This window comes from uncultured Shewanella sp., from assembly GCF_947497935.1.
In the GTDB taxonomy this organism is placed as follows: domain Bacteria; phylum Pseudomonadota; class Gammaproteobacteria; order Enterobacterales; family Shewanellaceae; genus Shewanella.
On the sequence record NZ_CANMIO010000012.1, the window covers coordinates 57,672 to 115,342 of the forward strand.

At 44.7% G+C, this 57,671-nt stretch carries 49 protein-coding genes (2 of these 49 cut by a window edge); 18 read left to right on the forward strand and 31 right to left on the reverse strand.

What is annotated here, in order from left to right:
* Both Q1A86_RS14255 and Q1A86_RS14260 read left to right on the forward strand, forming a co-directional pair.
* On the forward strand, positions 1-825 hold the 3' portion of the coding sequence (locus tag Q1A86_RS14255; protein ID WP_299807697.1) for a nodulation protein NfeD. It extends 672 nt beyond the left edge of the window; 825 of the gene's 1,497 nt are visible here — the last part of the coding sequence; the start codon falls outside the window, past its left edge; it ends in the stop codon at positions 823-825.
* A gap of 10 nt (positions 826-835) precedes the next feature.
* Positions 836-1,612, forward strand: a complete 777-nt coding sequence (locus Q1A86_RS14260; protein WP_299807699.1) for a slipin family protein — start codon at positions 836-838, stop codon at positions 1,610-1,612.
* Between the two features lie 69 nt (positions 1,613-1,681).
* Here the strand turns inward: Q1A86_RS14260 and Q1A86_RS14265 are convergent, their stop codons facing one another.
* A complete protein-coding gene (locus Q1A86_RS14265) occupies positions 1,682-2,947 on the reverse strand; it encodes a dicarboxylate/amino acid:cation symporter (RefSeq protein WP_299807701.1) in 1,266 nt (421 codons plus the stop codon).
* A gap of 670 nt (positions 2,948-3,617) precedes the next feature.
* Here Q1A86_RS14265 and Q1A86_RS14270 point away from each other — a divergent pair.
* The 3 genes from Q1A86_RS14270 to Q1A86_RS14280 all read left to right on the forward strand — a co-directional run bounded on the left by Q1A86_RS14270 (position 3,618) and on the right by Q1A86_RS14280 (position 5,424).
* The gene (locus Q1A86_RS14270) at positions 3,618-4,061 is read left to right on the forward strand and encodes a universal stress protein (RefSeq protein WP_299807703.1); all 444 of its coding nucleotides are present in this window, start codon (positions 3,618-3,620) and stop codon (positions 4,059-4,061) included.
* Positions 4,062-4,275: 214 nt separating this feature from the next.
* The gene (locus Q1A86_RS14275; protein WP_299807705.1) at positions 4,276-4,761 is read left to right on the forward strand and encodes a GFA family protein; all 486 of its coding nucleotides are present in this window, start codon (positions 4,276-4,278) and stop codon (positions 4,759-4,761) included.
* A 213-nt stretch (positions 4,762-4,974) separates the two neighbouring features.
* Entirely contained in the window at positions 4,975-5,424 is a 450-nt protein-coding gene (locus Q1A86_RS14280) for a hypothetical protein (protein ID WP_299807707.1), read from the forward strand.
* A 508-nt stretch (positions 5,425-5,932) separates the two neighbouring features.
* Here the strand turns inward: Q1A86_RS14280 and Q1A86_RS14285 are convergent.
* From Q1A86_RS14285 to Q1A86_RS14295, 3 genes are all read right to left on the reverse strand, one after another.
* Positions 5,933-6,913, reverse strand: coding sequence for a transposase (locus Q1A86_RS14285; protein ID WP_299807709.1), 981 nt, complete (start codon positions 6,911-6,913; stop codon positions 5,933-5,935).
* Between the two features lie 337 nt (positions 6,914-7,250).
* Entirely contained in the window at positions 7,251-7,646 is a 396-nt protein-coding gene (locus Q1A86_RS14290; protein ID WP_299807711.1) for a hypothetical protein, read from the reverse strand.
* A gap of 884 nt (positions 7,647-8,530) precedes the next feature.
* A complete protein-coding gene (locus Q1A86_RS14295; protein WP_299807713.1) occupies positions 8,531-9,418 on the reverse strand; it encodes a LysR family transcriptional regulator in 888 nt (295 codons plus the stop codon).
* A gap of 97 nt (positions 9,419-9,515) precedes the next feature.
* On the opposite strand from Q1A86_RS14295, the gene Q1A86_RS14300 reads away from it, so the two are divergent.
* Entirely contained in the window at positions 9,516-10,415 is a 900-nt protein-coding gene (locus tag Q1A86_RS14300) for an SDR family NAD(P)-dependent oxidoreductase (protein WP_299807715.1), read from the forward strand.
* A gap of 139 nt (positions 10,416-10,554) precedes the next feature.
* Positions 10,555-10,920, forward strand: a complete 366-nt coding sequence (locus Q1A86_RS14305; RefSeq protein ID WP_299807717.1) for a DoxX family protein — start codon at positions 10,555-10,557, stop codon at positions 10,918-10,920.
* Positions 10,921-11,270: 350 nt separating this feature from the next.
* Here Q1A86_RS14305 and Q1A86_RS14310 read toward each other — a convergent pair whose 3' ends face one another.
* The 4 genes from Q1A86_RS14310 to yqfB form a co-directional block, all read right to left on the reverse strand.
* Positions 11,271-14,396, reverse strand: coding sequence for an efflux RND transporter permease subunit (locus Q1A86_RS14310; protein ID WP_299807719.1), 3,126 nt, complete (start codon positions 14,394-14,396; stop codon positions 11,271-11,273).
* Complete coding sequence (locus Q1A86_RS14315; RefSeq protein ID WP_299807721.1) at positions 14,393-15,748, reverse strand: HlyD family efflux transporter periplasmic adaptor subunit; 1,356 nt, start codon at positions 15,746-15,748, stop codon at positions 14,393-14,395. The genes Q1A86_RS14310 and Q1A86_RS14315 overlap by 4 nt, the downstream gene beginning before the upstream one ends.
* Complete coding sequence (locus tag Q1A86_RS14320) at positions 15,748-16,365, reverse strand: TetR/AcrR family transcriptional regulator (protein ID WP_299807723.1); 618 nt, start codon at positions 16,363-16,365, stop codon at positions 15,748-15,750. The genes Q1A86_RS14315 and Q1A86_RS14320 overlap by 1 nt, the downstream gene beginning before the upstream one ends.
* Positions 16,366-16,536: 171 nt before the next feature.
* Positions 16,537-16,851: a N(4)-acetylcytidine aminohydrolase gene (gene yqfB, locus Q1A86_RS14325; RefSeq protein ID WP_299807726.1), complete on the reverse strand. Its 315-nt coding sequence runs from the start codon at positions 16,849-16,851 to the stop codon at positions 16,537-16,539.
* 350 nt (positions 16,852-17,201) lie between these two features.
* Between yqfB and Q1A86_RS14330 the strand changes: the two genes are divergently transcribed.
* A complete protein-coding gene (locus Q1A86_RS14330; protein WP_299807728.1) occupies positions 17,202-17,435 on the forward strand; it encodes a DUF2986 domain-containing protein in 234 nt (77 codons plus the stop codon).
* A 39-nt stretch (positions 17,436-17,474) separates the two neighbouring features.
* Here the strand turns inward: Q1A86_RS14330 and Q1A86_RS14335 are convergent, their stop codons facing one another.
* Both Q1A86_RS14335 and Q1A86_RS14340 read right to left on the reverse strand, forming a co-directional pair.
* Positions 17,475-18,992 carry an MATE family efflux transporter gene (locus Q1A86_RS14335; protein WP_299807730.1) on the reverse strand — a complete coding sequence of 506 codons (1,518 nt, stop codon included), beginning with the start codon at positions 18,990-18,992 and terminating at the stop codon, positions 17,475-17,477.
* A 29-nt stretch (positions 18,993-19,021) separates the two neighbouring features.
* Positions 19,022-19,855: an ion transporter gene (locus Q1A86_RS14340; protein ID WP_299807732.1), complete on the reverse strand. Its 834-nt coding sequence runs from the start codon at positions 19,853-19,855 to the stop codon at positions 19,022-19,024.
* A 213-nt stretch (positions 19,856-20,068) separates the two neighbouring features.
* Here Q1A86_RS14340 and Q1A86_RS14345 point away from each other — a divergent pair, with 213 nt between their 5' ends.
* Positions 20,069-20,584, forward strand: coding sequence for a L,D-transpeptidase family protein (locus Q1A86_RS14345; protein ID WP_299807734.1), 516 nt, complete (start codon positions 20,069-20,071; stop codon positions 20,582-20,584).
* Positions 20,585-20,658: 74 nt separating this feature from the next.
* On the forward strand, positions 20,659-21,219 hold the full coding sequence (locus Q1A86_RS14350; protein WP_299807736.1) for a VOC family protein: 561 nt from the start codon (positions 20,659-20,661) through the stop codon (positions 21,217-21,219).
* 63 nt (positions 21,220-21,282) lie between these two features.
* Here the strand turns inward: Q1A86_RS14350 and Q1A86_RS14355 are convergent, their stop codons facing one another.
* The 6 genes from Q1A86_RS14355 to Q1A86_RS14380 form a co-directional block, all read right to left on the reverse strand.
* On the reverse strand, positions 21,283-21,744 hold the full coding sequence (locus tag Q1A86_RS14355; protein ID WP_299807738.1) for a MarR family transcriptional regulator: 462 nt from the start codon (positions 21,742-21,744) through the stop codon (positions 21,283-21,285).
* Positions 21,716-22,738, reverse strand: a complete 1,023-nt coding sequence (locus tag Q1A86_RS14360; protein WP_299807740.1) for a DUF2955 domain-containing protein — start codon at positions 22,736-22,738, stop codon at positions 21,716-21,718. Before Q1A86_RS14360 ends, Q1A86_RS14355 begins: the two co-directional genes overlap by 29 nt.
* Before the next feature lie 221 nt (positions 22,739-22,959).
* Positions 22,960-24,009, reverse strand: coding sequence for an HlyD family secretion protein (locus Q1A86_RS14365; protein WP_299807742.1), 1,050 nt, complete (start codon positions 24,007-24,009; stop codon positions 22,960-22,962).
* 397 nt (positions 24,010-24,406) lie between these two features.
* Positions 24,407-24,652 carry a hypothetical protein gene (locus tag Q1A86_RS14370; protein ID WP_299807744.1) on the reverse strand — a complete coding sequence of 82 codons (246 nt, stop codon included), beginning with the start codon at positions 24,650-24,652 and terminating at the stop codon, positions 24,407-24,409.
* A gap of 52 nt (positions 24,653-24,704) precedes the next feature.
* Positions 24,705-25,766, reverse strand: coding sequence for a prolyl oligopeptidase family serine peptidase (locus tag Q1A86_RS14375; RefSeq protein ID WP_299807746.1), 1,062 nt, complete (start codon positions 25,764-25,766; stop codon positions 24,705-24,707).
* Between the two features lie 247 nt (positions 25,767-26,013).
* Entirely contained in the window at positions 26,014-26,928 is a 915-nt protein-coding gene (locus Q1A86_RS14380; protein WP_299807748.1) for a M14 family metallocarboxypeptidase, read from the reverse strand.
* A 287-nt stretch (positions 26,929-27,215) separates the two neighbouring features.
* On the opposite strand from Q1A86_RS14380, the gene Q1A86_RS14385 reads away from it, so the two are divergent.
* Positions 27,216-27,596 carry an STAS/SEC14 domain-containing protein gene (locus Q1A86_RS14385; RefSeq protein ID WP_299807750.1) on the forward strand — a complete coding sequence of 127 codons (381 nt, stop codon included), beginning with the start codon at positions 27,216-27,218 and terminating at the stop codon, positions 27,594-27,596.
* 55 nt (positions 27,597-27,651) lie between these two features.
* Here the strand turns inward: Q1A86_RS14385 and lolE are convergent, their stop codons facing one another.
* Genes lolE through Q1A86_RS14400 form a run of 3 tightly spaced genes read right to left on the reverse strand, consistent with a single transcriptional unit; the run spans position 27,652 to position 30,856 of the window.
* On the reverse strand, positions 27,652-28,905 hold the full coding sequence (gene lolE, locus Q1A86_RS14390; RefSeq protein ID WP_299807752.1) for a lipoprotein-releasing ABC transporter permease subunit LolE: 1,254 nt from the start codon (positions 28,903-28,905) through the stop codon (positions 27,652-27,654).
* Complete coding sequence (lolD, locus tag Q1A86_RS14395) at positions 28,902-29,618, reverse strand: lipoprotein-releasing ABC transporter ATP-binding protein LolD (protein WP_299807754.1); 717 nt, start codon at positions 29,616-29,618, stop codon at positions 28,902-28,904. Before lolD ends, lolE begins: the two co-directional genes overlap by 4 nt.
* 14 nt (positions 29,619-29,632) lie before the next feature.
* A complete protein-coding gene (locus tag Q1A86_RS14400) occupies positions 29,633-30,856 on the reverse strand; it encodes a lipoprotein-releasing ABC transporter permease subunit (RefSeq protein ID WP_299807756.1) in 1,224 nt (407 codons plus the stop codon).
* A gap of 208 nt (positions 30,857-31,064) precedes the next feature.
* On the opposite strand from Q1A86_RS14400, the gene Q1A86_RS14405 reads away from it, so the two are divergent.
* The 3 genes from Q1A86_RS14405 (at position 31,065) to Q1A86_RS14415 (ending at position 36,235) form a co-directional block, all read left to right on the forward strand.
* Positions 31,065-31,649, forward strand: coding sequence for a hypothetical protein (locus Q1A86_RS14405; RefSeq protein ID WP_299807758.1), 585 nt, complete (start codon positions 31,065-31,067; stop codon positions 31,647-31,649).
* A gap of 90 nt (positions 31,650-31,739) precedes the next feature.
* Positions 31,740-35,213 (forward strand): transcription-repair coupling factor, encoded by a 3,474-nt coding sequence (mfd, locus tag Q1A86_RS14410; protein WP_299807760.1) that lies wholly within the window; start codon positions 31,740-31,742, stop codon positions 35,211-35,213.
* A gap of 2 nt (positions 35,214-35,215) precedes the next feature.
* On the forward strand, positions 35,216-36,235 hold the full coding sequence (locus Q1A86_RS14415) for a peptidoglycan binding protein CsiV (RefSeq protein ID WP_299807762.1): 1,020 nt from the start codon (positions 35,216-35,218) through the stop codon (positions 36,233-36,235).
* Here Q1A86_RS14415 and Q1A86_RS14420 read toward each other — a convergent pair.
* The 3 genes from Q1A86_RS14420 to nagZ form a co-directional block, all read right to left on the reverse strand.
* Positions 36,232-36,507 carry an acylphosphatase gene (locus Q1A86_RS14420; RefSeq protein WP_299807764.1) on the reverse strand — a complete coding sequence of 92 codons (276 nt, stop codon included), beginning with the start codon at positions 36,505-36,507 and terminating at the stop codon, positions 36,232-36,234. The two genes, Q1A86_RS14415 and Q1A86_RS14420, sit on opposite strands and share 4 nt — an antisense overlap.
* A 296-nt stretch (positions 36,508-36,803) precedes the next feature.
* Complete coding sequence (gene ycfP, locus Q1A86_RS14425) at positions 36,804-37,343, reverse strand: alpha/beta hydrolase YcfP (RefSeq protein WP_299807767.1); 540 nt, start codon at positions 37,341-37,343, stop codon at positions 36,804-36,806.
* Between the two features lie 73 nt (positions 37,344-37,416).
* Positions 37,417-38,424, reverse strand: a complete 1,008-nt coding sequence (gene nagZ / locus Q1A86_RS14430) for a beta-N-acetylhexosaminidase (protein ID WP_299807768.1) — start codon at positions 38,422-38,424, stop codon at positions 37,417-37,419.
* A gap of 391 nt (positions 38,425-38,815) precedes the next feature.
* On the opposite strand from nagZ, the gene Q1A86_RS14435 reads away from it, so the two are divergent.
* Positions 38,816-40,192 (forward strand): L-serine ammonia-lyase, encoded by a 1,377-nt coding sequence (locus Q1A86_RS14435; protein ID WP_299807770.1) that lies wholly within the window; start codon positions 38,816-38,818, stop codon positions 40,190-40,192.
* A gap of 91 nt (positions 40,193-40,283) precedes the next feature.
* Here the strand turns inward: Q1A86_RS14435 and cysB are convergent, their stop codons facing one another.
* Positions 40,284-41,258 carry an HTH-type transcriptional regulator CysB gene (gene cysB / locus Q1A86_RS14440; protein ID WP_299807772.1) on the reverse strand — a complete coding sequence of 325 codons (975 nt, stop codon included), beginning with the start codon at positions 41,256-41,258 and terminating at the stop codon, positions 40,284-40,286.
* Positions 41,259-41,484: 226 nt separating this feature from the next.
* Here cysB and Q1A86_RS14445 point away from each other — a divergent pair, with 226 nt between their 5' ends.
* Positions 41,485-42,261 (forward strand): hypothetical protein, encoded by a 777-nt coding sequence (locus Q1A86_RS14445; protein ID WP_299807774.1) that lies wholly within the window; start codon positions 41,485-41,487, stop codon positions 42,259-42,261.
* A 175-nt stretch (positions 42,262-42,436) separates the two neighbouring features.
* Here Q1A86_RS14445 and topA read toward each other — a convergent pair whose 3' ends face one another.
* A complete protein-coding gene (gene topA, locus Q1A86_RS14450; protein WP_299807776.1) occupies positions 42,437-45,127 on the reverse strand; it encodes a type I DNA topoisomerase in 2,691 nt (896 codons plus the stop codon).
* Between the two features lie 336 nt (positions 45,128-45,463).
* Here topA and astB point away from each other — a divergent pair, with 336 nt between their 5' ends.
* Entirely contained in the window at positions 45,464-46,801 is a 1,338-nt protein-coding gene (gene astB, locus Q1A86_RS14455; protein WP_299807778.1) for an N-succinylarginine dihydrolase, read from the forward strand.
* Between the two features lie 300 nt (positions 46,802-47,101).
* Here astB and Q1A86_RS14460 read toward each other — a convergent pair whose 3' ends face one another.
* A complete protein-coding gene (locus tag Q1A86_RS14460; protein ID WP_299807780.1) occupies positions 47,102-49,525 on the reverse strand; it encodes an Ig-like domain-containing protein in 2,424 nt (807 codons plus the stop codon).
* Positions 49,526-49,741: 216 nt separating this feature from the next.
* Here Q1A86_RS14460 and Q1A86_RS14465 point away from each other — a divergent pair, with 216 nt between their 5' ends.
* Entirely contained in the window at positions 49,742-51,070 is a 1,329-nt protein-coding gene (locus Q1A86_RS14465; protein ID WP_299807782.1) for a dicarboxylate/amino acid:cation symporter, read from the forward strand.
* A 158-nt stretch (positions 51,071-51,228) separates the two neighbouring features.
* On the opposite strand, the gene Q1A86_RS14470 is transcribed toward Q1A86_RS14465, so the two are convergent.
* From Q1A86_RS14470 to htpG, 6 genes are all read right to left on the reverse strand, one after another.
* Positions 51,229-51,777, reverse strand: a complete 549-nt coding sequence (locus Q1A86_RS14470) for a sugar O-acetyltransferase (protein ID WP_299807784.1) — start codon at positions 51,775-51,777, stop codon at positions 51,229-51,231.
* 112 nt (positions 51,778-51,889) lie between these two features.
* Positions 51,890-53,194 carry an inosine/guanosine kinase gene (locus Q1A86_RS14475; protein WP_299807786.1) on the reverse strand — a complete coding sequence of 435 codons (1,305 nt, stop codon included), beginning with the start codon at positions 53,192-53,194 and terminating at the stop codon, positions 51,890-51,892.
* 264 nt (positions 53,195-53,458) lie between these two features.
* Positions 53,459-54,454, reverse strand: a complete 996-nt coding sequence (hemH, locus tag Q1A86_RS14480; protein ID WP_299807788.1) for a ferrochelatase — start codon at positions 54,452-54,454, stop codon at positions 53,459-53,461.
* Positions 54,455-54,602: 148 nt separating this feature from the next.
* Positions 54,603-55,247 carry an adenylate kinase gene (gene adk / locus Q1A86_RS14485; RefSeq protein ID WP_299807790.1) on the reverse strand — a complete coding sequence of 215 codons (645 nt, stop codon included), beginning with the start codon at positions 55,245-55,247 and terminating at the stop codon, positions 54,603-54,605.
* 178 nt (positions 55,248-55,425) lie between these two features.
* Positions 55,426-56,271, reverse strand: coding sequence for a tetratricopeptide repeat protein (locus Q1A86_RS14490; protein ID WP_299807792.1), 846 nt, complete (start codon positions 56,269-56,271; stop codon positions 55,426-55,428).
* Positions 56,272-56,357: 86 nt separating this feature from the next.
* Positions 56,358-57,671: the 3' portion of a molecular chaperone HtpG gene (gene htpG, locus Q1A86_RS14495; RefSeq protein WP_299807794.1), read on the reverse strand. It continues 603 nt past the right edge of the window; only the last 1,314 of its 1,917 coding nucleotides appear in the window; its start codon lies off the right edge, out of view; its stop codon occupies positions 56,358-56,360.

Consider the following 57,671-nt stretch of genomic DNA (forward strand, 5'->3'; position numbering starts at 1 on the left):
GTCATTAATCTCATCAGTCCCGATGCACCTCGACTAGTCGCCGAGCTCACAGGCTGGCAAGTTGAGATAGAAAATCGACAACTAACATTGGCTTTAGATAATGCCGAGCTGCAATATTTAAAACCCGATTGGCGCAACCGAATTATCTCTACGATCACCAACCCCAATGTGGCTTACATTTTAATGTTGATCGGAATTTATGGCATTTTGCTGGAATTCTATAGCCCCGGTATTGGAATTGCGGGGATCACCGGCGCCATTAGCTTACTGGTCGCCCTTTATGCATTTCAGATGCTGCCGATTAGCTATGCGGGCTTAGGCCTTTTACTACTAGGACTGGCATTAATTACTATCGAATCCTTTGCACCCAGCTTTGGTATTTTTGGTTTAGGGGGGATTGCCGCCTTTGCCATCGGCTCACTGTTTTTACTCGATACCGAAACCGATCACTTTGCGCTGTCTCTGCCACTCGTCGCCGCCGTATCGGTCGCTGTCACCTTAATGTCATTATTAGTACTCGGCACATTATGGCGAAACCGAAAATCGCCTATTGTCAGTGGTGATGGTCAGATAGTGGGGCAAACAGCCTTGGTGGTCGATGACTTTACCCCTTCAGCAGAACAGATGAATGCGGTAGAGAGCAGCGCTTCTGCAAGCCGTCCTCTTAAACACAATGGCTTTGTGCTGCTCAATGGAGAGATCTGGGCGGCGAGTTCAGACTATCCACTTAAAAAGGCGCAGCAAGTGACTGTAATTGTACGTCACGACCTGTCATTGGAGGTCGAACTGACTCCAGTTTCTAATCAAGAAGCACTAAATAGTTAAGGAACCGAATATGGAACCCATCGTCAGTAATGGCAGCGTGTTTATAGGCATATTGACCTTCCTACTCGTTGGCCTACTCGTGAGCATGTTTAAGATCCTAAGGGAGTATGAGCGTGGCGTGATCTTCCTATTAGGCCGTTTTTATCAAGTGAAAGGGCCGGGACTCATTATCGTGATCCCCATCGTTCAACAAATGGTGCGAGTCGATTTACGTACCGTGGTGATGGATGTGCCGACTCAAGATGTGATCAGTCGCGATAACGTTTCGGTACGGGTCAACGCGGTGATCTATTTTAGGGTGATCGATGCTCAAAAAGCGATTATCAATGTAGAAGATTTCTTACAGGCCACCTCGCAGCTTGCCCAAACCACACTGCGCTCGGTACTTGGTCAACATGAACTCGATGAGATGCTAGCCAACAGAGAGATGCTCAATACCGATATTCAGGCCATTTTGGATACCCGTACCGATGGCTGGGGCATAAAAGTATCCAACGTCGAGATCAAACATGTGGATCTGAATGAAACCATGATCCGTGCCATCGCGAGGCAAGCCGAAGCCGAGCGTACTCGTCGAGCAAAAGTGATCCATGCATCCGGTGAGATGGAAGCCTCGGCAAAACTGGTTGAAGCCGCAGAGAAATTATCTTCTGAGCCCAACGCCATATTACTACGCTACCTGCAAACGCTTACCGAAATTGCCGGAGAGAAGAACTCCACAATACTGTTTCCCCTGCCCATGGATCTGCTCAAGGGGGTGTTAGGCAAACAAGATAAAAAGCCCTAATCTCAGATAAGAAAAAGCCCTCAACTATCACTAGATATTCGAGGGCTTTTAACGATAAAAGGTTAAGCGTTAGCTGTTAACTTTTACTTGGACAGGCTCAGCTGAAATCTCTGTTTCTGGGTTAAATTTATCGATAACCACAGCACAAACCGCATCGCCAGTGATGTTTAACGTGGTTCTGATCATGTCAAACACGCGATCCAGCGCAAACAATAATGGTAAACCTTCAATTGGAATTCCTGCAGCAATCAATACCGCAACCACTAGGAATGAAGGACCAGGTACACCCGCTTGGCCAATTGCGCCCAGTGTCGAAGTAAAGATAATCGCAACGTACGCACCAATACTTAGATCAATATTGAACATCTGCGCGAAGAACACCGCAACTAGACCGTAATAGATCGCGTTACCGCTCATGTTGATTGTCGCACCTAATGGCAATACAAATGAAGCCGTTGACTTAGATACGCCTAGCTCTTTCTCACACACCTCAATGTTCACAGGCAATGCAGCCATAGATGAAGCAGTAGACATAGCCAATGCTTGAGGCTTCTTCATTGCCGATAGGAACTTACCAACCGGAACATTAGAGAAGAACTTCACCATCAATGGGAAGAAGATAAAGCCGTAGATCAAGATAGCCGCAACATAAACTAGGAATAGGTTAAGCACTACAGTCAATGACTGGAAGCCGAAAGTCCCCACAGAGTCAGCCATCAAACCAAACACACCTATTGGAGCAATCAACATCACAATGTTAATCATCCAAATAAAGGCTTCAACGATAGTATTTAGTGCTGAAGTAATCGGCTTAGCCGCTTCTTGATTTACTTTCGTCAGTGCGATACCAAAGAAGATACAAAATACTAAGATCTGTAGGATATTACCGCCAGTCAACGACTCGAATACGTTAGTTGGGATCATACCAATAATTGTATCAGCCACACCTGGCAATGCACCTTGCTCAGCGGTAACCGCTGCTAAGCCAACACTGTGCTGTGAAAAGTCCATGCCAATACCTGGCTGGAAAATCTCACCCATCACAAGTGCTAAGGTCACAGCCAATGCTGATGTCACCATGAAGAAACCGATAGTACCAATACCAACTTTACCCGCTGATGGACCTGCACCTAAACTCGCTGCACCGGCAATAATCGAAACGGCCACTAGAGGGATCACCAACATCTTAATTAAGTGAATGAAGAATGTTCCTAGCGGAGCGAAGATTGAAGCATCTTCTCCCATCATCACACCAACGATTGCGCCTAAAACCATAGCGACAACCACTTGGAATCCGATATTTTTATACCACTTACTCTTTTTGTTCAACACCATAGCTCCATCACAGACATATTTTATTAAGAGGTATGAATACCCCTCTGATTATTTAATAACAAAATAACACGCTGAATTGTCAATTAATGTGATTCACTAACGAGTTATGACCCAATACGACAAATAACGAAATAAATCCGACCTAACATGAATAATCCTCAAAAAAAACACCCATAAAAAAGAGATAATTCATTAATTAAAAGTCTGTGTTAAAAAATATAGAGCCAAGACAACCACTAGGCAACCTTAAACACAGATAAACAACACAATAACGCCCCTCCCCTTACTTCATGCCCTAGTAATGTTAGCAACTCAATCTAACCGCAGACCCAGTAAACTTGTTCTTCTATTGAGTTAGCTACCATAGCCGTCCTATTCTTCATCTAGGCTTATCAACGACAAAGCATCGCATTAATTACCGTGCATGTATGAAGTTAAGCATGAACAGAGCTAATGACAGTCACAACCAAGTATTGGCACTAAAACGATGTAAATGCCGATGCTATCGACAATAGAAAAAGCCCCTTAATACCCAAGCGTTTTCTAAGGCTAACAGTCAAAATCCTGTCTATTATTAAATATGCACCTAGTCGCTTTATCCCCCCTCTTTTAGGGAGAATAAAGTAAGTTATTGATGATATTTCACTCCTTTTTTCAAGAGGGTATTATTATGCGTACTCGCCAGATCTTATGCCCTACAGACTTCTCTGAAACGGCTTCCCACGCCTTAGGTTACGCCATTGAAATGGCAAACTTATATCAAGTAAATATCCGTTTGTTACATGTAATGAGTAAACCCTACGGCGAACACCATTACGACATCGTGGTAGAAAGTATCGAGGAGCTGGAGACTCAACTTGAAGCCTATTCAAAAGAAAAGCTCGATGTAATAGTGAAGGAAGTCGAGCCACAGCTAAATAAGACACTGCAGGTTAAAACAGCTATCAGGAGTGGGGATACCTTTGCCCAGATCCTCGAAGACAGCATCGAAAATAACGTTGGCATGATAGTTATCGCCAGTCATGGCCATACTGGTCTGTCACATATGCTCAATCCTAACATCTCAGAACAGTTAGCAAATAAAGCCAAATGCCCGGTACTGGTTGTTAAGTGAACCATAAAAGGTTCTAGGTTAGAGATTTGAAGAACCTAGGACCTAGGACCTAGGAAAAGTAGGTTAACGCCAAGGCGAAAAAGCATAAACGCAAGAGCAGTATGTGTTCTTTAGTATCCCCCAAAACCGATGCGTCCTAACCCATAAAATCTAGTATCTAAACCAACGATATGTTTAGCTATCGATACTCTAAATGACTTTCAAGTGGACTATCATGAATAGCGGCAAGGATGTAAACAATGAGCCAGAGTTAACAACTACACTAAAACAGCCAGTAACACAGCCTCTAACAAAGCCAGAAACTGGAGGACTAACAGGCGGCTGTTTGTGTAAAAAGCTGCAATATCGAGTGATAGGCATGCCCTTCGATGCCGATTTTTGCCACTGCCGCCACTGTCAAAAAAGCACAGGCTCCGTTGTTGGGGTATGGATGGACTTTAAACGCGAACAAGTCATCTGGTTGACCGAACCACCGAAAGAGTATGCCTCGTCAGAATATGTAAGACGTGGTTTTTGCCAACACTGTGGCAGTCAGGTAAGCTTTCGTGATCTTCGTTATTCGCAATATCTCACCTTGAGTATCAGCACTCTCGATAATCCGAATATCATCAAACCTAATTACCATATCTACACCGACAGCCAACTTGAATGGTTTAACATTCAAGATGAATGCCCGAGATATGATAAAAGCAGAGGGTAAAATGAAGGTTCTAGGTCAGGCCAAATAAATCTGAACTGATACTAGATTTGTATTTTCCTAGGAGCGTAGCGCCCTAGCAGTGAGCCTGCGAACGTCCTCGTCCCTGCGCCTTATAAACCCATGAACTGTAAAATCCTGTAATCTCGCTGCTAACTTTCTTAAATTTACGTTATGCTGGCGCGTATAAACCAAAAACTAGAACAAAAAACACCTATGCGCTTAACATCACGGCTTACCACTTTATCTGTAATTGTGGCACTGAGTGGCTTACTCAGTGCTTGCAGCAGTCAGCCCGAGATCAATCCAGAAGAGTTTGTAGGCCAAGTGTCCGACTCCTTTAGAACCGATATCAAGAGTAATGGCTTAAAGCTATTTACTTACCGTGCAATTCTCACTTTAGAAACACCACAGAGCCAAGCTTTGCCCCACGAAGTACGCTCAAACCAAAAACGTTCACGCTCTAATAGACGCTACCAAGGGCCAGACTTAAGTGGCTGGACGGCACAGATTGAACATGGTTTGCAGCAAACCATCAAGATGAATGGCTATTGCCGTGAAGGTTATATCGAGCTTTATCGCAGTATTCAGACTGACCGCGGCACCATACGCGGCGAATGCAATGATGGCGCCGATGAAGCCGATCTTGCCAAGTTTGATTCTTAATAACCTCTTAGCAATTAGCTCTTTTTGATTATACGAAAGTCTGCTAGTCAAAAAGCCATATTAAACAAAAACGTTCACCGCGGCGAATATGGCGAAGCTATGCGCTAATAAGCGAGAACTAGGGATAGCGAGCTGGTCGTTAAACACGGATGTTATTGGAACACAGAGGACACGAAGAAAGGCTACAGTTCGCAGTAAGCTCAGATGTCGCTACTTCTGTGGGACGCTGTAAAGCCATCCATGGCCGATCTGCGGTTTCATCTGATGTGAATGGATTAACGCAGCTAAGACATCCAGAATTATTTGCTTCACCGCTAGGTTGAGCGAAGCATTGAACTTGGTACTTTCCATCTCATCTAAACTGCCCAATGTTTGCAGCATAAGCTACGCTATCGCGACCTGAGCATGTTTTACGAGTAGACGATTAACAACTAAAGTGAAATTCATACAGCAGAAATACCAAACATTTGTTTGGTAATGAAAAAGTGAGGGAGGGTGTTAAGCTAGACTAACTACAATCAAGCCATCGGTGACAATTGGCAGCACCTTGTCGTCGTTTCCGTTCAAGGTGTTCACAATAAGCCGTTAACTCTTGTGTATTGCCCACTGGGCCTTTGAAGATTTTCGTGAACTCAGCAGTCATTTTAAGCCAGTTTTCAGCGGGAATATTCAAACGATACAGCAGTTGCTCTGAAGAGAGACTAATAGCCCCTCTTTTATCATGGCGTTGAATACGCCCCGTATCATCAATCAGTTGAAGGTAATCTTTAGCATTAAACATCAGCCCTTTAGGCATCTCTTGATGTTCATTTCCCACAAAAGGCAGTAACGCTTCAGGCTGCTTCCCCTTAACCGCTGCTTTTATACGTAATTGAATACTCGTGAAGTCTGAGGATTCTGGTGAATCAGCCATCTTGGCTCGAATAGGGTTCAAATCAACATAGGCCATGCAAGCCAAGACTGCAGCCTCATCAAGCAGTGCTTGAGACTTAAACCGCCCTTCCCAAAAGCGACCTTTACACTTATCCTCGGCATTAGCCTTTCGGGCTATGGACTCGTTCAACGCTCGCATGAACCAGGATATATCCATCAATCTCAGTCGATACTCTTTAACCCGTTTATTGATGATGGCTTGCTGATAGGATTCAAGTGGCTGACCTTTAACAAAATATTGATTCAAGCTGTCGCCTTTAAACAGCTTTTGCCATTGCGCAACAACCTCGATATCTGACCAAGACTTCGCTAATTCAGCATCTATCCGTAATACAAGGTGCAGGTGGTTGCTCATTACCGCAAACGCACAGATATCAATAGCGAAAACCTCTGCAATTTGCAACAGTCGTTGTTCAACCCAGTCACGCCTATGCTCATAGGATTGACCTGTGTATTTATCGACACCACATAAAAATGCCTTTCTAACACAGCGAGATATGCAGTGATAAAATGGCGTATCCTCTAAACTGACTAGCGCCTTTCTTGCTGTAGGCATAACAAACTCCTCTATTTAGCCTTAACTAAAGCCTAGTAGAGGAGACGTGCATTCACAATTGTGGGTGTCTCAATTATTTTTGGAAGAATAAGGATAACGGTAACACTGAGTAAAAAGAGGAGGAGTAAATACAACACACTGATATAGCGGAACTTATTTGATTGGCTACTTTGCTAAGGGCTAGATATGTTCTGCTGAAAACAAATCACTGACTAATCATTGAAACAGACCGAACTCTCTATCTGCTATTTACTATATAAAGGTATCACTGCAACTAACCCGGGCTTGTTCAACACTCGGGATAAGGACGCGGCTACGCGCGGCCTATCCATATTTGTTAGGTATCGTTAACACTAGACTCTGCATTAGGCTCTAGAGTTAAAAGCTGGTGCACCGCTAATCCGACACAAAATATCATTGTAATCCAGAAAGCTATAGGGTCATCATCAATTGATAATCCTCCGTGTTTCCCCGGTATTTCACCAAAATAAAGACAAGCGGCTGCTGCAATAAGAACTAAAGAAGATGTTATTATTTTTTCTTTGTTCGTACGTTTTCTTTTTGGCTTTTTAATTTCTTCGGCTTCGTCAGGCTCTTTGGTTGCTTCTTCTTTTTCTCGAGAAGCGAGCTCTTTCAATAGCTCTTGATAACGTTCTGGGTATGCATCCTTGTCAATATTTTCATGCACATCATACAACTCTTCTAATGTATAAGAACAATAATCAACTTTCATATAATCTATCCATAGATACCTAACAGCTTATTATCCAGCGTCTCGGATAAATCCCTGCACTTTTTTAATTTACATCAAAGTTAGCAACGTAACTCATTGATGTAAAGCCGTTAATCTTGCTGGTGTTAACAAATTTGAATTTATCTTCTCCGCAAAGTAATGCAGAACATTTATCGGGTCTCTTGTAAGATTAAAGCGGAAATCTAACTGCATGATAAGCAAGTGCTATTTCAGATGTTAAAAATTTATCGATGCAATTATTTTACTTTTTAGCATCGATAAATCTGTCTGATTCATCAAGCTCATTATACCTGTACAGGATTACAGTTATTTTAGTTTGCTATAGGAAGGTAGAATCGGAAGAATTGAGCTTAAAGAAAAAAGACAGGCATTACTTATGGTGTACGCAAAACCTTTCACATTAGCTTTTCTATAGTCAAAGCTTACTTGTGCCATTTACCATTTAGATTCGTGAAAATAATATTGGGGCATTTCCAAGTTAGAGCTGAAACCACTCCGCCTAAATGAAGGCACCAATTACCTCGTGTAGATACGGCTGCGGGCTTCGGTTTCAGGGATGAAACCGCAGAGCGTATAGGGACATATTCACAGCGTCTCGCAGCAGTGTCTGCACATACCCCGCTGGAGGCGATTAATAGCGACTAAGCTACAAGCTCAAACGGGCTACCCCATAGCAATGATACAAAGTTAATGTAACCATCCTTCATTCGAAGGCTAACCTGCATTGGGGCAAAAGCGTCTTAGTTTGATCGCTGTAAGAAGTTCCTGAACAAAAGTGACTTAGAGCCAGAAGCTCACTCTCGGGCAAGAAGCTGAACAGTGAATACTGCTAAGCTTCACTAATGTTCTACTACGATGCAGTTCTAAGCTTCAAAGTATTCGATTAGATAATCAATAAAAGCACGTATACGATAAGGTTGATATTCTCCCGACTTATAAACCGCATGCATAGGTAAGCTTGCAGCCGTGTAACGCTCAAACAGCGGCACCAGTTGCTTATTATCTAGATATGGCTGGACCATCCAACTTGGCAATGCTCCAATCCCGTGACCCGACAGCGCCATTGCCAACAGCATATCTGCGCTATCACTTTTAAAGACTTCTTTCACCCTTACCTTTAATTGTGGGGCCGTTTTTTGTTCAAACACCCAAATATTTGAAGGCGTGGAGAGAGAGTAAGTAAGGCAATCATGTTGTGCTAAATCGCTAGCGAACCTTGGAGTAGAGCGTTTGCTCAGATAGTCTGGAGAAGCAAAATATACCAACTGATTATCAAACAAAAAACGGGCTTTGTAATCAGAATCTTCCAGTACAGAGACACGCATAGCAATGTCAATACCGCTCTCAATAAGGTTGATCTGTTTATCATTAACCGACAAATTGATCAACAGCATTGGATGCTTAGTCATAAATAGTCCGATAGGTTTGGCAAGTAATCGCGTCGCCATGGCACTTGGCACTGATAAAGTAAGCTCTCCTGCCACCTCGGAGAGCTCGCCTTTTAACTCCGCTTCCGTGGACTCCATTTCTTCTATCACTCGCTCACAATACGCAAGGTAACGACAGCCCTGCTTTGTTAGCTCGATTCTTCGACTATTACGATAAAACACTGAAAAGTTAATATCACGCTCCAACCACGCAATTTTTTTGCTGATTGAACTTTGTGTCACATTCATCTCATCGGCAACAGCAGTAAAGCTCCCTAGGTGAGCAGTACGGATGAATACTCTCATGCAGGTGATCTTGTCCATTTTCATTCCTTCTGGGAATAGCTACCATCACAATAACACTATTCAACACTACTTAGTGGAATGATTAAATAGTCGCAACTGATTAAGGAGTCTATTTATGAATACTAAATTACAGCCAATTGCGATAGTGACGGGTGCCAACGGCGGCATTGGAAAAAACTACACTCGTATGATGCTCAACGATGGATATCGAGTGGTGATGGCCGTTCGCAATAAGTTAGCTGGTGAATTGGTACGAGAGGAGTTACTCCAATCTCATCCGGACGCAGCAATCGATGTGTTAACTGTGGATATGGGTAGCTTGTCGTCAATTAAGGCTTTTTCTAAACAGGTTACCGAAAAGTATACTCGGATTGATGTACTCGCTCACAACGCTGGTGTCTACTTTTTTGATAACAAGCGTCGAGAATCTGCTGATGGAATAGAGCTAAATATTGCGATCCATGTGGTTGGCCCGTATGTATTAACAATGCATTTGCTACCACGACTAAAAGAAACCCAAGGCTCACGAGTGATTACCATGTCTTCTTCTGAACATCACGGGGCTGAATTGGATCTTAGTGATCTCCAAATGACAGAAGGTTTTGAATTACGGGGCAACATGATCGCATACTCACGTAGCAAATATGCAGCGCTGGCACTGAGTCACGCGATGGGGCGCCAGTTTGCAGCAGACGGGTTAGATATACAGGTATTGGCGGCACATCCGGGAATATCTATTACGGGCATTCAGCACAAGGGCAACCCCACCTTTATGCAACGTTGTGCCATTTGGATATGTGGGAAAGTACTCGCAGCAACCCCAACGCAGGCTGCTAAGTCACTTTATATGGCTTCGACAGTTGGAAACATGGGTGAGTTTTACGGACCGACCGGGTTTAAGGAAATGAAAGGCAAAGCGGGTCTCGTTCAGCCAGATCCGGGGACTCTTGATAAAGAAGTTGGCGCTAGCCTTATGAGTCAGGTGGCCGCTCTAGGTGATATTGATTGTAAATGACTATATGACAATCATTTACTAAATAAACTAGACACCATACATGTAATAAAAATTAAGTAAGACTTTGAATTATTTAAATGACTAATACGATATCAAACGATGCTTTAATATCGTCATTATTCGATGAGGAGTTAAACCAATGTTATTTTTCCAAGGGTTATTAATCGCTTTATTCTTGTTTGCTAGTTCTATCAAAATCTTTGGCTGGGTGAATAAAATATATGAACCACAATTAGCATTTTTTCACCGCTATGGACTGAATCGTACGGCAATGTTCGCGGTTGGAGTGATAGAAGCAACCGGTGCAATACTCATGCTAGTTGGTATAATTACTGAAAACTCATTGTTTAGTGCAGTTGGTGCAAGTCTCATTACTTTTACTTCAGTAGGCGCAATATTCTTTCACTTTCGATTTGACACTTGGAAAGATGCAATACCTTCGATATTAACGCTTCTTCTGTCAGTTCTGGTTTTGTCATCACAACTAGAGCTGTTTTTTATATAACTCAATTAGTTTATTAGTACACATTCCGCTGGGGTACTTATGATTTATGGAATGCGCCTCCGACTCAACTTTAAGTATTTGGGAATTACAGTAACGGGCGTGTTTCTTCCCTATAGATAAGTTTAGTCCCCCAGCACCTAGTCAGCCAATGCTTCCAGAACGGGCCAAGATACACGAAACGGATCTGCCGTTAACTTACCCAAAAAGCAATCACGGTAATCAGTTTCTTAGTAAGGAATAATGTAATAAAAAATGGCTCTAGCGCAATGCAGAGCTAATCGTTCCGACTACTAAAAAGGCGCTAAACCATCAGGATTAGCGCCTTTTTACAATCGGTGAGCAAAGCTTGATTAGGCCTCTAATGCCTTAGTATTTTTATTCCTGCTGGCCTGACTAAAGCTCACTTTGCCAAAGTCTTCTAGAATCGCGTAACAGGCTGGCACCATAAACAGTACCAGCGCAGTTGATGCGAAGATCCCGAACACCATAGACACCACCAATGGCTGCAGTACCTGAGCCTGAATACTGGTCTCGAGTAACAGCGGTAACATGCCGGCAGCCGTGGTTAAAGACGTAATAAATACTGCTCTAAAGCGCTCTTTGCTAGCACTCACTACCGCTTGATGCACCGATTGGCCCTCTTCTACGTGGTAACGAATATATTGCACCAGCAAAATCGAGTCATTAACCACTACCCCAGCCAGTGCCACGAACCCGAGTATTGATGGCATACTCATGGAGTAACCTAACAATAAGTGGCCCCACAATACGCCAATAAGACCTAGCGGAATAACCGCCATCACCACTAACGGCTCTATGTAGCTCTTAAACTGTAGGCTTAAGATGGCAAAAACTGCCAGCAAACCAACAATAAAGCCGCTGGCCATAGAATTTTGCGTGGTCTTGCTTTCTTTTACCTCCCCTTCATAGCTTACTCTAATGCCTGGATAACGCGTTTTAAGCTTGGGTAATAGTTCATCCTTGAAGGCATTATTGATTTCACTGGCATTCGCTAAGTGAGTGTCTACTTCGCCGGTAATAGTCACAAAACGCATACCGTCAAGCCGTGAGATCTTCACATACCCTCGCTGCCACTTAAAATTAGCGACTGCCGACAGTGGCACCTGCTCGCCTGCACTACCTATGGTGATTGGGAAGTTAGCCAGGTTTTCAAGCTTGGCCGCATCGACTTTATCTAACTGGACATCGATTTGAATGCTTTCAGGCCCCACTTGAATATTGTCGGCCGTTTGGTGGAAGTACGCACCACGCAACTGGCTAGCGAGCATCATGCCGTTAACCCCAAACGCCTCGGCGCCGGGTTTTAATGTCATTAATATTTCCGCCTTACCCGGTCTCATACTATCCATCACACCAGAGACGCCGTTAAAGCCTTGCAAGTACTGCTGTACATCGATTGCGGCAGATTTAAGTTCATCTAAATCGTCACCGCGCACGCGAATTTCAATTGCGCGGCCCGCAGGCCCCATTTTAGGCTGCTTAAACACGATAGCAATCGGGTCGACCATCTCCCCTACGCCCTGCTGCCACTCACGGATAAAAGTACTCATCAGGGTTTGGCGCACTTCAGCGCTCAGCAAATCGATTTTCACCGTGGCCACATGGGCGCCACTCTCTCCCGCATCGGCGTTAAAATTAAAGCGCTCGGTGATGTGCTGAATAAGCCGATGACCGTCTTCTCTATCACTATATTTTTCATCTAACGCCTTAGCCACACTGACGACGCGGTTCACCACGTTCTCGGTCTGCTCCAGCGTTGCGCCCGGCGGCAAGATTATTCGCGCCTCCGCCACATCACCATCAAGTTCAGGAAAACCGACAAACTTAATCGCGCCGCCCGCGGCCAATGAAATAGAGATAAACAACAGGCTGACGACCGAGCCCATAAACACATAACGCCAATTAATAACCCACTCTACCGCCGCGACTAACTGCACGGTTCTGAAGTACTCAAACTTTTGATTAAACTTTTGCTTAAAGCGACTGGTTTTACGCTCTTTGCCTTTAGCTGCATGGGCTAAATGATTAGGTAAAATTAAAAAGGCTTCAACTAAACTCACGGTTAAAATAAGCAGTAAAGTTTGCGGAATAACCCGCAGCACCTTGCCCATGTCCCCTTCCATAAAGGCAATACTGGAGAAGATAAATACCGTGGTTAAAAACGATGATACCACGCCCGGCAATACACGCTTTACGCCTTGAATAACCGCATCAGCCTTATTCATACCACGCTCAATATGTGCAGCGATGGATTCTGCAATCACAATCGCATCATCCATCATGATGCCAATCGCCATTAAGAATGCCACCAGCGTCATAATGTTTATGGTAAGGCCTACTTGCGCCATAAAGAACAGGCTACCCATAAAGGCGACAGGCAAGCCCATTGCCACCCAAAAAGAGTAGCGCAAACTAAAAAATAGCCACATACACAAAAACACCAGTACCACCCCCTGCCAACCATTCTTAACCAGCATGGATAGTCGGTCCCACAGCAGTGAGCTCAAATCGTTAGAGGTACTGATAGTGATGCCATTAGGCGCGCGCAGCTTCTCTGCGTCTAAGAAGCCGATGATCTCCTCTTTAAGGCGCAGTGAATCTTGTGACTTATTCTTGAACACGGTCAGAATCGCCGCTTGTTCACCATCGAAACGAATGCTCTCTTCATCGAGTTCAAATCTATCTGTGATGGTGGCAATATCACGAAGACGCACCACCCCACCCTGAGCATCGGAGCGAATGACGATATTGGCAAGACGTTCAGGCTCAACTTCTCGCTGATCGAAGCGAATAAGAATATTCTTACTTGGCGTTTCAACGGTACCGCTAGGTAGCTGCACGTTTTGCTGTTCAATCTGTTTAGCGACATCGGCAACGCTCATGCCTAAACGCTTAATTGCCCCAAGCGACACCTCCACTAATAGCTGATGGGATGAGAAACCTGAGATCTCAACCTGACTGATACTGGTATCGAGTTTTAAACGGCGCTTCAAATCCTCGGTATAAGCTTTCAGCTCAGGCTTACTCGTCGATGCTGACACGGCGATATCGATAATTCGCTCATTAAAATCAAGCTCTTCGACAATCGGCGGTTCAATTTCGGCAGGGAAGTCTTTAATGGCCGAGATCTTAGTTTGTACATCCACGAGGCTCCGACTCAAGTCTGCCTTATCATCAAGCTTGAGCGTCATGCGTGCTACGCCCTCTAAGGCGTCACACTTGGTTTCAACAATGCTGCCTAGACTGTCGACAGCATCTTCCATTCTTAGGCAGAGATTTTCCTCCACATCTTGCGGTGATGCGCCGGGTAGCACTACCTGGGCGGTAATATAGCTCTTGGAGAACTCAGGAAACGTTTCGCGCTTAAGCTCAGGCATCGCCTTAATGCCCAGCACGATAAAGGCCAACATCAGCAAGGACGTCGCCGTAGGATGGCGAACAAAAAAACCGATCACGGCTGCATCTCCCCAGCCGCTTGTTCAGCACTGTGGTCAGATCCTGTTGCATCATTCGCTTGAGTGCGTAGCGCCATTCCATTAATGGCTGGAATAAGGTCAGTTAATACTAACTGCATCCCATCAACTAGATCCCCCTGCACCGCCGCATGGCCCTCTTGACGGAACAGCACTTGAACATCCACCAGCTCGAGACGCTTCTCTTGGTTCATGATGTAAAGCTTTTCACCGTGCAGTGCACGCTCAGGCACCATCCAGTAATCACGCTCGCCACCTTTAATTCGGGCACTAACAAACATGCCGTTCACCAATGGAGGTGACTGGCCAATTTTAAGCTCGCGGTACTGCTGCTCGACCTGCAAAACGATACTGACGGTGGCTAATGTTGGGTCCACCGTTTCGCCAATTCGGGTGATCTCTGCTGGCCAGCTAAAGGAATAAGTCGCCCCCTTTAAGGTGATCTCGGCACTTAAGCCCAAGGTTTCGGCGCGTGGTAACTGTTGTGCTAGGCCCTGTGGCCTGTTAACCGTTTTCATCAAGGTCATCATATCGCCAAGCGACACCTGCGCCTCGACTTCCATCACCTCAATACCATTGATGCGTGCTAGCACCTGCTGAGGGGACACCACCTGACTGCCTTCAACGTTAACCTCGGCCACCCGGCCTTCAAAAGGAAGACGAATTTCGGTCTTAGTCAGCTGGCTTTGGGCTTCCTGCTCACGGGCTTCGGCTTGCAGCAACTGCGCCTCAAGGATCTGCGTCTCATTTGGCATCAGGTTCAGGCTATTATCTAGCTCTTGCAGTTTCTGCTGCTGACCCAGTAAGTTTTGCCGTTCGCCATCGAGTTCAGACTGAGAGATAAGATTCTGCTTACGCAGTGTTTCTTTACGCTTTAAGTCAGATTTAACCAAGTCGTAGCGATTATTTTCAATCTCAAGCGATAATTTAAGGTTTTTAAGTTGCAGCTTCTTACCTTCTAACTGCCCTTCAAGCGCCTTACGGTCGGCCTGAGCTTGAGCCAGACGAATTTGATAATCCAGCGGATCGATAGCCAGTAACAGGGTATTTTTTGCGAGGATTTTACCCACGGCAAGATCCGGGTGCTTGTACACAACACGGCCGCCAACTTCTGGCAATAACTGCCATTGAATTTTAGGGCTAACACGGCCAAAGGCATCGACCTGTGCCACCACAGGGCTTTTCTCTAAGAAAATCACCTCAACTAACTTGCTTGGCTCAGCCTGCAACTCTAATGGTGGATGGCTGCGCAGTTTGACCACTAACACCAGCACTACAAAGCCCACGGCTACCGCAGGAAAGAAATACCATCGTTTTCCTTTATAGCTAGACATTAATGCTTTCCTCCAGACAAACCATGTTCGAGCAGAGCAATATTGTGTTTGGCCAATTGTTGATAAAATTCTTCATTAAGTTGATAACCATGTAGTTTTGCCATTGGAGTTGGCATGACAAAGGGAAAAATCATTAAGCTCAGTAGCGACATCTTTAGCATTTGCGGATCAAGTTCGCCCGACTCTTCTAATAGTTGTTTCGGCATAGGCGTGAGATCGGCGATAGGTTCAAACAATTTGTAAATCACCGCCTTTGCCTCTGATGAGTGGTCTGAACTCATCAGTTGAAACAAAAAGCGCGGAAATTCTGGATTGGGGATCATTGTTTGATAAAACTCAGAGACAATATCAGCCACCGTAGGCTTACCGTGAGATTGTTGTAATGCTTTTGCGCGCTGATGGATAGGATGGATATGTTCAGTCACCATCGCCTCAAACAAACCCAGTTTATTACCGAAGTAATAGCGGATCATCGCCATATTCACACCGGCTAATTCGCTAATTTGTCGGATACTGACTTTGTCGTAATCTGCGGCAGTAAAACAGCGATACGCCGCGCGAATAAGACTCGCACGAACATTATCTTGTTCTGCTTTTTTGGAAGTATCTTTTGTCATCAGCGACATAGACTTGTGTTATTCAGTTGAATAACACAAGTCTACTGTCTGCCTTGGGATTTTGCATGAACTATCGTTATTCAAAAACCAGAGTTTTGAATAACTGCACACTAAAATAATTTAGTGAAAAAATAACAAGTAAGAAGTTGAACTAAACCAATTTAAAGTGAATTAAACCAATTTAAAATGAATGAGATATAGAGCTTCAATTCCCGGGTAAATCTGTCTAATTAAGGTTTTAAGCTCAGCTAAACTCATATTTTCTTGCTCTGCGTGCGTATCATTTAAGTCATCATAAGCAACGCGGCTAACAGAAAGAATATCAAGCTCGCCATAGCAGCGACCATCTTCTAAATTAGACACACTCACCCGCTGTCCAGCTTGGTAATAAGACTCGGACTCGTCACGTAAGGTGATGGTTTTCTTACCGGCTAGAATATCAGTCTCAAAACGACTGAAAAAAGTGATATTGCTTGGTGGATTCATGCGGCTGTATTACTCATCTTAAGACTTTCTCGTGCACCACTATTGATGCTTTGTCGCCATTTTATATCAAACCACAAAAAAATCAGTATAACAAAGTGCTCGAATCTGAGTATTTTGGCAAATTAAGTAGGATGAAAGACGTCATGCCTATGGTCTTGCGGTGCAATTTCGCGCCGAACTCACAAGCTAAACAACCTTAGGTTCTTGGAGGCGATATTGTTAATCACAATACGGCGGTAGCGGTTACGCCTTGTTTAGGGTAAAATTCGCGTCCGATTTCTAGCTTGGCGCAGAATGTGCCACAATAGACATCATATAGACGTTATTAATAGGCATATCGTAGAGAACTCATGAACAGAAAACAGAAGATGATCAAAAAGACTGCAAAACGTGCTAAGGCTCGCCTTAATAAGCACACTGCACCTACGATCAAAAAATACGTGTCTAAGGCTGAGCGTGCAGAGCAGCAAGCAAAACTTGAAGCCGAAGCGGCAGAGCAAGCGGCTGCAGCACAAGAGACAACTGATGCGACAGATGACGCACCAGTAGAAGCAAATGAAGAAAAAGCGGCGTCAGCTAACTAAATATCGGCTCACTGCGCAATGTTTCTTGTTTGATTGAGCTTATTTGCTAGGAGTCCTCTCCTCTTTAACGCCAATAAGCTCAGCTACTTCGTTACTTCCCTCGCAATCCTGCTCCTCATTGACTATTGCCATATTGGCACAAGAGGAAGAAAGCGGACTCTGACCACTCAAACTTAACTCCTCATCAAACTCATTTATATCTTCCGCCACTGTATGGATCACAGGTTCAACAGCCGCAGCCCTGACCCTGTCCACCAGTCGATAAGCGACTAAGACACCCAGTACGCCGAAAAGTATCGAGCCTACCGCTTGGCCAATCAACACACCGTAAACCCCTCCCCATTGAGCACCAAAATAAACAAAGGGAATGGTACCTAATGTTGCCTTACCAACATTAAACAGGGTCGAATACTTGGCTTTGCCTAAGTTATTAAATGAGGCATTGGCGACAAATAAAATACCTGAGAAAATAAAGAATACCGCTATAAACGAGCAGAAGAACAAAATCAGATCCGCCGCATCACCTTTCATATCGAACACACTGACAATTTGATGACGTGTTAAGAATAAGAGTAGAGATACAACCAATACATAGACGGCGCAAAATTGGATCGCTCGAGTCAGTGACTCTTTCACCCGTTCAAACTCCAATGCGCCATAGTTTTGTCCAACAATCGGTCCGATGGCACCCGATAGCGCGAAGATCATGCCAAATGATACGGGGATGAGACGGCCTAGAACCGCCCAGCCAGCCACATAGCTATCGCCAAAATCCGCGATGGCGCGCGTCACTACCGCATTACCGATTGGAGTCGCTACATTGGTAAGCATAGCGGGACCTGCGATGGCGAAGATGGGAGATAAATCTTCAACAAAGTGATCGGCATTAAAGCGACCGAGTAAGTTGTGTTTGACCACAACGCCTCGAGCTGCAACCGCAAACACGGCAAAGCGTGCCATGACCGATGCAACGGCCGCGCCTTCAATTCCCATGGCAAACATGAAAATAAATATTGGGTCAAAAACCGCATTCACCCCCCCTCCGATTAGGGTCGACACCATAGACAACTTGGCATCACCTACTGCTCTTAACGCGCTACCCAGCGCCATCGCAAGGCAGATAAGAGGTAAGGAAGGGACCAAAATATTAAGATAACTCTCGGCAAGTTCAGCTGTTCTGCCCGTTGCCCCTACCAGGCTCAATAGCTCAGGAATAAACATATACACGCTGAAGGCAACAAACAGGCTCACCAAAAAAGTCACAACAAGACTGTTTAACAGCAGCCGCTTAGCTTTTTCGATCTGCTTTGCGCCAATGGATCGCGACACCAACGCCCCTAGGGCAATAGAAAGGCCGATACCAATTGAGGTGGTAAAGAATGAGATGGTGCCAGCGTAGCCAACTGCCGCGGCAAGTTCCTGCTCCCCCAGTAAACTGAGAAAGAAAATATCCAATAAGTCGACCACAAACAGCGCCGAAATACCGATAGCCGCGGTAGAGCTCATCACCAAAATATGGCGTAAAATCGATCCCTGTACAAACTTGGCTACAGCCATAACACCTCTAATCCTTTAACTTTATTATTTTACAGTTCGCTCTCTAATTCACTGCCACATTGGTCGCAGTAGAGCGCATTATTTTCATGGCCAACTTTCAAGCAGTTACTGCAGCGTCTTAAGTCTCGTGTACGGCCAATCTCTTGCGATATTTCGGCGGTTAAAATACCGGTCGGGATAGCAATAATCGAGTAACCCAGCAGCATAGTAAATGCCGCTATAGCCTGACCGAGGGGCGTACCAGGGGTAATGTCGCCATAGCCTACGGTAGTGATGGTCACTATGGTCCAGTAAATCGACTTAGGGATCGAGGTAAAACCGTTGTTCGGCCCTTCAACCACATACATAACGGCACTCAATACCACAACGATAAGGCTCACCGAGAAAAAGAAGATAAAAACCTTACGACCCGATTGCATCATGGCACGCAATAGTAAGTTACCTTCGCTTAAATAGCGTAGTAACTTCAATACCCTGAAAATTCTAAACAGGCGTAAGATCCTAATGACCATGGTGAAGTTTGCCCCAGGGAAGAACAGAGCTAAATAGGTCGGTAATACCGATAATAGATCGACCACACCATAGAAACTTCTCGCATAACCGAGGGGGTTGGCCGAGCAATAAAGCCTTAGCAGATACTCAATAGTGAAGATAATGGTAAAGCCCCACTCCATAATGACAATAATATCGCCATAACGCTCATGAACGGAAGCCACGGTATCGAGAAAGACAAGTAGCACACTCATCACGATACAGACCATCAAACTGATATCAAAATAACGCCCAGCTCGAGTATCGGTACCAAAAATTACCCGGCGTAATTTGAGCTTTAACAAACTTTCTGGATCTTTCTCTGTTGCCATTTTTACAACAAATCCTTGCAAGAATTTAGCGATGAAATCGTCGGTTTAATCTGACTTATCAAGGCATTTAAGATTGGTGATATGAATAGTGTGACACGCATATAGGATGAGCTCAAAAATAATCTTAGCCTTTATCATCAACAGCCGTGTTATTTTAAGGTAATATAAAGCCATTCATTCATCGATTTTTAGCCGTTTCGCTCAAGGTTTTTCATGCGTTTTATTGTTTTATCGCTCAGCTTGCTGATGCTAATTTTAAGCCCCCTCTTTTCAAGCGCCACTTTTGCGAGCGCTATGACCAGTGGTAAAGCCGACTTAGTGATTGTGACTAAATCTGAAGCAAGCATGGCGCTTCTTCGCCAAGGAAAGGTGCTAAAGAAATATCGTATCGCCATGGGTGATAACCCCGTGGGCCATAAGCTCACCGAAGGCGATCAACGCACCCCAGAAGGCCGTTATATACTCGATTATAAAAAGTCTGATAGTGCTTACTACCGCGCGATCCATATCTCCTACCCAAATGATGAAGACAAATTACGTGCTGATGCCCTCGGCATTAGCCCAGGCGGGCAAATTATGATCCATGGCGAGAATCCCAACTCTAACCTAAGCCCAGAAGAAGCGCAGATGTATAATTGGACCGATGGCTGTATCGCAATTACCAATGCCGAAATGGACGAGCTTTGGCGAGCAATTGAGCCAGGTACTCCAATTGAGATCTGGCCTTAAGGCATCTAGCCACAGACCCATTAACACCTCTTTTTCACTTTTATTCCATGCCCATTTAGCATTAAGGCACACCTATGACATACCAAGAATTAATTAGCAGTTGGCCGTCATTTAGCCAACGCATACAAGCATTTACTCAAGAGCTAGGCCTAGATTCACTCACACTTGAATGTGATCATACAGCGCTTCGCGTCAATAGCGCAGAGGCCGCCGATGAACTGCGTCATGAGTTTGCCAAGGTCGGTAATATCATTTCAGACAATATGATTAACGGCCGCCCAATTCTAATCATTGAGCTAGCGACGCCTTTATTGATGGGCAATAGTACGATTGAGTGTGTCGAGCTACCCTACCCAAGCGATAAAGTCTATCCTGTTGAAGGCTGGGAGCATATTGAGTTGGTACTCGAGTGCGGCGCAACAGATTGCGACGAACTGAGCCAAGCGTTACTGGCTCATGCACCGCAACTCGCCGCTGTTTTAGCGGGAGACACCGAGGTTAAGGTGAAAATGAGTTCACCCAAAGGTGATAAAGAGCGCCTACCAAATCCAACTATCGCCTTTAAGAAAGATGGTATTTGCGTCAAAATTCACTCTCAGGGCATTAAAGCGGTTATCGCTTCAGAAGCGGAATAAAGTATTGTAGGTCCTAGGCCTAGGTCCTAGGTCCTAGGTCCTACAAAGTTTTAGCCGATAACATTAATCATTGCCCAAATAAATATCGTCCTTAATCAGTTTACGACAAATCACCAATAAGCTATCGCGCTCCTCGGTGGTTAGCGGTTCATAGAACTGTTCAATGATTTCAGCAAGAATCGCACTTGCTTGCTCTTTTACCTGTAAACCTTTTTCGGTAATGACTAAGTACTTGGCTTTTTTATTGGTTTCAGTTTTATAGCTGGTTATTAATTCGCGCTTAATACAATTATCCACTAAACGCTTAGTAGCCGAACGTTCACGCTGTAACCCTTCGGCAAGCCCCTGCTGAGGCATCTCACCGCCATGGGCTAATACCTTGAGCGCACCTAACATCTCTAAGCTGATCCCAAGCTTTGCCGACAAGGCTTGGTTAGCCAGGGTCCTGAATTGCTTATAGGCTAATCCCATTATAAATGACGTACTGGCTTCGAGTTCAGGCACAATTTTGATTGTCTGTGACATGGTGTTCTCTTTTGTTAGACAACTGAAATAATAGAAATAATATAGCTAAAGTGACCGCCAGTTCCCATGCTCTTAGGAAGATACTCTCTATGCCCATACTCGTCGTACCGATATAGAGCTGAATGGGTAACACTGTGGCTAAAAGAGCATCAGCGTGGATGTCTCGCTGTGCATTCTCCCCTGTAACCATCATCACCGCAATTGCAAAAATTGCCCCAGCAACAATCAGTCCGTAATAGCCAATAATGGCTTGATGTTCTGCAAGTAAAAGACTCACTAACACGGCAACGGAGCACCCACCTATTTGGGTGATGAATCGGCGCGAAACCACCTCTTTATAGGCGCGGCGGTCACTCTGTGTTGCCGCAGCAATAACGGGGACCATACAGAAGGTTGCCGACAGCAGGTTGATATTCATCAACAGGGCTAACCCACTGCCAATCAGGCTTAAAGTGATAAGTCTTTGCTGGTAGGTCACTTTTTGCGGCTGAAATACCATAGGTTTTGTCTTGCAGTGTAATGGGAACAGCTTCACAGCAGCCTTTGCGACACACACAGTAATCACCATAGACAGCAAAATTTCGCCGATTCTATCGGGCATACTTTGGCTACTAAATTGTGAAAAAACCACAATCAAGATCCAGTTAAAAATAGGCATTATCAGCCCACTACGCTTAATCGGGGTATCGGCTTTTTTACGCATCCAGTCAATAAAGATTAAGCTGATTGTCCAGACAACAAAAGGGTGAGACTGAAAAAGTTCTACAACCAACAGTGCCACGCAAGCTGAAACAAATGTGGGGGCAAAAGTACTAAAAAGCTTGCCCCAGGAGTAATCTTTCACTTTGGTCATAGCTATAGTTGGATACAGAGCAAGGTAAACACTAGAGTCAAAATTAAAGACTTTGGCAACCAACATACAGAATGTAATGACGAAGGTAATTCTGATCGCTTCATTTCTCTGATCTGTACTGTTTTCATTAGTGTTAAACATACTTAAATCCAAAGACTATCTCTGACTGTGCTAGATCGCATTGATATCGCGAGCACTGATATAACGAGCACTGATATAACGAGCACGACAATCTCTATCGCTGAAATACCAACGAGTAAAATCTGCGCGACTGATACATCTGGCTCTTAGATAAGTGCAATTAAGGTAACTGCTACGGGGATAAATCGTCCTGTTCTACAGCTAATTAACATGTGAGGATACTAATATATATAGTGAAAATAGCTAACTAACTGCATCCAAATCTCGGCGCAAGCATCCACCAGCCAATTACCGTTCTCGACCATCACACTGGCCCTAGCCCCCGAGATAAGTTGCGGGTTTTGCTCATTGACGCTGACGCGAGTACGAATTTTCTGCTGTTCTCTGATCCAGCGATCGCTGTTCGTCACATCGGCTAACTGACTACTTTGGCTTGATGCATCATAAATGGCACTATCTTGATTAATGATTTTCCCCTGAAATACTTTACCGGGCAAGGCATCAAAAACCACAGCAACTCGGACGCCAGCTTGCAAATGAGCGATACCTTTTTCATTAAAGTCCGCATTGAGCCAGGTGTCTTGCTCGTTGACAATGAACATAGCGCTCGCCCCAGCAGCTAAGTAGCTACCCGTTTGTAGCTGTAAATTACTCACAGATCCCGCAAGCTTTGATTTAATGACGGTATGCTCAAGATTGAGTTGAGCTTGAGCCAGCTTAGCCTTAGCGAGTTCAATCGCTGCATTATCTTGCTCTGTTGAAAGCTCAGCCTGAATACGCTTCACTTCAGCTTTGGCCGCTGACTCTGTGCTGACAGATACTTTATAAGCCAGCTGTGTATCTTCTAACTCTTGTTGAGTAACAGTGCCCTGAGTTAGTAACGACTCATAGCGCTTCATCTTACGGCTGGCATTCAATTTTTCTAAGGCTCGTTGAGAGGTAATCTGCTCAGCCGAGACCAGCTCTTGTCCTTTTGCAGAGTTGGATTCCAGAGCTTGATCAAGCTCTGCCTGTGCTTGCTTTACCGCGATAAGGTATCGAGTTTGATCGATGGCAAATAATGCTTGGCCTTTATTCACTTGCTGGCCATTTTTGACATAAACCTGAGTCACCACCCCCTCGACTTCGGCAGCAATCGTCGCCACGCTCTTATGTACGGCAGCCTGTGTAGTGAAGGGAGCGATGTTGTCTGTGGTGACCAAAAATAGCGAAAACAGTACGGCTAATCCCAGTACTGCATAGCTAATATATTGGTATATTTTGTCTTTCATCTTCTCTCCACGAATATCACGAGATCTAGAGCCAACATCTTTATGTGATGCAGCAACGGGCTTATGAATGATAGGTCTGTCTTCAACAGACTCATTGACTGACTAGCCACCTGACCTGCTACTTTAAAACTTATTGTTGCACATGCAACAACTGTGAAGTTTAGTTCTATTTTGTTGCACAAGCAACAATAATCTTACTGATATTCATTTTCTATCCAATAAAAACGCAGCCACCTGATTGCAGGTAATGGCTGCGTTTTCTTTTTTTAAGCTATGTTATAACTCCGGCTTGATGCCACCTATTAGTCAACCTATTGATATATAGTTACATCTTCAAACACTTTCGCCGCGATACAGATGTATCAATGACTGCTAGCGAGTCTGAAGTCAGTTTAACTTAGCCTGCAAACCTTACTTTTGCGCGGCTCAATGCTCGGTAAAACTCAGAAGCAGTGCAAATAGCCAGAGCTAAGCTCACCACTAACTCAAGACGCTCAGGCGCAGTACTCAATGCTTGTAATAATGGTTCAGAGCGATAAATCAAATGGCCGAGTAATCGACCAGTATTGAAGACACTCGCAATAAAAATGATTGGGCAAATGATTAAGCCGAACCAAAACCAGAACTGGTTGAATACTCTCATCGCGCTTTCCTTGCTCATTTCTGTTAATGCTCCACTTAATGCTCGTTTTAAGTTATAGATATTGCTTAAACCAAGTGACTACCTCTTGGTACGCTTGCTCTTTATTGCGGGTTAAGCCGTGATCATCCTTATCATAAACAACCAGCTTATGACTCAAGTTATGTTGTTTCAGCTTCTCGGCAAATGTAATTGAGTGACTGACATCGACTCGCCTATCATCACTGCCATGTAACAACAGAATGGGGACATTAGTCGGTAACTTATCGACCCATTTAATCACCGATCGCTTTTCAAGTTCGGCGTCTTTATTTTCACTGTAGTCTGGAATACGCTTCTTATATACACGCTCCATATCAGGGCGCTGGCTAAGACCCGCCAGCAAATCTGTGTCCCCGGCGACAGTCACAACAGCTTTAATATTTTCAATCTGCTTTAACACCAAATAGCTTTGCATTCCTCCTCGGCTCCAGCCAAATAGGCCAATACGCTTGGAGTCTGCACCAGCAATACTCGGAATATAGTCAAGTAAAGCCATTACATCTTCAATATCTCTACCACCGAACTCATCCTCGACACTCACTCGGCCATCTGCTTTTAAGCCTGATTGAGAAAGGGCTTGAGCGCTATAGGAGCCTCGATACTGGCTGCCAATAATCACAAAACCCTCTCGCGCGATGGGAAAAAGAGTATGCATCATAGCCTTGAAGCCTACCCGGCCAAAGTCACCATTGCCGCCGCGATTAAAAATCACCACTGGCAAAGGTTTTATCGAGAACTTGGGTTTAATCACAAAGCCATCGACGGGGATGCCATCGACCATATAGGTAAACGTGCTGCAAGCTAATTCGCGCTGAGCATCATTAAATTTATGCCGTGGATATCGAGCTTCGAACGCGCTCATCGCATGACTGATCTGTTCTTGGGTATGGTAGTGCGGTTGGTATCTTTGCTTAATATTTTTTTGCCAAACATTGTAGCTGGAGAACGTTCCGCTGAAGCAATCCTGCTGCTGGATAACATTGGGGTTTTCAATAAGCACCGATGAATCACCGTTAAAAGGCGCAAGTACTGAGAGAGATAAAGCAAAAGCTGAGGTAGCTAAAACTATACTCATGAGCAAATTTCCTTTTGCTGTTTTTTGTCATTATTATCGCAATCAGGTTAACTTAAAGTGACCTTTTACTTCAAATACATTTCTTCAACATGATGAAAATACAGGCATAAAAAAGCCTCGTCTATATGACGAGGCTATTGTGATAAAGCCGCCCTTGTTACTGCAAAATGCTAAACTAGAACCTTAAACTAGAGTCATAAACCAAAGCCATAAACCAAAGCCTAGGGTCACAGCTAAGCAGCAAAAGCTACAGGCTCAGCAAGTAATCCAGTCCACCGGTTATCGCAGCGACCTGCGCCACAATGCAGTTTTCAGCATCTGATAATGGGCTGTCTGGATAGACTTCTGTTGTGGTGACATATTTTGCATCTGTCACGCCTGCACATAAACCTAACGCCTTAGTCGCATAGTTAATCACCCCAAATTGAGATAATTCGACGCCGATTAGCTTACCATCGTCATCGGCTGGTGCGATATGAGTCACCTGCTCTACCGATTTAATCATTGCCGTTTGAAATGCATCTTGTGGGTTGATGGTATCGCCAACTAAGTAAAAGCCATCTGGAATGTTCCAGTTGGTGTGCTCCACAGCATCACGCGCCGCCAATGCGGGTCTAAATTCGCTGTTGTCGGTATCTGTGGTTTCGTGTAGATCGATATGAGCAAAAACCTCAGCGCCAAGTCCCGCTACAAGCGCCATCAAGGCCGCAGATTCTTCGGCTGGGCTATCCTGATAGAAAGAACGGTTAGGATCGACCGCTTTGGGATTCCAGCGGTTAATGGTTTCATAACCCCAAGGACTAATACAAGGCGCCACTAAGATATTAAAATGTTTAGCGTAATCTGCCGCCTTGGTTTCAATAAAACGAATTGCGCCTTGAACACCGCTGGTTTCGTAGCCGTGGACACCACCCGTTACTAAAATGGTTCGCTTACTCATATCCCAGTCTAACGACTTCACAGCAAACAGCGGGTAGCGCTCAACATCGTAGGAAAGAGCGCCATACTGTGAAACCTCAAAACGGTCTTTAAGCCCAAGAATTTTGGTCACGACCTCATCTTGGTATAGGCGTTTAACTCCTTGAGCATTAAGCCACTGAGCCTTCTCAGCTTCGCCCCACTTCTGTCCCTTCACACCGATTGCATATGCTTGCTGATCCATTATTATTCCTTTTGACTTGGTTTTATGCCCAAGCTCTTCTATACCTACATTCAAACTCAAAATCTTAAGCTCGTATTCTACGTTTATATACTAAGCTCAAACTCATAAAGCAGGTTTGCTCTGACACGGGTTACTAAATTGATCGAAAGCATAAACGCGATACCATTCGATATCAATGTGATTAGCCGCTAACCGCTTGAATCTTCCTTATGCAAACGAATGAATTAAAGAACAAACCTTAGCGTTAACCAAGTTAACTACTCAGTCACCTAATCAAGGAGAGTGCAATGACAGCCCTAAGACATGGATTTTCCATCGGGATCGAGAGAATGAATGATGAGTTTTTTCTGACACTCAAAGCCAAAGGTAAGCTCACCCATAGTGATTACCTTGCGATTACGCCAGTGATTGACTCGGCACTTTCAGAGGTCAAACAACCAAAAATCAAGGCATTATTTGATGCAACTGAACTTGAAGGCTGGGAACTCAGCGCCGCTTGGGATGATTTAAAGCTAGGCTTAAAACATGGTAATCAGTTCGTCAAGATTGCGCTTTATGGTAATAAGGGCTGGCAACAGATTGCCTCAAAAATCGGTAACTGGTTTATAGCGGGAGAGACTCGCTACTTTGATAATGAGTCCGACGCCCTCGCCTGGCTTAACCAATAACAGTAAAAAAATAAAGCCAGCATCCGCTGGCTTTATCTGTATTTATCAATCGCTTCTACCGACCCGCTAATGCTCTCGCTGGCGGTGTCTGGCTAGCCTTCCATGCTGGATACAAAGTAGCAATAACGCTCATCACAAAGGCCAGAGCTATGACCGTCACCACATCGCCGCCTTTTAGCTGCGAGGGCAAAAAGTCAATAAAATAAACATCGGCAGATAATAGCTGAATGCCAAACAACGACTCAATACCACGGGCTATCGCACTTAAGTTCAGGGCAATTAACGTTCCTAACACCCCGCCGATGGCACAACCTAAAACACCATTAAACGCTCCCTGCACAATAAAGATCAGCATGATTGATGCTTTTTTCATGCCCATAGTAAGTAAAATCGCAATTTCAGACTGCTTGTCTCGCACCGCCATCACTAAGGTCGATACGATATTAAAGCAGGCCACCGCAATCACTAACGCCAACACTAAGTACATCACCATACGCACCAATTGAATATCTTGATACAGGTGACCTTGAGTGCGGGTCCAGTCAGAAATATACACATACTGCTGTTGGCTATAGCCTAAGTCGCGGATCAATCTTGGTGCGGCAAACACATCATCCACTTTAATGCGCACACCTGAAACATTGTCGCCTAGCTTTAAGGTCTTGGCGGCATACTGCATCGGAATATAAGCCGTGGTCATATCAAGCTCACCACCGAGTTCAAAAATCCCCGAAACAACAAAACGATGACTCTTTGCCGCGCCAATCCTATTTTGTGACTGATTATTAATATTGGGCATATACAGGCTAAGGGACTGACCAACTTTTAAATCGAGACTCTTAGCTAAGCCTTGACCTAAGACGATATTGTTACTGTCTTGCTGAGCAAGACTTTGCCAGCTCTTTGGCGACATAAACTGCTTAATATTGGAGACGCTTGCCTCAGTATCGACATCGATCCCAAGTACGGTCAGACCTTGAAAGCCCCCAACCTTCTGCACGAGTCCCTGCATACGCACAAATGGCGCAGCGGCAACAATGCCGGGTACCTTATTGGCATCATCGACTATCGATTGCCAATGATGAATAGGCTCGTTAACACCAATAAGCTCACCATGGGACACCACACCTAATAAGCGCTGCTCTAACTCTTTTTCAAAGCCGTTCATTGCCGACAAGACCACGATCAGCACCGCAACCCCAAGAGCAATACCCGCCGTTGAAGCGAAAGAGATAAAACTAATAAATCGATTCGACTGGCGGGCGAAGTAAAAGCGCCACCCCACCCACATCGCTAACAACGCTTTCATCCGTTAAGTTCCTCAGCTTGCACTAGACGACCATCTTTCATATGCAGCTGTCTATCCATTCTGGCGGCTAAGCTTTGATCATGGGTCACTACAACAAATGCAGTGCCTAGCTGTGCAGCAAGCTCGGTGATCAGCTCATAAACAGCTTCGCCGCTATTTGCATCTAGATTACCTGTCGGCTCATCGGCTAACACTAGCTTAGGATCGTTAATCAAGGCTCTGGCAATCGCCACTCGTTGACGTTCACCACCCGACATTTCGGCCGGAGTATGGCTTAATCTATGGGCTAGCCCCACGCGCTCAAGCAGAGATTTGGCCTTGGCCTCGACTTGCTTACGACTCTTACCTTGAATAAGCGCCGGCATAGAAACATTTTCAAGCGCCGTAAATTCGGGTAACAGGTGGTGAAACTGATAGATAAAGCCAAGGTGCTCGTTACGTACCTGTGCTTGTCGCTGGCTCGACAGTTTATACAAGTCTTCACCTAGCATAGTCACGCAGCCACTGGTTGGACTATCTAGGGTGCCCATAATATGCAGCAAGGTACTCTTTCCAGAACCAGAGCTACCAACAATCGCAAGTTGCTCGCCTTTAAAAACTTGCAGTTCAACGTCGTGTAACACCTGAGTATCGACCGAGCCTTCTTGATAACGTTTGCTAACGTGACTGACTTGTAGCAGTAATTCTTGATTCATTTTTAATTCGCTATTCATATCTTATTCGTGGCCTATTCGTATCTAAGCGCGGTAGCAGGCTGCACATTAGCCGCTCTAATTGCAGGATAAACGGTGGCAACCAATGTCATCACTAAGGTGCCAACAACAATCCAAGTCAGTTGACTCAGCTCAAGCTGTACTGGCAAATTTTGCCCCGCGCCCAAAATGGAGATCCCAAGCGCCTGAGTAATGGTGTTGAGGTTAAGGGTGAGTAAACTGCCGACGGCCACGCCACTGATCAGACCGATGACCGCATTGAGCGATCCTTGGATCATAAAAATTCCCATCACATTCGCAGTCGTCAAACCTTGAGTCTTAAGTACCGCCACATCAGTTGTCTTATCGACTACCATCATCACCAAGGCTGAAACGATATTAAAGGCAGCAACGGCAATAATGAGGCTAAGCATCAAAGACATCATGTTCTTTTCCATCTTCACCGCCCCAAATAGATGACCATAGGTGTCACGCCAATCGGTTGTGGTCACGGGCGTGGTAAATTGCGCTACCACCTCTGGTGCCATTTTGGCAGCATTAAAAGGGTCATCTAGATATAGACGCAGCTCCTTGACCTCTCCGGACTTTTGACGCATCAGTCGCTGAGCATCATCGTGATGAACATAAGCCAAAGTCCCATCGACTTGTGAGCCCATCTCAAAAACACCTGCCACGGTGAACTTACGTTGACTCGGAACCGGACCAAGTGGTGTGTACACCACGCCATCACCGCTAAGAATGCGAATTTTATCTCCAGGTGCAACATCAAGTTTTCGGGCTAACTCGGCACCTAAAATAACTCGGTACTTTCCTGACTCTAAGGCATCAAAATTTCCTGAAAAGACTCGCTGAGTCGTATTCAATAGTGTTTTTTCCTGCTCAGGATAGATGCCATACACCTGCGCGGCACCAATATTACTCGGCGACTGCACCATGGCTTGGGTTGATATGCTTGGGGTTGCGCCCTGAACGCCAGGCAGCTGACTGAGTTTCTCGACTTGGCTTGGCCAATTTTCGATGGGGGTTTGTGAGTGCACGGTTAATTGCGGCACCGCACCTAAAATGCGTTGTTTAAGCTGATTTTCTAAGCCATTCATCACCGAGCTGACCACAATCAATGCTGCCACTCCGAGTAAAATGCCAGAAACAGAAAAAATAGTAATAAATGATGCGAATGCGTTGGCTTTACGGGATCGCCAGTAGCGATAACCAATATAAAACGATAATGAAAAATTCATTAAAAAACCTAAATAAAATCAACTGATGCAGAGCTCAATTGCCATTAGAAAACGGCGACTGAAACGAGACAAGTATTACTCAAGGCTTCACAAAAAAGTGCCAATACTCGATTAAACTGTAAGACATTTGTATGTCTAACCTTGCTAAATCATAAAGATGCGCACGATAATAGGGGTATTAGCCCCCTAAAAACAAGAGGCAACCCCCTTGTTAACCGACTCTAGCGCCTATTTTAGTATTAATCACCCATTTGATGTCTATTTGAGTCCTTGGGATGAAGCCAAGCCACTGCCATCATCTGAGCAACTTAGCGTTATGTTGCCAACGAGCTTACAGTTGATTAGTGATGTGAAAGCCCTCGAATCAGACTGCCTGCTGCAGCTACGCCACCTCGATGACGATGCAAAAACCGTAGTGGAGTTTTTAAAATTGCAATCGCGTAAAATCGATATGGTGTTACAGCACATCATGGCAAAAGAGGAATACCAAGGCACACATTACTTCGGTAAACAGTTTGGCGGCAGCGGCATCACTCTTGTTAGCCCTACGCCCCTAGACCTAGGACAGGTGTTTCAGGTGACGCTACACATAAAAGAAGAGCTCGTCGCCCTGCTCTGCTTGGCTAAAGTAAAAGGCTGCTCACTGGTCGAAAACACTGATGAATCTAACATGACGCAATATGCGGCGGAGTTAAGCTTTAGTGTGATCCAAGATAGCGATGTCGAGCAGTTGGTTAAAGCTAGCCTTAGTTTGCAGCAAAAACAACTAAAGTTAAGACAGTTATCACGCTAACCCAAAAAGAATTTTCACTGGCATGAGCTGAGACAAGCCTCTACAATACTTAGCAAGTTTACTGCTATCTGGACTTGTTTCCTCGCCTTAATGAATGCTTTTTCTGTATTGACTCCACCAGCGGTCAAGAGTGCCAAACTGGCCCAAACGCTGTGTACACTTGGCGGCGCAGCTCAAGCGCTTACCATCGCGAATATTGCTAAGCAACATCTAGGGGTTACCTTAGTGGTCACCGCTGATACGCCTAACGCAATCAGCCTAGAAACAGAGCTTGGCTATCTGCTCAGTGAGCAATCAATACCGATCTGGCTTTTTCCCGATAGAGAAACCCTTCCCTACGACAGCTTCTCGCCGCACCAAGACTTGGTCTCACAGCGACTTGAAGCTTTGTCGCGTATTCCCCAGGCGCAACACGCCGTTGTCATTGTCCCTATCACCACACTAATGGTGCGCCTGCCGCCCCAATCGTTCCTAACAGGGAACGTATTAATGCTGGAGAAAGGCGACAAATATCGCCTAATGGATGTTCGCGAGCAGCTCATAAACACTGGCTATCATGTGGTCGAGCAGGTCTATGAGCATGGCGAATTTGCCGTGCGTGGCTCGATTATCGATATTTTCCCTATGGGTTCGAGCCAACCCTTTAGAATCGAGTTATTCGACGATGAAGTGGAAACCATTCGACATTTCGATCCTGAAACTCAGCGTTCGAGTAAAGAGATAAATGCAATTCGTCTGTTACCGGCAAAAGAGTTTCCTACCGATGACGCCGCGATTGAAGGCTTTAGGCAAAGATACCGCCGACGCTTTGAAGTATTGGTCAAAGAGCCAGGCTCTATCTATCAGATGGTCAGTAAGAAGACCATGCCGGCCGGTATTGAGAATTACCTGCCGCTGTTTTTTGATGAGACCGCAACCCTGTTTGATTATCTACCGGGTAATACTCAGCTGATCACCTTAGGTGATATTGAAGCGGCGACTCACTCGCATCTTCATGAAGTAGAGCTGCGCTATGAAGACAGACGCGTCGATCCATTAAGGCCATTACTCACGCCACAAGAGTTATACCTACTTACCGAGCAGATCTTCTCGGCTTTTAAAGGCTATCCTCGCTTTGGCCTTAAGGATGAAGCCTACACTGGCACGGCTGTCCATGCTAAAGCCAGCAAGCTACCGGATATTTGCGCCAATCATAAGCTCAAACAACCTTTAGCCGAATTGGAAAAATACGCCGCCCTTGGCGAGCGAATGTTATTTAGCGCCGAATCTGAAGGTCGCCGCGAAGCACTATTAGAGCTGCTAAGTAAGATTAATATCAAACCAAAGCTATTTGCACACTTCGATGAGTTTGTTACCAGCAAGGCAAAAGTGGGACTCATAGTGTCCCCCCTTGCTCAAGGCTGCATCATTGAGAAAAAAACAGGCGGCAAGTTCAGTTTAATCTGTGAAACTGAACTGTTTGGGCAGCGGATCTCACAGCGTCGTCGCCGTGATAAACAACGTCAAATAAGCAGTGATGCCCTAGTTAAAAACTTAGCCGAGCTTAAAGTCGGCCAGCCTATTGTTCACTTAGACCATGGTGTGGCGCGCTATCAAGGTTTAGAAACCTTAGACACAGGCGGCTTAGTGGCCGAGTATTTAGTCCTTGAATACTCAGGTGGCGATAAGCTTTATGTACCAGTAGCAGCACTTAATTTAATCAGCCGTTATAGCGTTGGCCCAGATGAAGAGGCAACGTTAAATAAACTTGGTAATGAAAGCTGGGCTAAGGCGAAGAAGAAAGCGGTTGAGAAAATTCGCGACGTCGCAGCCGAATTACTGGATGTGTACGCTCGTAGACAAGCGCGCCCAGGTGAGGCTTGTCGAATCGACCAAGAAGAGTACGCGCAGTTTGCCAATAGCTTCCCCTATGAAGAGACGGTTGATCAAGAGACAGCTATCGAAGCCGTTCTGGAAGATATGCGTAATCCAACGGCGATGGACAGATTGGTTTGTGGTGATGTGGGCTTTGGTAAGACAGAGGTCGCCATGCGCGCCGCTTTCGTTGCAGTAAACGATGGCAAACAGGTGGCCATCTTGGTACCAACCACCCTACTCGCCCAGCAACATTACGAAAACTTTAAAGATAGGTTTGCCGACTGGCCATTTAAGATAGAAGTGATGTCGCGCTTTAAAACCGCCAAAGAGCAGACTCAAGTCATGAAAGATTTGTTAGACGGTAAAGTGGATATCGTGATCGGTACTCATAAACTGCTGCAATCTGAGGCTAAGTTTGAAAACTTAGGCTTACTGGTGATTGATGAAGAGCACCGTTTTGGGGTGAGACAGAAAGAGAAGATTAAGGCGCTCAGAGCCAATGTCGATATCTTAACCTTAACCGCCACGCCGATCCCACGTACCTTAAATATGGCTATGTCTGGCATGCGTGATTTGTCGATTATTGCCACGCCTCCGGCTAAACGACTCGCCGTAAAGACCTTCGTCAGAGAATACGATGAACCCACAATACGTGAAGCCTTGTTACGTGAGATCTTAAGGGGTGGCCAGGTCTACTTCCTGCACAATAGCGTTGAGACCATCGAAAAACGCGCAGCAGAAATCAGTGACCTGCTACCTGAAGCGCGGGTGGTGACTGCCCATGGCCAGATGCGAGAGCGTGAGCTTGAGCGAGTAATGTCAGATTTTTATCATCAACGCTTTAACGTGTTGGTGTGTACTACCATCATCGAAACCGGTATCGATGTGCCATCGGCCAATACGATTGTGATTGAACGGGCCGATAACTTTGGACTGGCACAGTTGCATCAGCTACGTGGCCGTGTGGGACGTTCTCATCATCAAGCCTACGCCTATTTGATGACGCCCCATCCAAAGCGTATGACCAAAGATGCCCGTAAACGTTTAGAAGCCATCGGGGCGTTAGAAGATCTTGGCGCGGGATTTATGCTTGCCACCCAAGATTTGGAAATTCGCGGCGCTGGTGAGTTGCTCGGCGATGAGCAAAGCGGTCATATCTCCAAGATTGGTTTTACCCTCTACATGGAGATGTTAGAGGATGCGGTGAAATCACTTAAGCAAGGTAAAGAGCCGTCGCTAAACCAGATGTTGCGTCATCAATGTGAAATCGAGCTACGGATCCCTGCGCTACTGCCTGAAGATTACGTGGGTGATGTGAATATTCGTCTATCTCTTTATAAGCGAATTGCTAACTGCGAAACCGCAAAAGCGCTTGATGAAATGAAAGTTGAGTTGATTGACCGATTCGGTATGTTACCCGATGCGACTAAAAATCTTATGGAGATGACACTTTATAAGCATTTGGCCACACAGTTAGGCTTAAGAAAAATCGAAATGCATGCTAAAGGTGGTAGTATAGAGTTCGGTGAAAACAATAAGGTTGATCCAACCTTCATCATCGGATTACTACAGAGCCAGCCCCAACTATATCGAATGGACGGGCCCAATAAGCTAAAATTTGCTATGCCTTCTGAAACAGCTAAAGACAGGCTCGCACTACTTAAACTGTTAATTGAGCAGTTGTTTCAACATCGTCTTGGAGAATAACCGTGTTAAGACTATCTAAAAACAAGCTAAGCGCAGCTTTAGCTGTTAGCCTTTTATCCAGCTTATCGACTGCTGTTAGTGCCGCAGAAGAGCGTTGGTTTGAGGTAGAAGTCTATCTCTTTGAGCGCACAGCTCCGAGTGTTGAGCAGTGGCCTACGAAAGCCGCAGAGACTCGTACGCGCAAGACTGTCGACTTTATAACTCCTATGGTCAGCACCGATTTAACCGCTGTTAGTATGGGACTAAACGGCTGTACTTCAAGCGATTGGGCAACCGATAGCGTGAACTGTAATGAGCAGCTTAGCAAAGCTAATCATAAAGCTTTGGCCGATGTACCGATGCAAATTGCCGCACCGCGACCTGCCGTTGCGCATTTAGGTGATGGTGCGGTATTGCTAGCCGAGACGCAAAGTCAATTCAAAGATATTATCGCGACAATTTCTCGTGAAAAAGGCACCACGAGCCTTTTGCATATGACATGGCAGCAATCAATGCTCCCTCGCAGCCAGTCGATCCCTGTCAAGCTATACTCGGGACATGACTACTCAGAGCAGTATGAGTTTAACGGGCAGCCGATTGAAGTTAACACTAACGCTGCAGAGTTTGGCAACTTCGACTTTATGGAGAGTCAATTCTCAAGTGACACCCAAAAACCTGTCTGGAAGCTTGATGGGACGATAAATATTTATCTACAGCATTATCTGTTTATTGAAACGAACTTCACCTTACGCGAAGAAGGTAATAAGACGATAACTCTGACACAAAATGAGCCCCTAATGAGCCCAAGTGCAGTTAAAAGTGCTGAAGGGAGTGGAGAAGACACATCGGCTCAAGAAGTGACGAAACCTTACCTCTACGCCATTGAGATGCAACAAAACCGCAGAGTACGTAGTGATGAAGTTCATTACTTTGATCACCCTAAAATGGGCATGATCATTCAGATTAGAAAAATGCAGCAACCAAGCGCAATGACTTACAAGCAGGCAGATGAAGTCGCGACATTGCCACAGACAGCGTATTAAAGCTGAGTAATTGAAAAGTCGAGGTAGATATCATCTGCCTCGTCCTCTTCAACAATCACCTCTTCTACCCGAGACATGGGTGAGCCGATATAACACCAACTAATAAGCTTATCCACCGCAGGATGACCTCCTTGGGCTAAGATCTGCACCGAACCATCACTTAGGTTACTCACGTACCCCGTCACTCCTAATGTATTTGCTTGAACAAGTGCATTGTCACGATAAGAAACCCCTTGTACCTTACCGTAAATTTTAATGATGACGCGTTTCATAACACATTCCTTGTACGAAAGACTCTACTCGTTAAGCACCGAGTCTAGGCAAATCGTGATTATTTCAGATTAAAAACAACCTCAGTGTATTAGAAATAACATAGCCTAAAGCACTGTCATGAGCAAAGAGTAAGCTCATATTTGCAATGACATTAAGCAGCGATAGCTCAATCTCCACTAATTAAGCGCTATGAATAAACAAACCATGGTTCTTCTTTTCTTCTAATGTAATAGAGATAAAAAAACCACCAATAACCTAATTGCTATTGATGGTTCTTAAAAACTTAACAACGAGACTAGCTCGCTTTGAACGCCTTAATGCGTTGCAGCTGACCCGCTAGCGAGACAAACTTATGCTGCTGCTCTTCGTCCCACTCTATCGAATAATAATCTTTTAGTGTGGATTCTACTTTGGGGTTGTCATTAACATCATCCTGACGCGCCAAGATGCACAGTGCTTTGCCCGTATTTAAGGCGCGAAAATCCTTAACACACTTGTTAGCAATGTCAGCGTACTCTTCAGGACGGTCAATCTGACCAACCATATTATCTTGAGGCAGCAAGTTAGGATTAATGAGCACCGATTTAATGCCATTTAAAAATCCGATCCGCTCTGCCCAATATCCCCCTAAACCCACCCCAATAATCAAAGGCGACTTGTCCTCTGAAGAGGCGATCTGCTTACTGACTTCATTTAGTAAGTACTGCATATCATTTTTAGGGTGCAAGGTGCTATAACTGACCAAGCGCACGTCATCATCAATAAACTGTAACTGACGCATTTTGTCATGATTACCTGGGCTTGTTGCATCAAACCCATGAAGATAAAGGATCATTCTCGTCCTCCAAAAATTTTCACGTATATTATTAACTGCTAAGCTAACAAGCCAAACTTGCTTGCGCGTTGCGCTAAATCAAACTTTGCGCGATGGCCTTAGCCCGCTCCCAGCGAGCGCTATCTTCTAAGGCCTTGGCCACTCGGCTCTGATCCGGTTTTAACAGGTTAGCACTCAAGCTCGTGGTTACATCGGGCCAATTAACACCATTTAGTACCTCAGTTGCCCCGAGACTATCGTTACAAACTAGAATCATATTACAGCCTGCATCGAGTGCTGCCTGGGCCCTAGCGGTGTAACCACCCGCAACCGCCGCGCCCTTCATGCCTAGATCATCGGAGAAAATCACCCCGTTGAAGGCTAGCTGCTTACGCAATACATCTTGTAGCCAAAATGAAGAAAAACCCGCAGGCTGGCTATCCACCTTAGGGTAAATCACATGAGCAGGCATGATACCCTGTAATCGATTTTTAGCGATAAGCGTCTTGAACGGCTGCATATCATTGGCAAAAATCTCATCTTGAGTGCGCTCATCAACCGGTTTCGCGATATGAGAGTCAGCTTCAACGCTGCCATGACCTGGAAAATGCTTACCCACTGCGCACATACCCGCTTGCTCCATGCCATCAATAAAGGCACTCGCAAGCTCGGCAACCTCCCCCTTGTCTGGACTGAAACTTCTAGTGCCTATCACTTGGCTAACACCATTTAAATCCAATACTGGCGCGAAGCTTAAATCGATATCGACTGCAAGCAATTCTATCGCCATCAAGTAACCAAGCTCGGTAGCCCAGCTCTTTGCCTGCGCCATATCGCCTTTGGCAGCGGGAAGAATATCTCCCATAGCTGGTAACACAGTAAACCCTTCTCTAAACCGTTGCACTCTGCCACCTTCATGATCGACTGCGATCAAAATATCTGGGCGAATAGCACGTATTGACTTAATGAGGGTGCTCAACTGAGTCCTGCTGACATAATTACGACTAAACAAAATTAAGCCGCCAATCATGGGGTGAGTTAACTGCGATGATTCCGTAGCACTCAGCTCCGTTGACTCGATATCTAACATCAAATAACTCATATAACCCTCTAAATTTTTAATCTCTTTAAAATCTAACCTAGCAAAACTTAAAAAACACATTCTATCGCTTGAACGCAAAATTCTTAAATAAACGCTGGTTAAACAAGACTTAGCACAAATTTAAAAACAAAAAATCAGCATTAGCACATCCAACATTTAATTAGATTATCTAATGTGTGGAAATTGCATACAAAAAACTAATGATAGAGAAAAAGCTAAAGTATGGGATACTTTTTAACACCAATTAATTCAAGCGACTAAGATTAACATCAAGCATAGTATTTTCACGCTCAATAAGTGAAATATACCAAGATAATGGGCATTCCTCCATTACCTCATCTCTTAGTGAAGTTGGTCATAACTATAACGACTAGAGCAATAAAGGTTTAGCATGATTAGTGTATTCGACATGTTCAAAATCGGCATCGGGCCGTCAAGTTCTCATACTGTAGGTCCAATGAAAGCGGGTAACGTTTTTATTGAGCAATTACAGCAGTTAAATATTCTCGACAGCGTTGATGAATTACGTTCAGAGCTGTTTGGCTCGTTAGGGCAAACGGGTGTAGGGCACGGCACTGGCAAGGCCGTCATTTTAGGGCTTATGGGAGAGGCACCTGAAACAGTAGACACTGACAGCATTGATGGCATTTTAGAGCAAGTAAAAAACACCGGGCAGCTAACACTTGCAAGCGGACGTGAAGTGCTCTTTACCCGCGCAGACGGCATCACTTACCACAGACGTAAAAGCCTTCCTGCTCATGCCAATGCCATGACTTTATATGCCTATAAGGACGGTGAATGCATTTATGAGCGCACCTATTACTCTGTAGGTGGTGGCTTCATTCTCGATGAAGATGAAATTAAAGCACAAGATGCATCACCAGCTGCACCGATAAAATCCGCACCTTTTGATTTTGACTCGGCACAACAACTGCTTGAGCTCTGTACTGAAAACGGTTTCAGTATTTCATCACTCATGATGATGAATGAACTCAGCATTGCCAACGCCGACGAGATCAATGATCAATTGTGGCAAATTTGGCAAACCATGAAGACCTGTGTCGAACGCGGTTACCAAAAAGAAGGGATCCTTCCCGGTGGCCTGAAACTTCGACGCCGTGCTCCTTCGCTACATCGCCGTTTAAAAGCCGAAGGCAAGAACTGCGTTGACCCGCTAACGGCTATGGATTGGGTCGATCTATTTGCCCTTTCTGTGAACGAGCAAAATGCTGCTGGCGACCGTGTTGTTACTGCACCGACTAACGGCGCGGCGGGGATCATTCCTGCAGTACTATGTTATTACGATATGTTCGTTCAAGAAGTCGACCAAGATGTTTGTAGTCGCTATCTACTCACTGCAGCAGCCATTGGTATTCTTTATAAGAAGAATGCTTCTATCTCTGGCGCTGAAGTAGGCTGTCAGGGTGAGGTTGGTGTAGCGTGCTCTATGGCAGCTGCAGCACTGACCGAAATCATGGGCGGCACGGTTGAGCATGTTGAGAATGCAGCTGAAATCGGCATGGAACATAACCTAGGCTTAACCTGTGACCCTGTAGGCGGCCTTGTACAAGTTCCTTGTATTGAGCGTAACGCTATGGGAGCGGTAAAAGCGATTAACGCCTCACGCATGGCAATGCGTGGCGATGGTAACCATAAAGTCTCACTCGATAAGGTGATTAAGACCATGATGGATACCGGTAAAGATATGCGCAGTAAGTATAAAGAGACTGCCAAAGGTGGTCTTGCTGTGAATATTGTAGAGTGTTAATCACTCGTTTTTGTTTTCTTCGCTGCCAAAGCTTTTAAACATAAAAAAACCTCGCAATCGCGAGGTTTTTTTTATGGTTTAAAGTGAGAGACTACCTAACTGGGAGCTCTATATCGGCAAACATAGCTTCAATCTGCTGGGCGTCTCTTAGCGCAACGGCTTGCTCTACCACTGGTCGAGTCAAATGCGGCGCAAAATGCTCGATGAAGTCATACATATACGTACGCAGGAAGTTCCCCTTCCTGAAACCAATCTTTGTGGTGCTATGGGCGAATAGATGGCTTGCATCAATGGCCACTAGATCTTTATCCATATGCTCATCAATCGCCATAGAGGCGATAACACCCACGCCTAGCCCAAGTCTGACATAGGTTTTTAACACATCGGCACTGGTCGCACTGAAGACCACTCTAGGCTCGAGCCCTGCGCGGTTAAAAGATTTTTCAATTTCTGACGCACGGTCAAAACCAAAAACATAAGTAACCAATGGGAAATGTGCGAGATCTTCGATACTAATATTGCTTCTCGCCGCCAGCGGATGATCACGTGTTACGACTATCGAACGATTCCAGTGATAACAAGGCAACATGATCAAGTCACTGTAGAGGTGCATGGCTTCAGTCGCTATCGCAAAATCGGCATCGCCTCTTGCGGCCAACTCACTTATCTGTGACGGCGTACCTTGATGCATATGTAAATTAACTTTTGGATAGCGATCGATAAAACCTTGAATGATATGCGGTAAAGCGTACCTTGCTTGGGTATCTGTAGTCGCGATGTTGAGCTCACCTTGATCAGGCTTAGTATACTCTTCAGCCACTTTCTTGATGCTCTCAACTTTACCGAGAATGTCGTTGGCGATGTTGATCACTTGCTGACCTGCTGGCGTAACATGGGTTAAATGCTTACCACTGCGACCAAAAATCTGGATCCCAAGTTCATCTTCAAGCATTCGCACTTGTTTGCTTATACCCGGCTGAGATGTATACAGATTTTCTGCTGTAGCAGAAACATTGAGATTGTGATTTACAACCTCAGCAATATATCTAAGTTGCTGCAACTTCATCTTATATCCTTCCGATGAGCAGGCTAAAAACCTGTCTAATATATGAGTTATGATCCATTCGAGTATAATTATTGGTTATAGTACAACGCCATAATTAAATCAAATGGAATATAGCACAATAGTTAATCTCTGCGAAGAGATTATAGAGAATGCATGATGAAGATTACTACCCTAGAATATTGATTTATAGTAGCATTAGTTGAATTGTACACTTATTGGTTTTGCTATGATATTTGCATCAGTCTTGATCTTACTCGGCACCTTATTACTCTTGGTGATCGTAATTAGCATCATTCAGCAACATAAAGCGCGTATCGAGTCTGAACGACGTAGCGAACTGGCACGTCATCGCGCAGTAATAGATGAAACTGAGGAAGTGTTGTCCAATACCGGGCTCATCCCTTGCTCTTCGAGTATCATTCTTGTTCTTTATCGAAGAGTTGAAGATGCATTGACTAGTGCACTGCCGCTTGCTCGTAACCAAAGTAGCGATTATGAACGTCGTTTAATTGATTTACGTGGCCAGATCCAATCGCTTCAGGCTGCACCTAAGCCTGCTGCAGCTATCGAACAATTTCGCTTACCAGACAGTGACCGTCAAATATTGACTCTGGTACAGACACTTAAAAAGATGAAAGCGATTCTTCGCGCCGAACATAATAAGGGCAAAGTTGAACCAAGCGTTTTTAGTCAAGAAGAGCAGCGCATCGATAGCCTACAGTTACGTATCAACGTAGATTCGATGCTGGGCAGAGGAAGAGCGGCCTGCTTTATGAAGCAGTATGGTTCAGCCAAACAGATGGTCACTAAGGCCTTAGCAACCCTACATACGATTAAGGCACAGACTCCAAATGATCCGTTTATCGGTCGTAAAGTAGAAGAAGCCAAGGCGATGCTTGAAGAGATCACTGGCGCTCAGAAATCGGCTCAACCTGTCTCTATCAGAACCAAAGAAGATGACGATGATATCGATGTCTTGTTCCAGCCTAAGAAGAAATGGTAATTCAAAAGCTTATGTTTGATTTAAGTGCCCAACGGAACACCTTTACTAAGCAATTTTAATGTCACGTTACTAATAAACAGTGACGAATGAACAGTTACTGGCACTTAAGATGAACACAAAAAAAGCCCCGCTGATCCGGGGCTTTTTTATGACTTCTTATCGCGCTTTAAACCAATTACTCGGCTTTGGTCGCCTTAGCTTTTGGTTTGGCTTTAGGTTTTGCTTTGGCCTTCGGCTTTGGCTTAGCTTTTGCCTCAGTCACCCACTTGCCATCAACATACTTTGATGTCCAGCCAGTCGCCTTACCATCAACATCAGTTGCAACGTACTGCTCTTTAGTCTTACGGCTAAAGCGTACAGACGCAAGATTACCATCATCATCAGCCACTGGCGCGTCGGCTAGGTATTGATACTTAGGCCATAACAGATCACGGTACTTAACAAGCTCTTCCACTAATGGACCACGAGTCTCTCGTGATTTAGGGAAGGTACTCGCTGCTAGGAAGATCCCCGCTGCACCGTCTCTTAATACGAAATATGCATCAGACTTGGTACACTTAAGCTCAGGTAAGTGAATTGGGTCTTCTTTTGGCGGCGCAGCTTCGCCACTCTTAAGCAGCTTACGCGTGTTCTTACACTCAGAGTTTGTACAACCAAAGTACTTACCGAAACGACCGTTCTTAAGTTCCATATCGTTTCCACAACGATCACACTCAATAATCGGTCCTTCGTAACCTTTGATCTTAAACTGACCCGCTTCAACCTCATATCCATTACACGTTGGGTTATTACCACATACGTGTAACTTACGGGTTTCATCGATTAGGTAACTATCCATGGCAGTGCCACAAATGCCACAACGATGCTTAGCACGTAGGGCTTCTGTTTCAGCGTCTTCACCGCTACTCACAGCCTCTTCACCAGGCGTTAAGTTCAACGTTGTTTTACAACGCTCCTTTGGCGGTAGTGCATAACCAGAACAACCTAAGAATACACCTGTCGTACCGGTACGAATGCCCATCGGGCGTCCACAGGTTGGACACTTGATGTCATCGGTGATCACCATTTCGTTCGGGCGCATACCACCCTCTTCCGGTGGTAATTCTGCAACTTCTAATTGCTTAGTGAAGTCTTTATAGAAACCATCGAGTACTTTTTTCCACTCAAGCTTACCTTGAGCAACATCATCTAATGTTTGCTCCATGCTTGCAGTGAAGTCGTAACTCATTAGATCTTCAAAGCTACCCACTAAGCTATCACTAACGATTTCACCCATTTTTTCAGCGAAGAAACGACGGTTATCAACTTTCACATAACCACGGTCTTGAATAGTTGAAATAATCGTAGCGTAAGTAGACGGACGGCCAATACCACGCTTTTCTAATTCTTTAACTAGAGAGGCTTCGCTGTAACGCGCTGGCGGCTTAGTAAAATGCTGCTTAGGCTGTAACTCTTGCAGCGTAACGGCATCACCTTGTGCCACGTATGGCAATGTGTTGTCTTCTTCGTTTTTCTTCTTAATGGCAGTCTGAACGCGAGTCCAACCATCGAAACGAAGAGTACGACCCGTTGCTTTAAGCTCGTAATCACCTGCTTGTACAGTCAGGCGAGTCGCATCATATTTTGCAGGAGTCATCTGACAAGAGACAAACTGACGCCAAATGAGCTCGTATAGACGCTGTGCGTCACGCTCCATGTCTGATAGAGACGCAGCACTCACTTTCACATTTGAAGGACGGATCGCTTCGTGAGCCTCTTGTGCGCCTTCTTTACTGCCATAACGAATAGGTGATTCAGGTAGGTACTTGTCACCATATTCGTTGCCAATCATCTCACGTACGCTATCGAGTGCTTCTTGGCTTAAGTTGGTCGAGTCGGTACGCATATAGGTAATGTGGCCCGCTTCATATAAGCGCTGCGCCATCATCATGGTCTTCTTAACACCAAAGCCTAAGCGAGTACTCGCTGCTTGCTGTAACGTCGATGTAATATAAGGTGCCGATGGTTTGCTTGACGTTGCTCTGTCTTCACGAGCAGCAACCACGAAGCTAGACTGAGATAACTGACTAACCGCAGTTTGTGCTTCAGTTTCATTAACAGGATTAAACGCCTTACCTTGGAATTTAACCACCTGCATTTTTAGCAAGTCGTCGGTTAAGGTGTTGAGCTCAGCGTGAACATCCCAGAACTCTTCTGGAACGAAGGCTTTAATTTCGCTTTCGCGTTCAACCACAAGGCGAACAGCAACAGACTGTACACGCCCAGCAGATAGACCACGGGCAACCTTCTTCCACAATAGTGGAGAAGCCATAAAGCCAACAACACGGTCTAAGAAGCGACGCGCCTGTTGTGCATTGACCATATTGGTATCGAGCACCGATGGCTGGCTAAATGCGTCTTGAATCGCGGTCTTGGTAATTTCGTTAAATACCACTCGCTGATAACGAGACTCATCGCCACCTATCACTTGTTGTAGATGCCAAGCAATCGCTTCTCCCTCTCTATCCAAATCGGTTGCGAGATAGATATGGTCAGCAGATGCTGCCAGAGTTTGGAGTTCCTTAACGACTTTCTCTTTGCCAGGTAAGGTTTGATACTTTGCTTTCCAGCCTTTTTCTGGATCGACCCCCATGCGCGCAACTAAAGCTTGCTTCGCTTTTAAACTCTTATACTCAGCCTTCTCCTCTGGAGACATCTTTTTGACTTCAGCAGCTGTCTTACTGACAACTTTAGCGTCTGAACTCGATGATGTAGGCAGATCACGGATGTGACCTACACTCGACTTAACGATGAAATCTTTGCCTAGATATTTATTAATAGTCTTGGCTTTGGCCGGTGATTCGACGATTACTAGCGATTTACCCATAGATTAATTTGCGCCAACGAGTCTCAAAAATCGGAAAATTGGCTCCATATATAGAGGGTTGTGTACAGAGTTTCAAGCTAATCCCTCTTTTATTTGTACTGGAGTATCAATTTTTAACCATTTTTGAAATAAATGTGAAAAAAATTAGTGCGTATTTAAAAACTAATATTTCATTATTAGTCATCAAGCAAGTCATAGTTGTGCATTTCGATTCAAATTCAGTGTTTTTGTCAATTTAAACTCGCTTGTGCGGCACTGTCGCTTAAGTATACTGGCCATAATAATTACAACTCAGAAAAGATATCACAACCTGAGCTACCCTTAAGGAAAACAAGAATGAAGCATTTTGAAGCGAATTTCGACGGACTCGTTGGGCCAACGCACAATTACGCTGGTTTATCATTTGGTAACGTCGCCTCATTAAATAACGCCGCTGCGACCTCAAGCCCAAAAGATGCTGCTAAACAAGGGCTCAAAAAAGCAAAAGCGCTAGCCGATCTCGGTTTAGTTCAAGGCATGCTTGCCCCTCAAGAGCGCCCAGACTTACACACACTTCGTAGAATTGGTTTTTCAGGCACAGATGCTGAAATCCTCAACAAAGCAGCGAAAGAAGCTCCTGCGCTTCTACGTGCATGCTGCAGTGCATCAAGCATGTGGACAGCTAATGCTGCAACCGTATCTCCTAGTGCTGACACCCATGATGGTAAATTGCACTTTACCCCAGCTAATCTTGTCGACAAATTACACCGCAGTATTGAACCTACGACGACGGGTAACATACTTCAAGCTACGTTTAACGATAGCCGTTATTTCAAACATCACCAACATCTTCCAGAACATAGCAGCTTTGGTGATGAAGGTGCAGCTAACCATACCCGTCTTTGCAGTGAATATGGACATGCCGGTGTTGAGCTATTTGTCTATGGCCAAGAAGCCACAAATCCATCAGCGCCAAAGCCGCAAAAATTTCCAGCACGCCAAACTCTCGAGGCCTCACAAGCGGTTGCGCGTCTACACCAATTAGATGATGACGGCACAGTCTACATTCAGCAAAACCCTGATGTCATTGACCAAGGCGTATTCCATAACGATGTGATTGCTGTTGGTAACCAAAATGTGCTCTTCTACCATGAGCAAGCCTTTTTAAACACTCAGGCAAAACTGACTGAAATCAAAAACAAGTTTGGTGACTCGGCCCTACACTTCATAGAGGTTCCTACCTCTAAGGTGGCGATTCAAGATGCTGTGAAAAGCTACCTATTTAATACTCAAGTTGTGACCTTGCCTTCTGGTGAGATGGCAATTATTGCGCCGACAAACTGCCAAGAAAATCCAGCGGTATTTGCTTATTTAAATGAGTTGGTGACACTCGATACGCCAATTAAGCAAGTGCTCTACTTCGATGTTAAGCAGAGCATGCAAAATGGCGGTGGTCCAGCATGTTTGCGTTTACGTGTTGCAATGAACCAAAATGAAGTTGCCGCGGTAAACCAACATACATTAATGAACGACGCGCTGTTTACTCGCTTAAACCTGTGGGTAGATAAACATTACCGTGATCGTTTGTTAGTTGAAGACTTAGCCGACCCGCAACTTATTATCGAGTCACGTACCGCCCTCGATGAGCTGACGCAAATTATGAAGCTAGGTAGCGTTTATCAGTTCCAAAGATAAGATTATTTCTCTTTTATAGTAGACATAAAAAAACCACATTTACGGTGGTTTTTTTTATGACTTTACAACTGCTCACTCCATTTCCCGCAGAAACAGCCTCCTTATTTAGCAAGCTATTTGGTAAACATTTCACCTGTGTTTTTAAGTTAGGCATCGCTTAATCGCCAACAGAGATGCCATTGCGATAGCGACATCTATTTTGAAGCCCAACTGATAGAACTTGTTCTCAGATGAAAAAAGCCCTGCTATCGCAAGGCTTTTTAGTTAGAGCTTATACTCACAAATATCGGTAACTATCCATTAATGAATAGTCATTGGTATCGTCGCAATCAGAGTTAAATCGCCTTTTGGCGTAACAGCTTCTATCACTAGCGTGCCGGATTCAGGCTCATCAGCACCTTTAATCACAACACTGTACGACAAGGCACCATTTTTATTAGTCGAAGCAACAGTAAATGTGCCATTGCTTGCCAAACTGCCAACTGATGGCTTGAAGGTCAAAGTGGTACCAGATGGTAAAGGCTGGTTGTGTAAATCACTGACGATAATCGATACGCCACCTGTCGATTTACCAAAAATATCGAGCGTATTATTATCGTTTAGGCCATCACATGAATCGTCTTCACCTGGCTTATCAATACAGCTATCAGAAATGACAGGAGTCGATGAATAAGCATCACTGCCAGCCATCACGATAACAGCACTGGCTCTAACGTTTAATGATTTACTTGTCATTGAACAGCCAGAGTGCGCTGTACCATTGGCATCAAGTGCACATAAACTACCGTTATATAGACCATCGGCACCATCGAATACACTATTATTATTGAAGTCAGCGAATGTTTCTAAATCACCGCCGTCTTCACCAGCTGTTTCTGGGTTATAAACGCTGTCTTCGTTATGATCGACAAATGCTTCAGCCAGATCATAGCTATTACCTGAAACGTTTGGCTTGTTTTCAAAGTCGGAAACTTCGGCTGCATCAAAACGTCCATTACCATTGGTATCAGGGAATGATTCTTCACCAATAGCGGTAGCAAGAATAGTGACGCGACCACCATAGGGCTGGCCCAACTTTGGTGATTCAGAAGGAGCACTATCGAGTATTGCCCCAGTAGGTCTTGGGTTTTGGCTGGTCCACTTTACTGAACAAACGCCGTTTAACGTTACACAAGATGGGTCGATTGAGCCGCCTTCTGTCGTGAACGATACCGCCGTTCCATCTGGTACAGGGTTATTAAAGGCATCCGCAAGCCTTGCGGTTACATTAACTACAGTCCCATCATAATCCCAGCCTTCAGGGCTCGCATTATCAACTGATAAAGAGAAACTGTCTTGATCTGGCAAACCTGTTGAAATCACGAGCAAGTTTGACTGACTGGATATTTCAGGTGTTTTACCATCAACAACGGCAGTCACTCTTACCGAGGTTGCCACTGTCCCTGAGTTAACCACGGTTTGAGCGATACCATTTGCATCAGTTTTTGCGTTATCAGGGCTAAGTTCAATTCCACCGGCTTCAGTGTTTAGAGAGAAGTTTACTAGCTGGTTAGTAACAGGAGTGCCATTACTATCCAGTACTTTAAATTTAACTGTTGATGCTTCAGAACCACCAGTGCCTTTCAAACGAATACTTTCAGGTAATGCTTCAACAAAATAGATACTACCGACGCTTGCAGGTAATACAGTCAACTTAGCTGACGCCGTTAATGCTTTACCGCCTACATTAGCACTAACGTTAACTGTATCTTCCCCAACACAACCTTTTGCAAGATACGTACTGGTCGCAACCCCATTAACGGCAATAACAGGTGAGCTAATTTCAGCTTCAGGAGATGCTTTAGCTGAGCAGATAGATGAAAACATTACTTCAGCAGGTTCAGTGAACAACTTGCCTTGATCATCTTGCAAAGTCACAGAAATGCTCGACGTACCACCTGCAGATACACTGACAGGGGTAATTGACGCCACACCAGACTCAAACGGTGTACCACTTCCCATGAGGACGTTGGTTGCCCCAATAGTAAATGCTAAATTAGCGCTTTCACCTGATAATAACGTAACAATTGCATTAGCGGCCCCTGGTTCTGCGCCCGCTAGGATTTGTACCCTTGCTTTTCCATCTTCAGTAACTGCGGTGTTGATAGGGATCTCACCACGGCTTGTAGTGAAAGTCACAATGGTTTCTTTAGAAAGTCCAGTAACATTAGCAACTAAAAATCCAGGCGATAAACTACTGATCCCTGATGTCGGCTCACCATTTTCATCCGTTAGCGTTATAGACACTGAAGGGCCATTTCCAGCATCACCACCGTCACCAACCATGGTCACATTAATACTTGCTGTTTCTCCAGTTGAGGTTTTAGCTGTAACTGTAGCGCCAGTATTAATAGAAGCAGTGCTTAAAGTAACAACGGCATTACCTTCATTATCTGTAGAGACTTCACCAGTGGCAGGATCGAAAGAGCCATAGGTTGCATTATTTAATGAAAACGAGACTAACGTGCTAACCGCAGCCCCATTTGAATCGGTCACCTTAGCTGTTATCTGTGCATTTTCTGCAACCGAAATAAGCGAATTGGTTGTGCTTAGCTCTATTGAAATCGTCGTTGGGTCCGGAGTACTTCCCCCATCCTCATCTTCAGAAATACTACCTCCACCACTACAACCAACGAGAAGAAATGACCATATAAAAGCAATAAAAATGCTATAAGCTGACTTCATTGTCAGGCTCCCTGTTACTCAGATTATTATTTTTGATAACGCTTAGGTTACCCAGCACCCCACATTACACAATTTTCCCATAACTTTTCCACAATAAACATCTATTTATTTGCAAGAACACGGCAAAACTTAACTTTTACCCCATTTCCTCGCTGTCACTTTCTTGCTAGGCTTTAGAACGCAAATTGAAAGCATAAAAATTATACAGGAAGCACTATGTCTGCTACGAAAACCAAAAAACTCGGCCTCACGAGTAAGATTATTATCGGTATGTTTACCGGTATTATTCTCGGGCTGTTATTACGCAATCTGTTTCCAGAGAGTGATTTTGTCAAAGAGTACATCACCGAGGGCTTTCTAAATGTCATCGGCACAATCTTTATTTCAAGTTTAAAAATGCTTGTTGTTCCCCTCGTATTTGTTTCATTAGTCTGTGGTACCTGCTCCTTAAGTGAACCTTCAAAAGTGGGTCGTTTAGGTGGTAAGACAATCGCGTTTTATCTATTTACAACCGCGATAGCCCTTTCGATGGCGATTCTAATTGCTATTGCCGTTCATCCCGGCAATGCCAGCATGGTAACGGAGGGGATGCAGTTCGATGTTAAACAGGCGCCGAGTCTATCGGACGTCATCATCAACCTAGTACCGACTAACCCATTACACGCAATGAGTGAAGGCAACATGCTTCAGATCATCATCTTTGCGGTGATCTTCGGTTTTGCTATCTCGCATATCGGTGAGCGTGGTGCTCGCGTTGCTGCGCTGTTTAACGACCTTAACGAAGTGATCATGCGCGTTGTTACGTTGATCATGCAGCTTGCTCCTTACGGTGTTTTTGCTCTGATGGCAAAACTTGCGCTCACTCTGGGTATGGAAACCTTTGGCAGTGTCGTTAAATACTTCTTCGTGGTACTGGGTGTATTGCTTGTCCACGCGTTCGTTGTTTATCCAACACTACTTAAAGTGTTCTCTGGACTGAATCCATTCACCTTTATCCGCAAAATCCGCGACGTACAGCTATTTGCTTTCAGCACCGCAAGCTCTAATGCCACATTACCTGTGACCATTGAGACTGCAGAGCACCGTATGGGTGTGGACAATAAAATTGCCTCTTTCACCCTACCACTTGGTGCAACCATTAACATGGATGGCACCGCGATCATGCAAGGTGTGGCAACCGTATTTATTGCTCAGGTATTTGGTATCGAACTGACCATCACCGATTACGCCATGGTTGTTGTTACGGCAACACTTGCTTCTATCGGTACGGCAGGTGTTCCAGGTGTGGGTCTTATCATGCTTGCCATGGTCCTTAACCAAGTCGGTCTGCCAGTTGAAGGTATCGCGCTGATTATCGGTGTCGATAGATTACTGGATATGGTACGAACTGCGGTTAACGTCACTGGTGATACCGTAGCGACAGTGGTGATTGCCAAGTCTGAAAACGAGTTTAATGAAGAGGTGTTCAACGATACTCAAGCGGGTAAAGTGGCTCCAGGTTTCAACGCTCAAGTTCATGCTGAAGAGAATAAGTTAAATCGCTAATTAATCGTTTCGCGACTAACAAAAAGGGCGCCTATTGGCGCCCTTTTGATGTTCTGCACTAGACCATTCACTTGCTAACGTTCTAACTTTCTAACTTTCTAACTTTCTAAATTATCAAATCGGTTCGGCATTACTTAAACTAAGAAAACGTTTAAAAACTATTTCAACATCTTAATTAGTTTTGCTGGTACGCCGCCAACCATACTATCGGGCGCAACATCTTTGTTTACGACTGCACCAGCGGCAATAACCGCTCGAGCACCAATAGTCACACCTTGGTTAATCACTACATTGCCACCAATCCACACATCATCTTCAATGGTGATCGGTAAGCAAAATGTCTCCCAGCGGCGGCGACTCATATGATCTAGAGCATGAGAAGCGGTATAAAATTGGCAACTTGGGCCAATCATTACGTGATTACCTATCGTTATTTTTGCTCCATCTAGCATCACCGCGCCAATATTGATAAAACTCCCCTTACCTATCGTGATCTGTTTACCGAACTCACAGCTAAACGGCTCTCTGACTATAGAGCCTTCACCGATATTATTGAGTAATTGCTTTATCAAGCACTGGGTTTCGCTATAGCCTAAACTATTGCTAATTTGCTTTTGCAATAAATAGGCATTGTCTCGTACCGCTGAAATTTCAGGATCTGCGCCTTCAAACACTTCACCATTGAGCATTTTTTCGTATTCAGTCATAACTTCATTCTTCTTATATTATTCCAGAGTAGATTCAAAAAAGGCATAACTGGGAATTCCAAGTTATGCCTTTCAAAATTATTTAGCTAATTGCCAGTTAGGGCGTCTCAGCTTATCGTTCCCAGTACGACTCTTCTAAGCTGTCTTCACGCTCAGGTAAGCCACGAGAAAGCCTTGGGCTATGCTGCGCTAACACTTCATAAGCCACGCGGTTAGCGTACTTACAAATTTGCGAGAACGACGAGTAGCACAAACCATCACGCTTATGCTTGCTTGAGCCTGGCACGTTAGTTTTATGGAAGGTATTAGACGCTAAGTCATGCAGTAAAGCCGCTAACGCACCATCGCCGGCGCCGTTAGTGTTGCGAATAACTTCTGGACCGCCCATATAAGGAGAGATATGTGCGTAAACCTTTAGTGGCGAGTCACAATCTGCTTTTAATTTAGGGCGAGAGAACTCGTAACGGTTAAACTCTGGAATTGAACCCGGTAATAGGGTGTGGCTTGTTTCACGCTTTTCAGAGTCTTCTGTATAGCCTGCGGTATAAAGACCTAAAGGACCAGCTGTGGTCAACACCATATCACACCATTCAAGCGCAGCTTCACTCGCTTGCAGTGGATCGCTAAAGCCTGTTAATGCTTCACCTTCATCTTCGTTCATCGCTAAAATCGTGACGTGCTCTTTAATAAACTCCTGCCACCACTTTGGATCTTCTTCAATTAAGAAACGAGTACCTAATGTTAGTACCACTGGCACTTCAGCTTCTTTTGCGTAATTGATTGCGGTCATTGCGGCATCGGTGATCTGATCACCACCACTCGCGCGCATTAGGTATGCAGTCAGAATTAGCGCAGAGCCACCTTGAACGACTTCTTTGTCAATATAGGTAGGCGTGAGTTGATCCATTGAGCCCTTGCTGATCGCAAAAGTACGCTCACCGCATTCAGAGATCAAAGTAAAGCAACGACCAATTGGACCCGCTACAGGTTGTAAATAGTTTAGATCCACCTTAGATGAGGTATTACAAAGGTAACGATAGGCATAGCTACCGACTTCAATATTTTTGCTCATTACGCCAAATAGCACAGAGCGATCATCGGCTAAAATTGAGTAGTTGTGTACCGTGTTTCCGATAGTACCACCAGCGAATTCATCGCTGATCAACTCTTTGCTTTTAAGCTCAGTATAAAGTGCATGGGCCTTGTCATCATCGATCAAGGTTGAGTTGCCTTTAGGCAGCTCATAGCGGCTCAATAACTCATCTTCCACTTTCGCCTCAATGTCTACAAGCGTCTGATCGATGCCAGAGATGTAGGTTGAAATCGGTAGAGGCTGTTGGATCAACTGCGCAAGCAATGGATCACGGTTTTTCACTGGAAAATAATGTTTAGACTTACGCTGACCTGGAAACTTCATATTGAGCTCTCTTTCATTCGGCATCCATGCAAAATATAAATTAAAACGGGTAAGTTATCTCAAGCTGTTTATTCTTATTCGAACAAGCAGACACTGCACTTCTAGCAACTAGTCATAATAAAAACTCTACCCTCACTATTTGTTTAGCTTAGTCACAACTTAAGCAAAATAGTGAATTTAAAGGGCTAGATGCGAAAAAAGGTGGGGGATTTTACCACACCCCACCTCTTTCGCTAGCTGAAATCACTATAGAAGTTAGAAAATTTAATACCAACCCTTAGTTTGCTGCTGAACCAGCTTAGTTAATAGTTCAATGTGAGCAGGCGCATCGTTGAGGCAATCAATAAATTCATAGCGCTCACCACCAGCAGATAGGAACTCCGCTTTGCCCTCTTGGGAGATCTCTTCCAAGGTTTCTAAACAGTCAGATGAAAATGCTGGGCACATGATATCTACTGACTTAACTCCTTGTTTAGGCATAGATCCTAACAACTCATCGGTTGCAGGTTTTATCCATTCCTCTTTACCAAACTGAGATTGAAAGCAAATGCGCCACTGTTCACTCGTTAAGCCTAGCTCTTTGGCTAACAGCTCAGCAGTTTGTTGACATTGTGCTTGGTAAGGGTCGCCCTCAGTAATGTATCTAAGTGGCACACCGTGAAACGACATCATCAACACATCAGCCTGACCTTTTGCTTGCCAATGAGCCTTTACCGACTCCGATAGCGCTTGAATGTAGGCCGGATGATCAAAATACTGCTTATTGATGCGGATTTCAGGAATATTACGCTCAGCCTTTAATAGCTCAGCGATCGCATCATAAACTGGTGCAACGGTCGAGCAAGAGTATTGAGCGTAAAGTGGCAAGACAAAAATCTTTTCAGCCCCTTGAGACTTTAGGCTTTCGATCCCCGATTGCAATGACGGATTACCATAGCTCATGCCAAGTTCCACTGGAATGGTTTGTCCGAGTGTCTCATGTAATGAAGTTTTAAGTTTATCGCGCTGTTTCTGGCTAATCACCATTAAAGGTGAGCCTTCATCCCACCAGATAGATTGGTAGAGTTTAGCCACTTTAGCCGGACGGGTATTCAGTATGATGCCGTTTAAAATCGGTTTCCAGATCCAAGGAGAAAGATCGACCACACGAGGATCGCTCAAGAATTGCTTCAGGAATTTTTTCACATCGGGAGCGGTAGGTGAATCGGGGGTACCTAAGTTTACTAATAACACACCAAACGGTGGGGGTAAGTCACTCACATGAATTCTCTTTTTCGCAAGATATTCGCATCAGGCTATCACCGCAAAAAGCATAAAAAAAGCCCATTTAGATGGGCTTTTTAAAATATGAGAACTAGCTCATAAACACATTGTTACTCTGGCTTTATTTAGCCGAGTATCAAGCAAATTAGCTTAGTACTGTAACGATCTCTTCGCTTACAGTTGCTACAGACTTAGTACCGTCGAACTTGTTGTAAGTCACGTCGCCTTTAGCTGCTACCGCACCGTAGTATTCTACTAGTGGCTTAGTTTGCTCATGATAAATATCAAGACGCTTACGTACAGTCGACTCTTCATCATCTGGGCGGATTGCTAGGTCTTCACCAGTCACGTCATCTTTACCTTCAACCTTTGGTTGGTTGAATACGATGTGGTAAACACGACCAGAACCAGGGTGAACGCGACGACCACTCATACGCTTAACGATCTCTTCGTCTGGCACATCGATTTCAATCACGTGATCAAGAGCGATACCGCTTGAAGCCATAGCATCAGCTTGTGGAATAGTACGTGGGAAACCGTCTAATAGGAAACCTGAAGCGCAATCATCTTGTGCAACACGCTCTTTTACTAGGCCAATAATTAGCTCATCAGAAACCAACTGACCAGCATCCATGACTTTCTTAGCTTCTAAGCCTAGTGGTGTGCCCGCTTTAACTGCTGCACGTAGCATGTCGCCTGTTGAAATTTGAGGAATACCGTACTTTTCCATGATGAATTGGGCTTGGGTACCTTTACCGGCACCTGGGGCACCTAATAGCATAATGCGCATCTGAATCTTCCTCTTAATTTCGCACTGTGATACCAACATCTCTCTAGGGCGTATTAAAAGCTGCCTAGATGATGGGTATTGTTCTGTTTAGGGCGGCGATCTTCGCACAAATAGCCGCTATTTTGAAGTTATTTTCATTCGACTTTAGCATCAGTCACGATAAAAACCTTGCGAGTACTCAGTAAAGCAAGGTGTAAAGCTTACGTCTATATTGATTAGCTAGAGCGTTACCTTGACCCAGTGCGGTTAAGATCTCTAGAAACAATGCCTTTACCTTGCCATCTAATACAGCAACATCTTGCTGCAGTGGGGTAAATAATAAGGACAAGGCTTCATCATTACGCCCTGCTTGATGCAGTGCTTTAGCCAAATCTAACACTAGGACTAAATCATCAGGCGCATTGTCTACTGCTTGCTGTAGCTTTCTAATTTCTGGCGTGTCAGCGGCATCAAGCGCTAAAGCAAGCTTAGCTTTTAAGCTTTGGTAATAGCTGTCTTGATCGGCAAGCCCAACTGAATCTAACAAGGCTTGCGCATCTTCAAGCACACCTAGAGATAAATACACATCAGCTAAGGCTAAAGCGATTTCAGCTAGTTGTTTTTCGTTGTAGGCATCTTTTAGCAGTGGCAATGCTGCAATAGCATTGTTTTCAGCTAAAAAGACTCGAGCCTGATTTAGCTTTAGTTGCCACTCAGCAGGCAGATGCTTGTCGAGCATCTCAAGAATTTGCGGCGCTTCTTGCACACCTGCAAAGCCGTCTACCGGTTTACCTTCGTGTAATACCAAGGTTGTCGGCAAACTCTGGATCTGGAAGTAATTAGCGATTTCCATTTCCGTTTCACAGTTAACCTTAGCTAACACAAAACGTCCATTTTGCTGCTGGGCGATACTTTCAAGGGTTTGCATTAAACTTAAGCTTTCTGGACTTTGACTCGCCCAAAATGCCATCACCACGACCTTCTCCATCGAAGCGTCGACCACTTGTTGGATGTTTTCTTTAGTCAGCTCTAGAATCGATTGCATAACTTTTCCTTCGCTATTAGCGAGTGACCATAAAAAGAGGCAGTAATACCAATTAGTATAACTGCCTCTTTAATCATAGCTGTTGATTACTTCACGCTAGCTAATAGCATTTGGTTCATCAGCTTAATGAATGCAGATGGGTCAGCGAGGCTGCCTTTTTCAGACAATAATGCTTGCTGTAGTAATAGCTCTGACCACTGTGCAAATTGTTGCTCATCTTGCTCGTCGTTTAAACGGGCAACCAATGGGTGTTCAGGGTTTAGCTCAAATGTTGGCTTAGACTCAGGTACATCTTGACCAGCTGCTTGCATCAACTTGATCATCTGGGTCGACATTTCGCCTTCACCAGCAACCACACAAGCAGGGGTATCAGTCAGACGGGTTGTAACCTTAACGTCAGAAACCTTATCACCTAGGCTGTCTTTAACACGCTTAACTAGACCTTCCGATTCAGTTTGTAGCTTCTCTTGCGCTTCTTTTTCGCCAGCATCTTCTAGCTCACCTAGCTCAAGGTCGCCACGTGTTACTGAATGTAATTTCTTGCCATCAAATTCAGTTAAGTGATTAATCAACCACTCATCGATACGCTCAGACATCAATAATACTTCGATGCCTTTCTTGCGTAGCAACTCAAGATGCGGGCTGTTTGCCGCAGCTTCATGACTATCGGCAACGATGTAGTAGATCTTAGACTGACCTTCTTGCATACGCTTGATGTAATCAGCTAGCGATACATTGGCCGTCGCTTCACCAGTGTGAGTCGATGCAAAACGCAGTAGACCAGCAACACGCTCTTTGTTAGCAAAATCTTCAGCAGGACCTTCTTTTAGCACTTGGCCAAATTCTGTCCAGAAAGACTGATACTTTTCAGCATCGTTCTTAGCAAGCTTTTCAAGCATGCCTAATACGCGCTTAGTCACAGCGGTGCGCAGCGCAGTGGTTACCTTGTTATCTTGTAAGATTTCACGAGATACGTTTAGCGGTAAGTCGTTAGAGTCAATGAGACCTTGCACAAAACGCAGGTAGCTTGGCATAAATTGCTCTGCATCATCCATTACGAATACGCGTTGTACAAACAGTTTTAAGCCATGCTTGCGGTCACGGTTCCACATATCCCAAGGCGCTTTAGCAGGGATATACAGTAGGCTTGTATACTCTTGCTTACCTTCTACACGGTTGTGGCTCCACAGCAGTGGATCAGCAAAGTCATGGGAGATATGCTTATAAAACTCTTGATATTCTTCGTCTGACACGTCGCTCTTGTTACGAGTCCAAAGTGCAGTCGCCTTGTTCATCGGCTTCCAGCTACCTTCTATAGCAGGCACGGCTTCAGTATCTTCAGTTGCTTCAACCGCTGGGGTGCCCTCTTCGAACATCTCAACAGGAACAGAAATATGATC

What these genes read in the sequence shown, in the direction of transcription:
- Q1A86_RS14260 (WP_299807699.1), top strand. Translation starts at nt 836, where the DNA reads ATGGAACCCATCGTCAGTAATGGCAGCGTGTTTATAGGCATATTGACC.
- Q1A86_RS14265 (WP_299807701.1), bottom strand. Translation starts at nt 2,947, where the DNA reads ATGGTGTTGAACAAAAAGAGTAAGTGGTATAAAAATATCGGATTCCAA.
- Q1A86_RS14270 (WP_299807703.1), top strand. Translation starts at nt 3,618, where the DNA reads ATGCGTACTCGCCAGATCTTATGCCCTACAGACTTCTCTGAAACGGCT.
- Q1A86_RS14275 (WP_299807705.1), top strand. Translation starts at nt 4,276, where the DNA reads ATGAATAGCGGCAAGGATGTAAACAATGAGCCAGAGTTAACAACTACA.
- Q1A86_RS14280 (WP_299807707.1), top strand. Translation starts at nt 4,975, where the DNA reads ATGCGCTTAACATCACGGCTTACCACTTTATCTGTAATTGTGGCACTG.
- Q1A86_RS14285 (WP_299807709.1), bottom strand. Translation starts at nt 6,913, where the DNA reads ATGCCTACAGCAAGAAAGGCGCTAGTCAGTTTAGAGGATACGCCATTT.
- Q1A86_RS14290 (WP_299807711.1), bottom strand. Translation starts at nt 7,646, where the DNA reads ATGAAAGTTGATTATTGTTCTTATACATTAGAAGAGTTGTATGATGTG.
- Q1A86_RS14295 (WP_299807713.1), bottom strand. Translation starts at nt 9,418, where the DNA reads ATGGACAAGATCACCTGCATGAGAGTATTCATCCGTACTGCTCACCTA.
- Q1A86_RS14300 (WP_299807715.1), top strand. Translation starts at nt 9,516, where the DNA reads ATGAATACTAAATTACAGCCAATTGCGATAGTGACGGGTGCCAACGGC.
- Q1A86_RS14305 (WP_299807717.1), top strand. Translation starts at nt 10,555, where the DNA reads ATGTTATTTTTCCAAGGGTTATTAATCGCTTTATTCTTGTTTGCTAGT.
- Q1A86_RS14315 (WP_299807721.1), bottom strand. Translation starts at nt 15,748, where the DNA reads ATGTCTAGCTATAAAGGAAAACGATGGTATTTCTTTCCTGCGGTAGCC.
- Q1A86_RS14320 (WP_299807723.1), bottom strand. Translation starts at nt 16,365, where the DNA reads ATGACAAAAGATACTTCCAAAAAAGCAGAACAAGATAATGTTCGTGCG.
- yqfB (WP_299807726.1), bottom strand. Translation starts at nt 16,851, where the DNA reads ATGAATCCACCAAGCAATATCACTTTTTTCAGTCGTTTTGAGACTGAT.
- Q1A86_RS14330 (WP_299807728.1), top strand. Translation starts at nt 17,202, where the DNA reads ATGAACAGAAAACAGAAGATGATCAAAAAGACTGCAAAACGTGCTAAG.
- Q1A86_RS14335 (WP_299807730.1), bottom strand. Translation starts at nt 18,992, where the DNA reads ATGGCTGTAGCCAAGTTTGTACAGGGATCGATTTTACGCCATATTTTG.
- Q1A86_RS14340 (WP_299807732.1), bottom strand. Translation starts at nt 19,855, where the DNA reads ATGGCAACAGAGAAAGATCCAGAAAGTTTGTTAAAGCTCAAATTACGC.
- Q1A86_RS14345 (WP_299807734.1), top strand. Translation starts at nt 20,069, where the DNA reads ATGCGTTTTATTGTTTTATCGCTCAGCTTGCTGATGCTAATTTTAAGC.
- Q1A86_RS14350 (WP_299807736.1), top strand. Translation starts at nt 20,659, where the DNA reads ATGACATACCAAGAATTAATTAGCAGTTGGCCGTCATTTAGCCAACGC.
- Q1A86_RS14355 (WP_299807738.1), bottom strand. Translation starts at nt 21,744, where the DNA reads ATGTCACAGACAATCAAAATTGTGCCTGAACTCGAAGCCAGTACGTCA.
- Q1A86_RS14360 (WP_299807740.1), bottom strand. Translation starts at nt 22,738, where the DNA reads ATGTTTAACACTAATGAAAACAGTACAGATCAGAGAAATGAAGCGATC.
- Q1A86_RS14365 (WP_299807742.1), bottom strand. Translation starts at nt 24,009, where the DNA reads ATGAAAGACAAAATATACCAATATATTAGCTATGCAGTACTGGGATTA.
- Q1A86_RS14370 (WP_299807744.1), bottom strand. Translation starts at nt 24,652, where the DNA reads ATGAGAGTATTCAACCAGTTCTGGTTTTGGTTCGGCTTAATCATTTGC.
- Q1A86_RS14375 (WP_299807746.1), bottom strand. Translation starts at nt 25,766, where the DNA reads ATGAGTATAGTTTTAGCTACCTCAGCTTTTGCTTTATCTCTCTCAGTA.
- Q1A86_RS14380 (WP_299807748.1), bottom strand. Translation starts at nt 26,928, where the DNA reads ATGGATCAGCAAGCATATGCAATCGGTGTGAAGGGACAGAAGTGGGGC.
- Q1A86_RS14385 (WP_299807750.1), top strand. Translation starts at nt 27,216, where the DNA reads ATGACAGCCCTAAGACATGGATTTTCCATCGGGATCGAGAGAATGAAT.
- lolE (WP_299807752.1), bottom strand. Translation starts at nt 28,905, where the DNA reads ATGAAAGCGTTGTTAGCGATGTGGGTGGGGTGGCGCTTTTACTTCGCC.
- lolD (WP_299807754.1), bottom strand. Translation starts at nt 29,618, where the DNA reads ATGAATAGCGAATTAAAAATGAATCAAGAATTACTGCTACAAGTCAGT.
- Q1A86_RS14400 (WP_299807756.1), bottom strand. Translation starts at nt 30,856, where the DNA reads ATGAATTTTTCATTATCGTTTTATATTGGTTATCGCTACTGGCGATCC.
- mfd (WP_299807760.1), top strand. Translation starts at nt 31,740, where the DNA reads ATGAATGCTTTTTCTGTATTGACTCCACCAGCGGTCAAGAGTGCCAAA.
- Q1A86_RS14420 (WP_299807764.1), bottom strand. Translation starts at nt 36,507, where the DNA reads ATGAAACGCGTCATCATTAAAATTTACGGTAAGGTACAAGGGGTTTCT.
- ycfP (WP_299807767.1), bottom strand. Translation starts at nt 37,343, where the DNA reads ATGATCCTTTATCTTCATGGGTTTGATGCAACAAGCCCAGGTAATCAT.
- nagZ (WP_299807768.1), bottom strand. Translation starts at nt 38,424, where the DNA reads ATGAGTTATTTGATGTTAGATATCGAGTCAACGGAGCTGAGTGCTACG.
- Q1A86_RS14435 (WP_299807770.1), top strand. Translation starts at nt 38,816, where the DNA reads ATGATTAGTGTATTCGACATGTTCAAAATCGGCATCGGGCCGTCAAGT.
- cysB (WP_299807772.1), bottom strand. Translation starts at nt 41,258, where the DNA reads ATGAAGTTGCAGCAACTTAGATATATTGCTGAGGTTGTAAATCACAAT.
- Q1A86_RS14445 (WP_299807774.1), top strand. Translation starts at nt 41,485, where the DNA reads ATGATATTTGCATCAGTCTTGATCTTACTCGGCACCTTATTACTCTTG.
- topA (WP_299807776.1), bottom strand. Translation starts at nt 45,127, where the DNA reads ATGGGTAAATCGCTAGTAATCGTCGAATCACCGGCCAAAGCCAAGACT.
- astB (WP_299807778.1), top strand. Translation starts at nt 45,464, where the DNA reads ATGAAGCATTTTGAAGCGAATTTCGACGGACTCGTTGGGCCAACGCAC.
- Q1A86_RS14460 (WP_299807780.1), bottom strand. Translation starts at nt 49,525, where the DNA reads ATGAAGTCAGCTTATAGCATTTTTATTGCTTTTATATGGTCATTTCTT.
- Q1A86_RS14465 (WP_299807782.1), top strand. Translation starts at nt 49,742, where the DNA reads ATGTCTGCTACGAAAACCAAAAAACTCGGCCTCACGAGTAAGATTATT.
- Q1A86_RS14470 (WP_299807784.1), bottom strand. Translation starts at nt 51,777, where the DNA reads ATGACTGAATACGAAAAAATGCTCAATGGTGAAGTGTTTGAAGGCGCA.
- Q1A86_RS14475 (WP_299807786.1), bottom strand. Translation starts at nt 53,194, where the DNA reads ATGAAGTTTCCAGGTCAGCGTAAGTCTAAACATTATTTTCCAGTGAAA.
- adk (WP_299807790.1), bottom strand. Translation starts at nt 55,247, where the DNA reads ATGCGCATTATGCTATTAGGTGCCCCAGGTGCCGGTAAAGGTACCCAA.
- Q1A86_RS14490 (WP_299807792.1), bottom strand. Translation starts at nt 56,271, where the DNA reads ATGCAATCGATTCTAGAGCTGACTAAAGAAAACATCCAACAAGTGGTC.